Here is a 57,671-nt window from a genome sequence, read left to right on the forward strand (position 1 = left end):
TTCTCAAGAATAGTATACCCGTTTTTCTTGTATTGCGCTATCCAGTTTGGAAGAGTCCCTCGGTTTGGCAAGGCGTAATCAAGTGAAACGGTCAGCTTTGACTGTTGTTTCAGAAGCACTTTATCAACCATTTCCTGCTTTAATTCTGGAGAATAATAGGTATTTTTTCCTTTCTTGACAATGTTCATCCCGTATCTGTCTATCAGTCGAATCATATATTGGATACCGGATTCTGCAACACTGAACTGGTCCGACAAAGACTTAATACTTTCACCATTTTGCCGTAACTCATAGATTTTGACTTTGTCTTCATAACTTCATAACTTAATTTCATAAAAATAACACCCCAAATGTTAGATTTTTTCTGTCTAACTTTTGGGGTGCGGTTCATTAAGCCGAGGGTTTTTGAATAGATTTATTTTGGATAAATATAGCTGACAGCTCCTTGACCAGCGGCGTAGGGATTAAACCAGCCACGGAAGTTGCCAATGTACTGTTTGCCTGCATAATTGGATTCTTTGATTTGGATGCGGGTGTTGGATTCGACATGGGTGACAACACCGACATGCCCATAGCCACCATCAGTCCAGCAGATAATTGCTCCGACTTGTGGGATACTTCCTGTCCGGAAACCAGCTGCGCGTGCGCTGGCTGCCCACTGGCCACCATTACCCCAGTAAGGACCGGCCCAAGGAGCTAGCACTTTTGCTCCCCAAGTGCACTGACCATGGGGGTAAGAGGAGGCTCCTGCATAATCAGGGGTGTAGAGGGTTGGCTCAGGAGTAGTTGGTTTATCAACCTGATAGCTGGTGCCTGTAAGTCCAGTCAACTGACCGTTGAGAGTACGGTAGACATGGGTATGGAAGAGACCACTTCCAGCATGCTGTTGCGTATTGATGGTAAATTTATACAAGCCATTGCCAACTTTGTTAGCAGTGTACCATTTGATGTCATCTTGGCCGTTGACTTCTGACCAGGTCGGCAGAGAAATCGTTCCTGGTCCGAAAGCATCTGCCACGGTCACTTCGTAATTGTAGGCAGAGATTTTATTGACAGAAACCTTGGTTTTGATATTTTCAGCAGAGAGAGTGACGGTGTCTGTCGCATAGCTATGTTCGCTGCCATCTTTATATTTGACGTAGATATGATTGATATAATTGCCAGATAAGGCTTGGTGGTTGCGAATATTAAATTGTGCAGTAAAGGTTCCATCTCCATTATTACTTGCCTCATACCATTTGATATTGCTTTGATTATGGGTGCTCCAGATGGGAACGCGGACGGACTGAATCGGCTTAGATGTTGCAGTCTCACTGGTTTTTACAGTATAGGTTCCCTGCTCATGATTGACATTTTCGACAGAAAAAAGCGGTTTTTGCTCTTCTGGAGAAGGGAGCTTTCCAGCATCTATTGTAGCGGTTGTTCCTGCTAATCCTGTAAATTCAGGCTTGACATAGCTTTCACCGTAGAGATGGATATGGTAGGTTCCTGTATCGTAATTGTGTTTCTTCAGTTCTACTCTTACTCTGTAACTGCCATCAGAATTTTTACTTGCCTCATACCATTGCAAATCATCCTGCCCCTTGTTTTCAGACCAAGTTGGCACAGTGACCTTGTACATGGTGTCAGGAAGATTTTTGATAAGGATTTCCATAATGCCCGACTCGGGGAAGCTTGTTTGAATGGTCGGATTGGGCTTTTCGAGATGGAAAGTAGTGCCCGATTGGTAAATCATTTTGCCATTTTTATTTTCATAAGTATCTACGAAATATTTTCCATATCCTTTATGCTTAGAAAGGTTAAATTCGGTACTATCTTGTCCAGCTTCATACCAATTAAGGTCATCACCACCATTTTCATCAGACCAAACTGCATGGACAATTTTTGAGTTCCCTTGGTCTTTATTTCGCGTAAAGTTGATACGGCCAATCTGTCCAGCTGTTGTGACACTTGTTTTGCTAGTGGGTTTATTGAGGGTAAAGGTCGTACCATTCAAGCCTATCATCTTCCCGTTGATATTAATGTAAGTGTGTACATGGAAGGTGCCGTATCCGGCGTGTTGCCGGAGATCAATGGCTGTGCTGGATGTCTGAGGCGTGGTGTACCATTTCAAATCATCCTGTCCATTTTCGTCGGACCAGACCGCGTGGTAAATAGTATAAGGAACTTGAGCCTTGGAGCGGGCATAATGAATCTGTGCTGTATCCCCAGTGACATTGACAGTCACATTGCTGGCACGATCAGTGGGGCCTAGGATTTTGCTTCCAGCTTCAGTCGATGCAACAGCCTGAGCTGTGGAATGACTGGCAAACAGACCAAGGGCTGCTCCAGATAATAAAAACAGTTTCTGATATTTCTTCATAGATCTCCTTTGAATAAGAAATTTGGATAATTCCATTTAGATTATTCGGGAAAAAATATGAAAATAGAGTAATTTTTTAAAATTTTGGGAATTGAACTGCTAATCTAATTTAGTTTTATGAAATCTTTGATATTTTGACTAAAGGTTATAAATTAGTCAAAAGTGCTAAAAAGGAGGCATATAGGCTAAAATGAATGCTTATATTCTTTAACTAAGAAGCTGTATTTCATTTTCTTGAATAAAAATTATATTTTCCCATAGATTATAAATTTTCAGTAAGATTAGATTATTTTCATTCTTTCCCGGTTATCATAGAATAAAACGAACGATTGTGTTATAATTTAGATAAATAATTCGTAAAAAAACAATGATTTTTACGTGATGTGTTAGCTTGGTGCGTTAGCACCTGTGATATTGGAGATTGAGGTATCTTAGCTATGAAGCTTTTAGTTGTTGGTTCGGGCGGTCGTGAGCACGCGATTGCCAAGAAGTTGTTGGAGTCTCAGGATGTGGAGCAGGTGTTTGTCGCACCTGGAAATGATGGTATGACCCTTGACGGGCTAGACTTGGTCGATATTGGAATTTCCGAACATTCCAAGTTGATTGAATTTGCAAAGGAGAATGATATTACTTGGTCCTTTATCGGTCCGGATGATGCGCTGGCAGCTGGAATTGTAGATGATTTTAACCAAGCTGGACTCAAGGCTTTCGGCCCATCTCGTTTGGCAGCAGAGCTGGAGTGGTCCAAGGATTTTGCCAAGGAAATTATGGTTAAATACGGCGTTCCGACAGCAGCCTATGGCACATTTTCCGACTTTGAAGAAGCCAAAGCCTACATCGAAAAGCAAGGGGCGCCTATCGTAGTCAAGGCAGACGGTTTGGCTCTTGGAAAAGGTGTCGTCGTTGCAGAGACGGTTGAGCAAGCGGTCGAAGCTGCTCACGACATGCTCTTGGATAATAAATTTGGCGACTCGGGTGCACGTGTGGTTATCGAAGAGTTCCTGGACGGCGAGGAGTTCTCTCTCTTTGCCTTTGTCAATGGTGACAAGTTCTACATCATGCCTACGGCTCAGGATCACAAGCGTACCTATGATGGCGACAAGGGGCCCAATACAGGTGGCATGGGAGCTTATGCGCCAGTGCCTCACCTGCCACAAAGCGTGGTGGACCAGTCAGTTGAGACGATTATCAAGCCGGTTCTCAAAGGCATGATAGCTGAGGGCCGACCTTATCTGGGCGTGCTCTACGCTGGGCTGATTCTGACAGCAGATGGTCCTAAGGTCATCGAGTTCAACGCGCGCTTTGGCGACCCAGAGACCCAGATTATCCTGCCGCGCCTGACGTCTGACTTTGCGCAAAATATCACAGATATTCTTGATGGTAAGGAGCCGAGCATTACTTGGACAGACAAGGGCGTAACTCTGGGCGTGGTTGTCGCATCGAATGGCTATCCGTTAGATTATGAAAAGGGCATTGAACTGCCAGCCAAAACCGACGGCGACATCATCACCTACTATGCAGGAGCTAAGTTTGCGGAAAATAGCAGAGCACTGCTATCCAACAGCGGGCGTGTCTATATGCTCGTCACCACAGCAGACACCGTAAAAGAAGCCCAAAACACCATCTACAAAGAACTCGCCCAACAAAAAACAGAAGGTCTCTTCTATCGAACCGATATTGGAAGCAAGGCCATAAAAGATTAACAGATACTATAGTTGTCATGGCGAGCGAAAGCGAACCACTATAGGATAATCGTCGCAGTAAAAGAAAAACTGTAAGAAAGGAGTATTCAGTTAGTCTCCCTAACTGAACACGGGACTAAATCCCTAGGAAAAAAGATAAAACTACCTAGACGTAACCGTCGTCGTTAGTTTTCCTATTTTTCTACAGGATTTTTCGCAAGCGAAACGTCCCTTTGTATCTTAATATGAAACCAATTATTTCCATCATCATGGGCTCCAAATCCGACTGGGCCACCATGCAAAAAACTGCTGAAGTCCTAGACCGCTTTGGTGTAGCCTACGAAAAGAAAGTCGTCTCTGCCCACCGCACGCCAGACCTCATGTTTCAGCATGCAGAAGGAGCCCGCAGTCGCGGTATCAAGGTCATCATCGCAGGTGCTGGTGGTGCCGCCCATTTGCCAGGAATGGTAGCGGCTAAAACCACCCTGCCTGTCATCGGTGTACCTGTCAAGTCTCGCGCTCTCAGTGGCCTGGATTCGCTTTATTCGATCGTGCAGATGCCGGGCGGTGTACCTGTGGCAACTATGGCTATTGGGGAAGCAGGAGCAACAAATGCGGCTCTCTTTGCCCTCCGCCTTCTTTCAGTAGAGGATCAGGCTATCGCGACAGCATTGGCAGATTTTGCTGAAGAACAAGGAAAAATCGCTGAGGAGTCTAGCAATGAGCTCATCTAAAACAATCGGAATTATCGGTGGTGGTCAGTTGGGGCAGATGATGGCCATTTCTGCTATCTACATGGGGCTCAAGGTCATCGCGCTGGATCCTGCGGCGGACTGTCCAGCCTCTCGTGTGGCAGAGATTATCGAAGCGCCTTATAATGATGTGGACGCCCTTCGTCAGCTGGCTGAGCGTTGCGACGTCCTGACCTATGAGTTCGAAAATGTCGATGCTGACGGACTCGATGCTGTTATCAAGGATGGTCAGCTCCCTCAAGGAACAGACCTGCTCCGCATTTCTCAAAATCGCATTTTTGAAAAGAACTTCCTCTCAAACAAGGCCCAAGTCACCGTGGCACCCTACAAGGTCGTGACTTCTAGCCAAGACTTGGCTGATATCGACCTGTCGAAAAACTATGTTCTTAAAACGGCGACTGGTGGCTACGACGGACATGGGCAAAAAGTCATTCGCTCAGAAGCAGATTTGGAAGAAGCCTATGCGCTAGCTAACTCAGCAGACTGCGTTTTGGAAGAATTTGTCAATTTTGACCTTGAAATTTCGGTTATCGTGTCAGGAAATGGCAAGGACGTGACGGTTTTCCCAGTTCAGGAAAATATCCACCGCAATAATATCCTGTCTAAGACCATTGTGCCAGCCCGCATTTCAGAAAGTCTAGCTGAAAAAGCTAAAACCATGGCAGTACGAATCGCTGAACAGCTCAATTTGTCTGGAACCCTCTGCGTGGAAATGTTTGCGACGGCTGACGACATCATCGTCAATGAAATTGCCCCACGGCCACACAACTCTGGGCACTACTCTATCGAAGCCTGCGACTTCTCGCAGTTTGACACGCATATTCTAGGCGTTCTGGGAGCACCATTGCCAGCTATCAAACTACATGCGCCTGCCGTCATGCTCAACGTTCTCGGCCAGCATGTCGAAGCCGCTGAAAAATATGTAACAGAAAATCCAAGCGCCCACCTCCACCTGTATGGTAAAATAGAAGCAAAGCACAACCGCAAGATGGGGCATGTGACTTTATTTAGTAGTGAACCAGACGAGGTTGAAGAGTTTGGGAAAGGGATAAGAGAGATGTATACGAACTGTAAGTCGTAACTAAATTAATTAAATAAGTAGTTTTTTTAAAAAGGAAATTTATATGAATTTTAAAGTTGTATCATCATACTCGGACATTCAAGAGGACGGTTACTATTTGATTCATAGTAATTGGGATGATTGGTTTAAATATGAAACCACATATCTATTTTACATAAAAAAAAATGATGAGATTACAAATGTGGGCTCCATTAAAATCGGTCAATTTTCTATGAAAAAAGGGCAACGAATCCCTAATATACCTGAAGAATTTGATAATTTAACAGATGATTTTTTTTCTGTAGCAACTGATGAAAGTTTCTATTATGAAATTAATAGGCTTGAGAATGAGAAAAGGGAATATATATTAACTGCTCTGAAAGATGTTGCTTTTGATAGTGAGTTATATTCTAAAGCTTGTGAAACTGATGTTTTTAATGTATCTTTGACAAGAGATGTTTTGCCTGAAGTGATTAATAACAAATACAGACGGTTAGCTCAAGGAAATACTAAGTTATCTAGTTATGATTTTTCTTTTAAAATGACTGACTCTTGCGTTTTGGACTTTAGAGTGAATCCTGATAAATTTCCAGCGTCAAATATTCACGCCATTATTGGTAGAAATGGTGTAGGTAAGTCATACTTATTAACTGAAATGATTGAAAGTGTTATACAGGATGATGGCCGATTCCAATTTAACACTGAATATAATGATAATTTTTTCTCGAATATTATTTCTGTTAATTTTAGTAGTTTTGAGAATAAAAAAATATTTAAAGAGAATTCTGATACTAGTAAGGGATACTTGTACTACCACCTGTCAAATAGGACAACTGCGAAAGAACCTCAAAATTATAAATTATATAGAGAAGAAGATGGTGAAACCGTAGAATTCATACCCGAGGGATGGGATGCTGTATTTATTGAGAGTGTAAGTTCAGCATTGCGCAAGAAACCTAAATTATGGCGTGATTGCATAAAAATTTTATATAGTGATCCAATATTTAGCAAAACAGGAATTGACAGACTGGTTGATAAGTTTCAGGAATCAGAGGATATTCGTAAATTTTATAAAGAGACATATAAAATTTTTAGGGGTCTAAGTTCAGGTCATAAAATTGTGATTTTAACTATAACCAAGTTGGTTGAAATGGTTTCAGAAAAAACACTTGTTATTTTAGATGAGCCAGAATTGCATTTACATCCCCCTTTGTTGAGTAGTTTTATAAGAAGTTTGTCACAATTACTCATAAAAGCGAATGGAGTAGCAATACTTGCAACACATTCTCCAATTATTTTACAAGAAGTACAAAAGGAATGTGTTTATAAACTATCTAGAGAAATGAGCACAGATTTTATGCGAGCGGTAAGACCAAGTACTGAGACGTTTGCAGAAGATATAGGTAGTCTAACATTTGATATATTTGAATTGGAAACTATAGAATCAGGTTTTTATACTTTAATTGATCAAATAGTAAGAGAAAATCTTTCGTTTGAAGAGTCAGTACAACGATTTGATGGAAAGATGGGGACTTTAGGGTATAGGTTACTGTTGTCTGAAATCTTAAAAAGGGATAAAGGAGAACGTACAGATGCTTAAACTTATTCCTCCCTATTTTAGTGCAGAAGATATACTAGATGAATTGCTTTCTGATATGACAAAAACCAAAGAAGTTAAAGATGAATATGGGAATTCAAGCAAAAAAAAATATATTGATTTGTTTAGTGAAGAAATAAAAAAAAGGATATTTGTATTTGAGAAATTATATATAGATTTGGCTAAAGTAGGTAAATTACATGAATTAAATCCAGAGGATTGCATGGTGTCAAATGAAATTGGTAAAGAAGAAATGGAATTTCTCTATGAACAAAAACTGGTCACGAAATATAGAGATTCGTATTATAATAGATTGAGGACAAATGAAAATCAAAATTTTAGTCAATGTGTATATTGTGAAAGAGATTTAGTGACTGATTTAGACCATTTGCTACCGCAATCGAAATTTCCTATATTTGCTGTTACCCCTGCTAATCTAATTCCTTCTTGTCATACTTGTAATAAGAATAAGTCAGCAAGTTTAGTAGATATTGTAAATCCATATTATGAAGATACGACTAAAGAAAATTGGCTAAAATGTACTATTATACTAGAAAATAATATACTATTTCCAAAATACAGTTTAGACTTTTCTAGCACATCTTATTCAAAAAGCTTACAAAATAAAATTTCTAATATATATACAATGGGCGGAACTAGCATTTTGAAGAGAATTAATACATGGGGTGTCAATAAGTTTACGAATAAGTTAGATCTTTGGAAAAAAATAATAGATATAGCAGGAAAGGAACAACTAGTTACACTTTTGAATAGCGAGATAGCCTCTGATAAGACACATAGTCAGAATTTTTATGAGATATCTTTATATCAGGGAGTAATAGATTATTTAAATATAGATGGTCAACAGTTAATATAAACTTCTACAATTTAATCTATCAAGACATTGTTGACTATTTTTATGTATTTAGGACAAAGTTAAATATAAGGAGAGAAAAATGATCAACCGTTACTCTCGCCCCGAAATGGCGAACATTTGGACTGAGGAAAATAAGTACAAGGCTTGGCTGGAGGTAGAGATTCTAGCTGATGAGGCCTGGGCTGAGTTGGGTGAGATTCCCAAGGAAGATGTGGCCTTGATTCGTGAGAAGGCTGGCTTTGACATCGACCGCATTTTGGAGATTGAGCAGGAGACGCGCCACGATGTGGTGGCCTTTACGCGAGCGGTTTCTGAGACGCTGGGTGAAGAGCGCAAGTGGGTGCACTATGGCCTGACCTCGACCGATGTGGTGGATACGGCTTACGGCTACCTCTACAAGCAGGCCAATGACATCATCCGTGAGGATCTGCGTCGCTTCACTGACATCATTGCAGAGCGGGCGCGGGAGCACAAGTTCACCATCATGATGGGACGGACCCACGGTGTGCATGCGGAGCCGACGACTTTCGGTCTCAAGCTTGCGACTTGGTACAGCGAAATGAAGCGCAATATTGAGCGTTTTGAGCTTGCAGCTGCGGGTGTGGAAGCTGGGAAAATCTCTGGTGCGGTTGGGAACTTCGCCAACATTCCGCCATTTGTGGAAAGCTATGTCTGTGAGAAATTAGGCATCCGTCCGCAGGAGATCTCGACTCAAGTCTTGCCACGTGACCTCCATGCTGAATACTTCTCAGCTTTAGCCTTGATTGCGACATCTATTGAGCGCATGGCAACTGAGATCCGCGGTCTGCAAAAGTCTGAGCAGCGTGAGGTGGAAGAATTCTTTGCTAAGGGGCAAAAGGGTTCATCAGCTATGCCTCACAAACGCAATCCTATCGGCTCTGAAAATATGACTGGTCTGGCGCGTGTCATTCGTGGTCACATGGTGACGGCCTTTGAGAATGTCTCTCTCTGGCATGAGCGCGACATTTCCCACTCATCAGCTGAGCGGATTATCGCTCCGGACACGACCATTCTCATTGACTATATGCTCAACCGCTTTGGTAATATCGTCAAGAACTTGACCGTCTTCCCAGAAAACATGAAGCGCAACATGAACTCAACCTTTGGTCTTATCTTTAGCCAGCGGGCTATGTTGACCTTGATTGAAAAAGGCATGACGCGGGAGCAGGCTTATGACTTGGTGCAGCCAAAGACTGCTCAGTCTTGGGACAATCAAGTAGACTTCAAGCCTCTGCTCGAAGCGGATCCAGAAGTCACTTCCCGTCTGACTCAGGAAGAGATTGATGAAATCTTCAACCCAGTTTACTACACCAAGCGCGTAGATGAAATCTTCAAGCGCGTGGGGCTGGATTAAACATAAAAAAGAGCCTGGGCAAAAAGTCCAGGCTTTTGAAAATAAATTAGAAAAAATAGATGGCGCAGTGGTTGATTGGCATCTTCCTTCGCTTTTTAAGCTCCAAAGATGACTTAATCAACTGTGCGGGCGTGGGAGGACGAACTTTTTTAACTTGTTTGAAGTTCTTTCCCGCTCCCGTTTTCTTTGTCTTAAATCTGACTGGCCATTTGCCCGATTTTTTGCAGCATTTCTTGGCGTTGTTGCTCTGTTTTGCGTTCTACACTGTTGAGCTCGGTCAGCTTGACAGGGGTAATTCCACATGGTTTCAGAACTTGATTTTTCAGTACCTTGCCATAGTCTTGAACGAAAGGCAAGGCAAAAGCAGGTGTGTTGTGGCTGGTGATAATCCAGCCGGATTTCCCTTGCAAGTGGCCTTGGAGACCGACTTTCTTATAAGAATAGGCAAAGTCAGCCGCAAAGACGCGATCGATAAAGCCTTTAAGAATGGCCGGCATACCGCTCCACCAGATAGGGAAAATGAAAATCAGATGGTCTGCCCAAGTAATCAAATCGCGGTATTTTGCCATTTCAGGGTCTTTGTGCAGGTCACGGCGTCTATGTTCTTGGTCAAAGCGTAAAATAGGATCAAAATTTTCAGCATACAAGTCTAAGGTTTTCACCTCATGCTTCTTAGAAAGGTTGCTTTGAACTTCTTTGAGAATAGCAGCATTGAAGCCAGTTGGGCTGGGGTGGGTGTAAATAATCAAGGTTTTCATGATCGTTCTCCTTTGATATAAATGTCAAGCATGTGGTCGATCGTGCTTTGGATGGCTTGAGGATCAAGGTCTTGTCCGATAGGACTGTTGGCTAGAACGGCTAGGCCTGTGATAAAGCTCCAAAAGTGAAAAAGGCTTTCCACTTCGCTATTGCTAAATTTTTCCTCCTTGCGAAGCTTTAAAACAAGCTCCTTAAATTTATCAAATCCAGGCAGGTCAGACTCCAAGAGAATGGTGTCCTGTGTCACCTTCATATATTTAAAAGGGAATTTGATAAAGAGAGCTTCGAAAAAATGAGGGTAGGTCTTGGCAAAAATAATGAAATTAAGACCAAGCTGGGTCAGCTGTTCACGCGCAGAAGCTGTCGCATCAATGTTTTCATTGATTTCCTGATTGAGAAAGAGCGAAAGCTGGGTCAAAACTACCTTAAGGTAGCCTTCCTTGCTCTCAAAATGGCGGTAGGGGCTGCCGTGAGTCACACCGCAGGCCTTGGCAACAGTTCTGAGAGAGAGCTGTTCAATTCCATGTTTTCCGATTTCGTCAATCCCTGTTTGAATGAGCTGTTCTTTCAGTTGGGCAGTATTGCGTTTCATGTATCTCCTCCAAAAGTATACACTGTCTACTTATCTATCTTTAGTATACACTGTCTACTTTTTCTTGTCAACTAATTTGATGTTTTCTTCTAGTCTAAGATGTGGCAGAATTTGCTTTCGGTAAGATAAAATGTTAAAATAATATCAAAATGATAGCGCTTTCTTTTTAGGGCGAATTGCTCATTTTAGAGAAGCGCCGAGAAATGGAGGACACCTATGAAGAAAATTATCAACGACCCAACAGCGGTTGTGGACGAGATGTTGGACGGCTTGGCCTATATTCACAGCGATTTGGTTTATCGGGTGGAGGGCTTTGATATCATTGCCCGCAAGAGTGAGAAGTCGGGCAAGGTTGGCTTGATTTCTGGCGGTGGCAGTGGTCATGAACCTTCCCATGCGGGCTTTGTCGGAGAGGGCATGCTGTCGGCTGCTATCTGTGGAGCGGTCTTTACTTCACCAACACCAGACCAAGTCTTGCAGGCTATTAAGGAAGCAGATGAGGGAGCTGGGGTCTTCATGGTAATCAAGAATTACTCCGGTGACATCATGAACTTTGAAATGGCTCAGGAAATGGCTGAGATGGAAGGGATTGAGGTGGCTAGCGTCGTCGTGGATGACGATATCGCAGTGGAAGACAGCCTCTATACGCAAGGTCGTCGCGGAGTGGCTGGTACAATCCTTGTCCATAAGATTCTAGGGGATGCAGCGCGCGCTGGCAAATCTCTGTCTGAAATCAAGGCTCTGGCTGATGAGCTGGTCAAAAATATTCACACGGTTGGCCTGGCTCTGAGCGGGGCAACCGTGCCGGAAGTCGGTAAACCTGGTTTTGTGCTGGCCGATGACGAGATAGAGTTTGGTATCGGCATTCATGGGGAGCCCGGCTATCGCAAAGAAAAAATGCAGCCGTCTAAGGACTTAGCCAAGGAACTAGTCGAAAAACTCAGTCAGTCCCTTGAACTCAAATCTGGTAAGAAGATTGGGCTCCTCATCAATGGTATGGGGGCAACACCGCTTATGGAGCAATATGTCTTTGCGGCAGATGTAGCAAATCTTCTGACAGAAGCTGGAGTCGAAGTTGTCTATAAAAAGCTGGGGAATTACATGACCTCCATTGATATGGCGGGGATTTCTCTGACCTTTATCGAGCTGGACCAGCCAGACTGGCTGACAGCTCTAAACAGTCCTGTCACGACAGCAGCTTGGTAAGGAGGTGCTTATGGACGCAGTAAGAGCAAAAAAATGGATGCAGTTGTTCAACGAGAAGATCCAGGATCAGAAAGCCTATCTATCTGATCTCGATACTCCCATCGGTGATGGCGATCATGGCGCCAATATGGCTAGGGGAATGGCAGCAGCAGTAGAGAGTTTAGCTGCTAAAGACTTTGCCAGTGCAGCTGAGGTTTTTCAGGCTGTTTCCATGCAGCTGATTAGCAAGGTGGGCGGTGCTTCCGGACCTCTCTATGGCTCAGCTTTCATGGGCATGGGCAAAGCTGAAAAAGACGGCAAAGACTTGTCAGAAGTTATCCAAGCTGGGCTGGATATGATTCAGAAGCGGGGCAAGGCTGTGCCTGGTGAGAAAACCATGGTGGATGTCTGGTCAGGGATTCCTGTTTCTCTGCAGTCTGGAGACTTGACGCATGAAAAGATTGGTTCCCTAGTGGAAGCGACCAAAGATCTGAAAGCGACCAAGGGGCGGGCTTCCTATGTTGGTGAGCGCTCTATCGGTCATATCGATCCTGGTTCAGCTTCATCTGGTCTCCTCTTTGAGGCTCTTCTAGAAACGGAGGCAGGCTGATGGCAGATACTGGCATTCTTATCGTTTCTCATTCCAAAAACCTGGCCCAAGGCTTGTTTGACCTCATTTCGCAGGTGGCGGCAGATGTAGCCATCAGCTATGTGGGTGGGCTAGAAGACGGCAGCATTGGTACCAGCTTTGAAGGGATTCAGGCGGCTTTAGATGCCAATGACAAGGACACTATTTTGGCCTTTTTCGATCTGGGCTCAGCACGGATGAATCTTGAAATGGTCGCAGACTTTTCTGACAAGGAAATCATTATCAATAATGTTCCCTTGGTAGAGGGAGCCTATACGGCTGCTGCTCTTCTCCAGGCCGGGGCAGATTTGGAAGCAGTTCTAGAGCAAGTTGGGGAGTTGGAAATCAAGAAGTAGTACAGTAGCCTTTGAAGCTGAATTGTCGCTCAATCGGCAGAAATAGAAAATGGAATTATAAAAAAGACTTAAAATCAACGTTTTTTAAACGTAATTTTGAGTCTTTTTGTTTTATTTCTCTTTCACATAGAGTCTGTCGGTCTACATTTTGTTCTAAAAAAGATGCAATCAAACTTGTATACGCTGACAAAGGACATAGTTAAGAATTATTAGCCTGATTGGTTGATGTTTTTGTATAAAAAACTCTAATATTGTTCTAACAATCATGAGTAAAGTTTGGATTTTGTTTGATTATCAAATAAAAAACAAGAAAAAATGCTATTTACGGTTAAAATTGTTTTGTTTCAGCTACAAAATGTAAGAAAAAGATAATTTTATGAGTTAAATATCTTGCAAATTGGTCTAGATAGGTTTATAATGGGGTTGAGCTGGTAACAGGGAAGCAAAAAACGACAGCCATAAATCAGCCATCGTTTTATTTTCAGTGATCGCGATTGCTAGAAATGAACTTAATCTTGAAGAAATCCCCGCGCTTGTAAGTTTCGCTATATTCGAGAATTTGGCCGGTATTTTCCAGTTTGGTCGTTTTGGTTTGATGAACAGTTGGGAAATTCGGGTCTATATCCAGCACTTTAGCAACATCTTTTGGTGTTGGGAAGGTAATTTCGTTGATTTCTTCAAAATATTCATCATTCATGTGGATATGATAGTCTGTTTTGAAGCGATTGTAGATTGAGCTGTAGTAGTCCAGATCTGGATAATTTGGGTTGATATACTGCTCAGGGATATAGGTTTGGTGGTAGATATAAGTTTTCCCTTCCGTGTTTCGGATACGGTCAATCTTATAGTAAAACTGCGTTGGAGCTAGTTCCAACTTCTCTAGAATCTTTAAGTTGTTCCCACGTTTGATGGACAGAACCGTTACCTTATCCTTTTGGATAGGGAAGGTTTCGACGTCAGAGAATTCCACGAGTTTGTGTTTTCTTGCACGTGAAACAAAAGTTCCTTTTCCTTGCTGACGAATGATATAGCCATCATTGGCGAGCTCGTTCAAAGCACGGACAACAGTGATAGAGCTGACATTGAACAGTTGGATCAATTCGGCTTCGGTGTAGAATTTATCACCGTTTTCGAACTTGCCAGAAATAATCTGCTGTTTCAATTCATCCTTGATTTGTTGATATTTAGGAATAGCCATGGCAATTACCTCTCTTTTTATTTATTCCTCTTTATTATCATTTTAACATATTTTTCAAAAAAATGTTGACATTTATGAAAAAATTTATTATATTAATAATACAATAAATGAAAGCAGTTACAAACAAGAGAGGAAAGGCGATGGCGAGATTTGAAATAGGTTCTTCTTTCTACTTGGATGGTCAAGAGTTTAAGATTTTGTCGGGAGCGATTCACTACTTTCGGATTCAGCCGGAAGACTGGTATCACTCACTCTACAATCTGAAAGCTCTAGGCTTCAATACAGTTGAGACCTATGTTCCTTGGAATATGCACGAGCCTCAAAAAGGAGAGTTTGATTTTCAGGGGATTTTAGATATTGAGAAGTTTCTTCAGACGGCTCAGGATTTAGGTTTATATGCCATCGTTCGCCCTTCGCCCTTTATCTGTGCGGAATGGGAATTTGGCGGAATGCCAGCCTGGCTCTTGAATGAGGATATGAGAATCCGCTCTTCTGATGCTAGCTATCTCCAAGCTGTTGCGGATTACTATGATGAGTTGCTTCCGCGGTTGGTTCCAAGGCTCTTGGACAAAGGCGGCAACATCCTCATGATGCAAGTGGAAAATGAATATGGCTCTTACGGTGAAGATAAAGACTATCTGAGAGCGATTCGACAATTGATGCTGGATCGAGGCGTTGATTGTCCGCTCTTCACATCAGATGGTCCTTGGAGGGCGACTCTGAAAGCCGGTACTCTGATCGATGAGGATTTATTTGTCACAGGTAATTTTGGCTCTAAGGCAGCTTACAATTTCTCTCAAATGCAAGAATTCTTTGATGAGCATGGCAAAAAATGGCCACTCATGTGCATGGAATTTTGGGATGGATGGTTCAATCGTTGGAAAGAACCGGTCATTAAAAGAGAGCCAGAAGAGCTAGCTGAAGCAGTCCATGAGGTTTTGAAGCAAGGCTCTATTAATCTCTATATGTTTCACGGAGGCACAAACTTTGGCTTCATGAATGGATGCTCAGCGAGAGGTGTGACGGATTTGCCACAGGTGACCTCGTATGACTATGACGCTCTGCTCAATGAACAGGGGAATCCGACGCCGAAATATTTTGCAGTGCAAAAAATGATGGAGACCTACTATCCTGAATACCCACAAATGAAACCGCTCACAAAAGAATCCTTTGAACTGAGAGACATCGCTCTCAGTGAGAAAGTAAGCTTGTTTGAAACACTTCCTGATTTGGCTCAGCCGGTTGAGAGTCTCTATCCTATCAAAATGGAGGATTTGGGTCAAAGCTATGGCTACTTGCTTTACCATACAGAGGCGAGCTGGGATGCTGATGAGGAAAAGATTCGGGTGATTGACGGACGAGATCGGATGCAGCTGTTTGTAGATGGGGAGCTTGTCACAACGCAGTATCAAGCCGAGATTGGTCAAGATATCTTTGTCACTGGTAAAAAGAAAGCGACCCACCAGATTGACATACTGATTGAAAATATGGGTCGGGTCAATTACGGGCACAAGTTCTTAGCGGATACACAGCGAAAAGGAATTCGCACTGGTGTCTGCAAGGATTTGCATTTCTTGCTTGATTGGCAACAGTATCCACTTCCTTTAGAAAACACAGAAAACATCGATTTTTCAAAAGGATGGCAGCCCAAGCAGCCAGCTTTCTACGCTTTTGACTTTGAAATAAAAGCGCTTAAAGACACATATTTAGATTTGTCCGGTTTTGGAAAGGGCGTTGCCTTTGTAAATGGCGTCAATATCGGCCGTTTCTGGAATGTCGGACCAACCTTATCGCTTTATATTCCGCATAGCCTTCTGAAAGAAGGAAGTAACCGCATTATCATTTTTGAAACGGAAGGGGAATATAAAGAATTCATTCAATTAGTTAAACAACCTACATTTAAAACAATAAAGGGGGAAAATTTATGACAATAGTAGGTGCACGTATCGATGGACGTTTGATCCACGGACAGGTAGCCAACCTTTGGACTACTAAACTCAACATTTCACGCATTATGGTGATTGATGATGAGGTAGCTGAAAATGCTATCGAAAAGAGCGGACTCAAGCTGGCAACACCGCCAGGAGTGAAGCTCAGCATTTTGCCAGTCGCTAAAGCAGCAGAAAACATTCTGGCTGGTAAATATGACTCGCAGCGACTTTTGATTGTAGCGCGTAAACCAGACCGTTTCCTACGTTTGGTAGAGGCAGGGGTTCTGCTTGAAACGCTCAATGTCGGAAATATGTCTCAGTCAGATGAAACTCGCTCAATCACTCGCTCAATCAACGTGGTTGATGCGGATGTGGAAGCTTTCCACAAGCTGCATGAAAAGGGAGTCAAACTGACAGCTCAGATGGTTCCAAATGATCCGGTTGCGGATTTTATGAATTTGTTAAAATAAGGAAAAATTTTTAGGAGGTCATTGTCATGATACAATGGTGGCAAATCTTATTACTCACTTTGTACTCAGCTTATCAAATCTGTGATGAGTTGACGATCGTTTCTTCAGCAGGTTCACCTGTATTTGCTGGATTTATCACAGGTCTCATTATGGGAGATATGGGTACAGGTCTTTTCATCGGTGCTTCCCTTCAATTGGTAGTACTTGGTGTTGGTACATTCGGTGGTGCATCTCGTATTGACGCCACTTCTGGTGCGGTTCTTGCGACTGCCTTCTCAGTAGCTCAAGGGATCAAACCTGAAATCGCGATTTCAACAATCGCTGTTCCGGTAGCTGCTCTCTTGACTTACTTCGATATTCTTGGTCGTATGACTACAACTTACTTCGCTCACCGTGTAGATGCTGCGATTGAACGCTTTGACTACAAAGGTATCGAACGTAACTATCTCCTTGGCGCTCTTCCTTGGATGGCATCTCGTGCCCTCCCAGTCTTCTTCGCACTTGCTTTTGGTGGAGCTTTTGTAGAAGCTGTTGTTACAGGTATCTCTAATGTACAATGGTTGGCAAACGGTCTAAAACTTGCAGGTCAAATGCTTCCAGGTCTCGGATTCGCAATCTTGCTCCACTACCTTCCAGTTAAACGCAACCTTCACTACTTGGCACTTGGATTTGGTTTGACGGCTATGTTGACAGTGCTTTATAGCAATGTTCAAAGCCTTGGTGCTGCAGTGTCTAGCATTGTTGGTTCTGAAGTGTTCTCTAAACTTCCAGAAGAACAAATGATTACTTTTGTTAACAACTTCAAGGGTGTGTCTATGATCGGTATCGCTATCATCGGTATCTTCCTTGCAGTACAACACTTCAAAAACAGCCAACGTACAGTCGTAGCTGCTCCAGTAACTGAATCAGAAAGCGGGGAAATTGAAGATGACGAATTCTAATTACAAATTAACAAAAGAAGATTTTAAACAAATTAACAAACGTAGCTTGTTTACTTTCCAATTAGGTTGGAACTATGAACGGATGCAGGCTTCTGGTTACCTTTACATGATTTTGCCACAATTGCGCAAAATGTATGGAGACGGTACACCTGAACTGAAAGAAATGATGAAATTGCATACGCAATTCTTCAATACTTCACCATTCTTCCACACCATTATCACTGGTTTTGACCTTGCTTTGGAAGAAAAAGACGGTGTCAAATCAAAAGATGCGGTCAATGGTATCAAGACAGGTCTCATGGGACCATTCGCTCCTCTTGGAGACTCAATCTTTGGATCATTGGTACCAGCTATTATGGGTTCAATTGCGGCAACTTTGGCTGTTGCAGGCAACCCAGCCGGTATCTTCATGTGGATTGCTGTAGCTGTTGCTTATGACATTTTCCGTTGGAAACAATTGGAATTTGCCTACAAAGAAGGGGTTAACCTCATCAACAACATGCAAAGTACTTTGACAGCCTTGATTGATGCTGCATCTGTACTTGGTGTCTTCATGGTTGGTGCCTTGATTGCCAGCATGATTGGTGTTGAAGTTTCTTGGGCTCCACACATCGGGGATAAAGCAATTGAAATTCAAGATATGCTCAACCTCATCTTCCCACGTTTGGTACCAGCAATCATCACAGGTGCAATCTACTGGTTGCTTGGACGTAAGGGTATGAACTCTACAAAAGCTATCTTGCTCATCATTGTTGCTGCAGTTGCATTCTCAGCATTCGGTCACTTCTTCTTTGGGATGGCATAATGGTGTAAATTATGAGCAAACAATTAGTTTTGATTAGTCATGGTCGCTTTTGTGAAGAACTGAAAACTACAACTGAGATGATTATGGGACCTCAAGCGGATATTCATGCCGTTGCCTTGTTACCAGAGGAGGGTCCGGATGATTTCACAGCTAAGTTCTTAGACACAGTCAAGGATTTTGAAGATTACCTTGTGTTTGCAGATCTTTTGGGAGGAACACCGTGTAATGTAGTCAGCCGCCTTATTTTAGAAGGTAAGGACATTGACTTATATGCAGGCATGAATCTGCCGATGGTGATTGAGTTTCTCAATGCTTCTTTGACAGGAGCTGATATTGACTATCCGAAAAAAGCAGTTGAACATATCGTTAAGGTTAATGATATTTTAGCAGGCTTGTCAGATGATGAAGATGAGTAGGACTGTTTTGTAACGGAAAAAGAAATGAAGGGGGGTGGGGAATTTTCCCATTCCCTCTTTCAAATAGAAGTAACTAATATATTTATGTTTATTTTTGAAAGGAGTACCATGCTAGATTATTCAAAAGAGAAACTGGTTGAATTGGGTGCTGAAATCACGACGCGTGAAATCTATCAACAGCCGGATGTCTGGCAGACAGCTTTTAATCATTACAAGGCTCAAGCTGACCAAGTTGCTGCTTTTCTGAAAGGTATCGAAGAAAAGTATGCTTATATCAAGGTTATTTTTACAGGTGCGGGAACTTCGGCTTATGTGGGCGATACGCTGCTGCCATATTTCAGAAAACTTTATGATGAGCGCAAATGGAATTTTAATTCAGTTGCGACAACTGATATTGTGGCTAGTCCTGAGATTCATCTGCACAAGGAGATTCCAACAGTTCTCGTGTCTTTTGCTCGTAGTGGCAATTCGCCAGAAAGTGTTGCGACAGTGGACTTGGCCAAGCAGTTGGTTGACGAGCTTTATCAAGTGACGATTACCTGTGCTGCAGAGGGAAAACTAGCTCAGCAGGCGCATGGCGACGAACGCAATCTTCTCTTATTGCAACCAGCTCCATCAAATGATGCAGGCTTTGCCATGACTTCTAGCTTCACCTCTATGATGTTGACAGCTCTCTTGGTTTTTGACCCGGCAGACTTGGCTCAAAAAGAAGCAAGAGTGGCTGAGCTAATTGCTTTGAGTCAAAAGGTTTTGGCAGATGTGGCTGATGTCCAAGCTTTGACAGAATTAGAATTTAACCGTGTCATTTATCTTGGATCAGGGCCATTCTTTGGTCTGGCGCACGAAGCTCAGCTGAAAATTTTGGAATTGACCGCAGGGAAGGTTGCGACCATGTATGAAACTCCAGTTGGCTTCCGCCATGGCCCAAAATCTCTGATTAACGAAGATACGCTCGTGCTGGTCTTTGGCTCAAGGAACGAATACACTAAACATTATGATTTAGATTTGGTGCGTGAAGTTTCTGGTGATCAGATTGCTCGCAAGGTTGTCTTCTTCACAGAGCGCAGAGAAGACTTGGAAAATGTTGAGCAAGTGGTTCTTGAAAGTGACATCTTGGAAGATAGCTATCGAGCCTTCCCTTACATTGTGTATGCTCAGTTATTCTCTCTCTTGACTTCTTTGAAAGTAAAAAATCGACCAGACACACCGTCTCCGACAGGTACGGTTAATCGGGTCGTTCAGGGAGTTATCATCCACCCTTTTCACCAATAAGAATCACAAAGGAATCAGAATATGGAAAAGTTAAACATTAGTCATGGAAAAGTCAGTCACTTAAAAAGACTTTCAGATGCAAACGGCATTATTTCAGCCTTGGCCTTTGACCAACGGGGAGCCTTGAAACGCTTGATGGCTCAATATCAAGAGGGTGAACCAAGTGTGACTCAAATGCAAGAGTTGAAAGTTTTGGTGGCAGAAGAGTTGACTCCTCATGCTTCCTCCATGCTGCTTGATCCGGAATATGGCCTCCCAGCAACCAAAGTACTAGATAAAAATGCAGGCTTGCTGCTGGCCTATGAAAAAACAGGCTACGATACATCCAGTACCAAACGTCTGCCAGACTGCTTAAATCTTTGGTCCGCTAAGCGAATCAAGGAGCAGGGAGCAGATGCGGTTAAGTTTTTACTTTACTATGATGTGGACAGCAGTGATGAGCTCAATCAGGAAAAGCAGGCCTACATTGAACGAATCGGTTCAGAATGTATTGCCGAAGACATCCCATTCTTCCTTGAAATTTTGGCCTATGATGAGACAAATGCGGATACTGGAAGTGTGGAATACGCTAAAGTAAAACCACGCAAGGTCATTGAAGCCATGAAGGTCTTCTCTCATCCACGATTCAATATCGATGTCCTGAAAGTGGAAGTTCCTGTCAATGTCAAATATGTGGAAGATTTTGGCGAAGGTGAGGTTGTTTATACAAAAGCTCAAGCTGCTGCCTTTTTTAAAGAGCAGGATGAAGCTACCCATCTTCCTTATATTTACCTCAGTGCAGGTGTGTCTGCTAAGCTTTTCCAGGAAACACTGGTCTTTGCGCACGAGTCAGGTGCTCGCTTTAACGGTGTACTCTGCGGACGCGCGACCTGGGCCGGCAGTGTACAAGCTTATATCGAGAATGGCACAGATGCTGCTCGGGAATGGCTGCGCACCACGGGATTTGAAAATATTGATGAACTCAATAAAGTCTTAAAAGAAACAGCGGTATCTTGGGTAGATAAGGTTAATCTGCCTTTTGAAGACCGGCAATGGCTGGTTCGTGATTTTTAAGATGCAACAGAGGGAGATTATATGAAATCTTATCAAGAATCTATTTTTGGGACTTTTAAAGGGCAGGATGTCTTAGCCTATACCTTTGAAAATTCTCTGGGCTATTGCTTCAAGGTCATGAATTATGGTGCAACGATTTTAGAATATCGGACGCCGGATAAAAATGGTGATTTTGCCAATATTGTTCTAGGATTTGAGCACTTTGATGATTATGTTGGCAATAGTCCTAAGCATGGTGCCAGCGTGGGACCAGTTGCGGGGCGGATTGCGAAGGCTAGCTTTGAGCTGAATGAGCAGTCCTACCAGCTGGAAGTCAATAATGCTCAGAATTGTAACCACAGTGGCTCTACTGGCTGGGACAGCGTGATTTTCCAAACAGAGGAAGTTACAAACGACGGAGTCACATTTTATACAGAGCGGACAGATGGGACAGGTGGCTTCCCAGGTAATTTGAAGATCTGGATTTCTTATTCCTTGTCGGAAAAAGGGGAGCTGGAGATTTCCTATCAAGTTCAGACAGACCAAGACAGTCTGGTCAATCCGACCAACCACAGCTATTTCAATCTGTCAGGTGATTTTAGTCAGCCCATCGATCAGCATATCCTCCAACTGCATACCAAAGGGGTTTATCCGATTGCTCCTGACGGTGTGCCAGCAAAAGAGGCGGATGCGAATCGTGGCTTTGTCAAAGGCTTGCAAAAAGGTTTGGAGCTAAAAGAAATTTTTGCTGACCAAGACGAGCAAATTCAGGTCGTGTCAGGGCTAGATCACCCCTTTGCTCTCGATAAAGAGCAGGAAGAGGCAGGATACCTATATGATGCGGCGTCTGGCCGCTACCTGACTTTCCGCACAGATGCTCCTTGCGTCGTGACTTATTCGGCTAATTTTGTCGATGAATCAGTCATCCTAAATGGACGGCCAATGATTCAGCATAATGGTCTGGCATTGGAGGCACAAGCCTTGCCTGATGCGATTCATAGTGACTTGAAGCATCAGGTCATTCTCAAGGTAGGCCACATTTTCACCAGCACCACAGTTTACTTCGCAGGAGTGAAATAAACAGCAAACGTGCTTCATTTGAAGTGTATCCCAATGGCTATCCTAGCCCAAAGATACAATAAAAACGGCAGATTCCCCCTTCTGCCGTTTTTATCAATTAAAAATTATTGAGAGAAGTATTTTTCTTTAAGCAAATTTTAAGATAAGCGCGTTATACTAATATCATCAAATGAGGACCTCCTAACTTTGTTTGATAGAAATCCTAAGACTTTTTCATAATAATCTCCCAAAAAGACCACCCAATCGGGCGGTCTTTTTTTGTGTTCAGACGCGGATCAGATTTGCTTCTTCTGCTCTATTTTCTGCTATAATAGTTCTATGAGTAGAATTTTAGATAATGAATTGATGGGTGATGAGGAATTGGTGGAACGCACTCTTCGCCCTCAGTATTTACAAGAATATATCGGCCAAGACAAGGTCAAGGATCAGCTGAAGATTTTTATTGAAGCAGCTAAGCTGAGGGATGAGGCATTAGACCACACCCTGCTTTTTGGTCCCCCGGGTCTGGGGAAGACGACAATGGCCTTTGTCATTGCCAATGAACTAGGTGTTAATCTCAAACAGACTTCAGGTCCGGTTATTGAAAAGGCTGGTGATTTAGTAGCGATTCTCAATGACTTGGAGCCAGGTGATGTTCTTTTTATAGATGAGATTCATCGCTTGCCAATGGCGGTAGAGGAAGTACTTTACAGTGCCATGGAAGATTTTTACATTGACATTATGATTGGTTCAGGCGAGACCAGCCGTAGCGTCCATCTGGATTTGCCGCCTTTCACTCTGATTGGGGCGACCACTCGGGCAGGTATGCTGTCCAATCCTCTACGGGCCCGCTTTGGCATTACTGGTCACATGGAGTATTATGAAGCTGGCGACCTGACTGAAATCGTTGAGCGGACGGCAGAGATTTTTGAGATGGATATTACCCACGAGGCTGCTAAGGAACTGGCTCTTCGCAGCCGAGGGACACCGCGGATTGCCAACCGTCTGCTCAAGCGGGTGCGGGACTATGCGCAGATTATGGGGAATGGTCTGATTGATGATAAGATAGCCGACCAGGCCCTCACCATGCTGGATGTGGACCAGGAAGGGCTGGACTATGTGGACCAGAAGATTTTGAAGACTATGATTGAGGTCTACGGTGGCGGTCCCGTGGGGCTGGGAACCCTCTCGGTCAATATTGCTGAGGAGCGTGAAACAGTGGAGGACATGTATGAGCCTTACCTGATTCAGAAGGGCTTTGTCATGCGGACACGGACTGGGCGTGTGGCTACCCGTAAAGCCTATGAGCATCTAGGATATGAGTATATGAAGGAATGATGACAGACGAGGAAATTTTAGAGAGACTTAGTCAGGATCAGAACATCCGAAGGATTTTGGAAATTATTCGCACTCCACAGCTTCAGGATTCTTGGCTAGCCGCTGGATGCGTGAGGAATTTTATCTGGAATATCTTGTCTGGGAAGCCAGGCTTTGATTCTAATACAGATGTAGATGTGATTTTCTTTGATCCGACTATTTCTTATGAAAAAACCTTGCAGTTGGAAATGGAGCTAAGGGAAGCTTTTCCCGATTATCGTTGGGAATTGAAAAATCAAGTCTATATGCACATCCATAGTCCCAATACCCAGCCTTATAGCTGCTCAAAAGATGCTATGACTCAGTACCCTGAGCGCTGTACGGCTATCGGCCTGCGCTTGATGGCAAATGATAAACTGGAACTTTTTGCTCCCTATGGTTTGGAGGATATTCGAGCATTTCAGGTGCGACCAACGCCACATTTTCTGGCTGATGAGGAGCGAAAGAAGCTCTATACTCAAAGACTCAGCAAGAAAAATTGGCAAGATAAATGGCCACAATTAAGTTTTGTATTTCCTTCTGAGGAAAAGAAATCCTCGATTTAAATAAGGCACCTCTTTTTAATGTTAGTATTTTACCGCCCAATGTGGTGGTTTTTCATTTCTCGGTACCGCTGTTACAGAATAATCGAGAAAGAACCGCAGTTTTCTTTTTATTTTGATATAATAGACTTATGAAGAAAATTGTATTTGTTTGTTTGGGAAATATCTGCCGCAGTCCGATGGCAGAGTTTGTAATGAAAAGTTTGTCCGATAGTCTGCAGATTGAAAGCCGGGCGACGTCTAATTGGGAGCATGGCAATCCCATTCATCAAGGAACCCAAGCAATTTTTAAGAAATATGCTATTTCTTATGATAAAGGAAAAACTTCTCAGCAGATTTCAGCTCAGGATTTTGCAGAATTTGACTATATTGTCGGCATGGATAAGTCCAACATTCGCGATTTGCGGCGGATGGCGCCGGCGGATTTTCAGGATAAAATCTACCAGTTTGCTGATCGTGGTGTACCGGATCCTTGGTATACGGGCGATTTCGATGAAACTTATGAACTGATTTTGGCTGGTTGTCACAGTTGGCTAGAGCGATTAATGGGTGAAAAATGGATAAAATAAAAGAATTTTACGATAAATACAAGGTCTATCTGACTCGTCAAAATCTAGAAATAGCCGCAGTGACCGTCATCGTCTTGTCAGCTATTCTAGTTTTTACATCAAATATTCCTAGCAAGGGTGTACTGACGCTGGATCAGGGAAATATCAAATACGAAGGCAGTCTTGTTCACGGGAAAATGAACGGCCAAGGCACTCTTGCTTTCAAAAATGGGGACAGCTATACAGGGAACTTCAAAAATGGTATTTTCAGCGGCAAGGGTACCTTTACTTCACAGTCCGGTTGGAAATATGAAGGCGAATTTGTCAATGGCCAGGCCGATGGCAAAGGCAAACTAACGACAGAAGGCAATGTTATCTACGAAGGGACATTCAAGCAAGGGATTTATCAAAATGCGCATTAGATGGTTTTCACTGGTCAGGATTACTGGACTGGTCTTAGTTTTACTCTATCATTACTTTCAGGGTGTCTTCCCTGGAGGTTTTATTGGAGTGGATATCTTTTTCACTTTTTCAGGATTTTTGATTACCTCGCTGTTGATTGATGAGTTTGCGCGGAACCAGACGATTGACATTTTGGGCTTTCTGAAACGGCGCTTTTATCGCATCGTTCCCCCCCTAGGGTTTATGATTTTGGTCATCATGCCCTTTACTTTGTTGATTCGTCGAGATTTTATAGCAGGTATTGGTACTCAGATTGCGGCTGCTCTTGGCTTTGTGACCAATTTTTATGAAATGCTGTCGGGCGGAAGTTATGAAAGTCAGTTTGTACCGCATTTGCTGATTCACACTTGGAGTTTGGCGCTAGAAGTGCACTACTATGTTTTATGGGGATTGGCTGCCTGGGGACTTAGCAAGCTCAGCAAATCAGTCGCCCAGTATCGAGGGATGATTTCTCTCGCTTCAGCAGCTCTCTTTCTGATCAGCTTCTTTTCTATGTTTATTGGAGCTTTCGTTAGCAAAAACTACTCTAATATTTATTTTTCAAGTCTGACTCATGTTTTTCCTTTCTTTGCAGGGACAGCACTTGCGACTTTTTCTGGAGTCGGAAATGTTGGCGTTCAGATGAAGAAACTGGAAAAAATAGTCGATCTCAAACAAGTTCTGGCTGCTCTGGGCGGAAGTTTTGCCATTCTTATCTTACTCAGTTTCATTTTGAAATTTGACAGCTTGTGGACCTATTTATTTGGTTTTATGGCTTCGACGCTTCTGGCCTGCGTCATGATAGCAGCAACCCGCATGTTGCACGACAAATTGCCAGATGTGAAGGAGCCCGAATTTGTCAACTTTATCGCAGATACCAGTTATGGCGTCTATCTCTTCCACTGGCCTTTTTACATCATCTTTACTCAGCTGATGAGCAATGGCTGGGCTGTACTGTTGACAACAATTTTGAGTTTCAGCTTTGCAGCTCTCTCTTTCTATATTTTGGAGCCTACTCTGGCAGGACGACAGCCGAAGATCATGGGAACCGAGATGGATTTATCATCTATTACTAAGCCGGTCTTCTACAGTTTCATTCCGCTGACACTTATTCTGTTTTCTATCACCGTGACAGCGCCATCTGTCGGAGCCTTTGAGGAAAACCTGATTGTCAATGCTTTAAATCAGGCAGATACGAAAATGCAGGCGACTCGCAGTCATGTGGATCAAACAACAGCCACAGATTATAATGTAGCTGCAGGCACAACCATGATTGGGGATTCGGTTGCCCTTCGCTCAAGTGAATGGCTGCAACAAGTGATTCCGAATGTTCAATTAGATGCTATCGTCAGCCGAAATTTTAATTCGGGATTTGAAGTTTATCAAAACGATATTTCTAATCATCTTCTTTTAAAAAATGTTGTATTAGCTTTGGGGACTAATACAGTTGACAATTATGAAGAAATGCTAAACCAGTATATTGAGAACCTGCCAAAAGGTCATACTCTGATTCTGGTAACTCCTTATGACGGCCGAACGGCCGGAGACTCCAATAGCATTCTGGTTAAAACGCGCCAGTACGAATTAGAGCTTGCCCAGAAGTATGATTTTGTTCATGTGGCAGACTGGTATCAAGTAGCTATAGATAATCCGCAGATTTGGGCTGGTACAGACTATGTTCATTATGGTTCAGATACAGAATCAATGAAAGAAGGCGGACTTCTCTATGCCAATACGATTAAACAAGCGTTGGATCAAGCCGAGGCCGGAAACGTTAAACCATAAAGATAGCTCGGATTAACCGAGCTATCTATAGTCACTATATGAAAGCGCTTTCTGACATTTTAAGAAGTATGTGAAATAATAAAAATACAGAAAATAAATTCACAAGCGATAAGCGGAAGCCGTGAATTTAGAGGGGGTGATAATTTACTTCACAAAGTTTCCAATAAAGTATGTGAAATTTTGTTGAAAGTGTTTACAAAGATAGGTAAATAAGGTATAATGTTATTGTGAAAATTTTAACAAAGGCTGAAGATTCTTCAAGCCTTCTAAGAAACCATTGGAGGACTATGATGGCGGATAAAAAAATTGTAACACCTGAGGAAAAGAAATTGGCTGCTGAAAAGCATGTTGATGAACTTGTTCAAAAAGGTCTGGTAGCTCTTGAAGAAATGAGAAAATTGAACCAAGAGCAAGTGGATTATATTGTAGCAAAAGCTTCAGTTGCTGCTTTGGATGCTCACGGAATCCTTGCTCAACATGCTGTTGAAGAAACTGGACGTGGTGTATTTGAAGACAAGGCGACAAAAAACCTCTTTGCTTGCGAACACGTTGTCAACAATATGCGTGGAGTTAAAACTGTTGGTGTCATTGAAGATGATCCGATTACTGGCTTGACTAAAATTGCAGAGCCTGTCGGAGTAGTCTGCGGGATCACTCCAACGACCAACCCAACTGCAACAGCAATTTTCAAATCATTGATTGCTTTGAAGACACGTAATCCGATCGTCTTTGCTTTCCACCCATCTGCACAAGAATCTTCAGCTCACGCAGCGCAAATCGTACGCGACGCAGCGATTGCAGCAGGAGCTCCTGAAAACTGTGTGCAATGGATTACACAACCATCTATGGAAGCGACAGGTGCGCTTATGAACCACGATGGTATTGCTACAATCCTTGCGACCGGTGGGAATGCCATGGTTAAGGCTGCTTACTCATGCGGAAAACCAGCTCTTGGAGTTGGTGCCGGAAACGTGCCTGCCTATGTAGAAAAATCTGCAGACCTTCGTCAAGCAGCACATGACATTGTTATGTCTAAATCATTTGACAATGGAATGGTCTGTGCATCTGAACAAGCTGTTATCATTGACAAGGAAGTTTATGATGAATTTGTAGAAGAATTCAAGTCATACCACACTTATTTTGTAAACAAAAAAGAAAAAGCCCTTCTTGAAGAATTCTGCTTTGGCGCTAAAGCAAACAGCAAAAACTGTGCTGGTGCTAAACTAAATGCGAACATTGTAGGGAAACCAGCTGCATGGATTGCAGAACAAGCAGGCTTCAAAGTACCAGAAGGTACAAACATCCTGGCTGCAGAATGTGCGGAAGTAGGTCCAAATGAGCCATTGACTCGCGAAAAACTTTCACCAGTTATTGCTGTCTTGAAAGCTGAAGATACAGAAGACGGTCTTACAAAAGCTCGTCAAATGGTTGAATTTAACGGACTTGGTCACTCAGCTGCTATCCATACAAAAGATGAAGCTCTTGCTAAGCGCTTTGGTACTGAAATCAAAGCTATGCGGATTATCTGGAACTCTCCATCTACTTTCGGTGGTATTGGGGATGTATATAATGCCTTCATTCCATCCTTGACACTTGGATGTGGTTCATACGGACGTAACTCAGTTGGTGATAACGTTAGCGCTATTAACCTCTTAAACATCAAGAAAGTAGGGAAACGTAGAAATAATATGCAATGGTTTAAAGTTCCTTCAAAAATTTACTTCGAGCGCAACTCTATCCAATACCTTCAAACATGTGAAGATATTGAACGCGTTATGATTGTTACCGATAAGTCCATCGAAAAACTTGGTTTTGTTCAACGTGTAATTGATCAGTTGAATCTCCGTAAGAACAAAGTGACAATCCAAGTCTTCTCAGATGTAGAGCCAGATCCAGATATTACAACTATCCGTCGTGGTACAGAAGAAATGCGTGCCTTTGAACCAGATACAATCATCGCACTCGGTGGTGGTTCTCCAATGGACGCTGCTAAGGGTATGTGGATGTTCTACGAACAGCCAGAAGTTGACTTCAGCGACCTTGTTCAAAAATTCATGGATATCCGTAAACGTGCCTTCAAATTCCCATCACTTGGTAAGAAAGCTAAATATATCGGTATCCCTACAACATCTGGTACAGGTTCAGAAGTGACTCCATTTGCCGTTATCTCTGATAAAGCAAACAACCGCAAATACCCACTTGCTGACTATGCTTTGACTCCAACCATCGCGATTGTTGACCCTGCTTTGGTAGAAACTGTTCCAGCATTTATCGCAGCAGATACAGGTATGGACGTATTGACCCACGCGACTGAAGCCTATACTTCTAACTTTGCTAACGACTACACAGATGGTATTGCCCTTCAAACTATCAAATTAGTCTTCAAATATTTGGAAAAATCTGTGAAAACAGCTGATCCAGAAGCTCGCGAAAAGATGCACAATGCTTCTACAATGGCTGGTATGGCCTTTGCCAATGCCTTCCTTGGAATGAGCCACTCAATGGCCCACAAGATCGGTGGTGTGCACCACACTATTCACGGACGGACCAATGCAATCTTACTTCCATACGTTATCCGCTACAACGGTACTCGTCCATCTAAGACAACGACTTGGCCTAAGTACAACTACTGGAAAGCTGATGAAAAATTCCAAGACATCGCTCGTATGCTTGGCTTGCCATGCTCAACTCCTGAAGAAGCGGTTGAAGCATATGCCAAAGCTGTTTACGACCTTGGTGAAGCAGTTGGTATTACAATGAACTTCAAAGGATTCGGAATCGATGAGAAAACTTGGAAGGACAGCTTGCATGAAATTGCTCTTCTAGCTTATGAAGACCAATGTTCACCAGCTAACCCACGCTTGCCAATGGTAGCTGATATGGAAGAAATCATGGCTGACGCTTACTATGGCTATGCAGAACGTCCAGGACGTCGCAAATAATATAGTTATCAACCACAAGGTAGGAGAAATCCTACCTTTTTTTGGCGTGATTGGAGGAATTATTTTTTTGGCGTGATTGGAGGAATTATGATATAATAAGAAAATAAAAAAGTTTGGTAATTAAATTATTTATTTTTCAAACAATAATGAGGGTTCTAGTTGATGAATAATGTTGGTAAAAGAATAGAGGAGTTACGCAAAAAGAAGGGTTTGAGCCGTCCGGCCTTTTGTGATGATGAATCTGGTTTGTCTGTCCGCCAGTTGGCACGTATCGAAAAAGGAGAGTTTCATCCCACTCTGAAAACTCTGGAGCATATCGCAGAAAAATTGGAGATTCCAGCCTATATCCTCATGCCTGACTATCAAGAGTTGCCAGAGCGTTATAAGGAAATCAAGTACTTTCTGCTTCATCACCCTGACTATGGGGATAAGGAACTGCAAGAACAAAAAGATGCGTATTTTGATGAAATCTTTGAGGACTTTTATGACAATCTTCCAAGAGATGAGCAGATAATGATCGATTGCTTGCAGGCGATTGAGCAGGTGCGGGCAGGCCAAAATTCATTATATGGTCAAGGTGTGTTGGAGAATAGTTCTGACAATCTAGTCGACATAGGACTGTTTCATACTAGTACATTATTGAAATTAAGACTTTATTTTCTCTGTGCATTAATGGATGGATTGAATTCAGGATTTATAAAAGAAACTACGCAAGAAGAAATTGTTCTTCTATTTAAAAAGCTATGTCATCAAATAGAAGAAACTGAATTGGAAGATTTATATTTATTGCGGGATGCTCTGTTTGCAGCACTGTGCTGTTTGGAGCTTGTTGGAGAGTTCTCCTATTTCAAGATGGCAGTAGATAAGTTAAATTATATTATGAATAGAACCCGAGATTTCCAAAAGAAACCATTAATTTTAATGGTTGAGTGGAAATATTATATTCAGTGTGATTTTAATGAGGCAAATCGTAAGTATCAAGAGGCGAAAATGGTTGCTCAAATATTTGGAAATGAGCAATTGATAAAGAGTCTTGATAGAGAATGGCAGGAAGATATAAAAAAATATATTCGATAGTTTGTGAATAGTGACATCAATGTCTTGAAAAATAAAACTTTTGGTATTTTTATTAGTAATTGCCGAAAGTTTTTTGTTTTGTTCGGATTTTACTATCTATTTATTAAAAAAATAGTGACACTTCTGTCATTGGTGATTTTTTGTTGCGCTGATATAATTATTTTTGTAAGTAAGACATCAGAAAGGAAAAGCAAATGTTTAAATTTTTTAGTTTGCTAAGCTCTATCAGTTGGTGGAAGTAAATACAAAAAGTTACTGTACATTAATACTCGAACGATTCAATAATGTACCAAATTTTTACAGAGGTGGCGTACGAGATGTATTGGTCATTCGACAGTCATACGATACTCTTATACAAGTGGAGATAAGGATAAATGGCTACTTGTTAGACTTGATTACGGTTAAAAGAAATATTCTTAGAGTTTATACTTTGAAAAATATCTCTCCCACTACAAGAATTACAGTATCAGATATTACAGAGGGACTTGATATGACTCTGAAATACAATCGTACATTTAGGGATTTTGATTTTTTTGAAAAATTAAAATAGGTTTGAAAAAGGAGAAGAGGCATGAGGCAGACAATTTATACACCAGTGTATCAAAAACTGTCATTCAAATGTAAGCATCCGTGTTTTCCATTTATCGTTAAATGATAGCAATTCACATAACATAAAGAATTTGGAGAACAAAACGCATGAAACATCAGTTAGCTAATCATTGGATTTTGGAAGACAGTGACTTCATAACGAAACAATCTTATCCAAAGCCATGGTTAAAAAGAACAAAATAGATTAAAGGAGACATAAAATGGCAAAACAAATTAAAAAAGTATCAAAACGCAATACCATTAACCTCGGTATTATCAGCTATACCTATACCCGTGGCCGTCATTCAATTTAAGTAAGTAGCATACAATTGAAGGTCTTAGTTTTATTAATAGTTAATTTTATATTAACTATTAATAAAATGGAGCTTAATGTAAGTTATTTAAGCTCTATTTTATTAATAAGTGAATCAGGAGATGACAATGACACTATTTAAAGCAATATTTAAATCTGTTTTTAGCAGAAGGGATGTTAAAATATTTTTAATTTTTATACTTCTTCCTTTATTAGTTCCACTTTTAACAGAATTTATGGACGGGACGAGCACAGGTTTGGCAGGGAATTTTTCAGAGTTTCTTGCTACAACCATTAGCACTCAATATCGTTTGATATTGCCTAACTTATTATTCTCACTCGTTATATCCTCTGTTTTTAAAGATGAAATTGATTCGGGGATTCTATTTCTATACAAAGACATCAATCGCTCACAGATTTTTAAAGCGAAGTTAGGCAGTTTATTAGTTGTATATGTTTTATTTCTACTAGGAACGGTTATGACAAGTGTGCTATCTTACTACGGTATATTATTCTCGCAAGGAGCAGTTCCTGCTAACTTTATTTCTGAAAAAGTTCCAGATATTTTTTCGACAATTTTTTCATTGTTATCTACTATTAGTTTGAATCTGATTACACTACTATTAGTAGTAATGATTTCGGTGACTTCAAAAACGGTTCAAACAGTTTTAACGGGAGTGTTCTTTTCGCTAGCTGCCTCAGTTGCTCCTGTGTTGATTGGGATTAACTATTTGTTTCCAAACGGCTATGCAGACTTGTCCCAAGAGAATTTTCCACTAGCTTGCTTAGTTGCGGTAGGAATATCAGTTCTTTATATACTCTTCTTTTACATCAAAGGAAAACAGAAATTTAAACATATAGAATTTTAGGAAACATGATGAAATATAATCTTCTATCTTTAATGACACCAATCAGTTTAATTGGTATAGCATTTCTAGTCTATTCATTAGGAACTTCTATCGTATTTATAAGTTTTAGCCAACAGCTACAGTTGTCTTATCTTATTGCCCTCATTTGTTTTATGCCAATTGGCTTTATGCTTATTCCTCATACTTTCTCATTGAAATATGGTCTCTACTCAAAGGAAACAGATGTAGTTTTTCACTGGCAGTCCTATTTATGTCTTGCCTTGCTTATCTTTCTTGTCAATCATTATTTTTTAAAAAGCGATGAGTATTTTCATCAAATGGTGATTTCTATGTGCGAGGAGTTTCTATTTCGATTTGTCATCTATAAAGTGTTGAGAAACAATTATTCCCGCCTTTGGTCAATCATTATTGTGTCATTGTTATTCGGTATTTTACTTCATCTAAACTATCCTATGATAGACAATCTACTCATCAGAACCCCATTGGGTATTCTATTTTCAATTTTGGCGACAAAATTTGGTTTGGAGTACGCTATCGGTGGACATTGGATTTACAATCTTTATCAATCAATTATTTAATCTAAGGAGAAAAAATGTTATTACTTTTACTTGCTGTTGTGATTTATGCAGTGCTGGCACTTGCTACAAGTTACTTACTACCTTTTTTATCAGTCCCTTTAGTTTTATTAGTTATTTATGCACTTCCTTTACTCTTGAATTTTATCGTTTATAAAGTTCAAAAAGGAGAATGGAAATTTTGGACAGCTCTTGTTTTACCAACTGTATCAGTGGCTGCGTATCTTTTATTTGCTTATCTGACCTCATCAAATGGTACTTGGATAGAGTTTGCTCAGATGAATATGATATCAGATGAAGATATGCAACTAGATATTGCACTGAACTTATTTGATGGTTCACAGATTTTGTTTATTAGTTTGCTATTTTACGGAGTGTCATTAGCATCGCATTTTATTTCAAATAAGGTTTCCAGTAAGGGGGTAAAACATGCTTAAAATTGAAAATCTGTCAAAACAGTTTAAAGGAAATGATTTTTATTCTCTATCAGACGTCTCTCTTGAAATTGGGAAAGGAGAAATTGTTGGTTTAATTGGTAAGAATGGAGCCGGAAAATCGACTTTGATGAAAATGATGGCAAAATCTCAACGACCAACATCTGGGACAATAACATATAGAGGTATTGATATTAATAGCAAAGATAATGTGTTGGAAGATTTTGGGATTATGATTGATCCAGTTTTCTACCCAGAAATGTCTGTGATGGATAATTTAAAATTTTATCTCAAATTACACGGGAAGCAGGAATTGTACCCAAATATCGAAAAAACACTTCGTTTAGTAGAACTTTGGGAAGCTCGCAACCGTAAACCGAAAGGTTTCTCGTTTGGGATGAAACAACGGACAGCTTTAGCGATTGCTTTAGTAGCAGAACCTGATTTTCTAATTCTAGATGAGCCGTTTGTTGGCTTAGATCCTATTGGTGTTCAAAAATTAATTGATATTTTGAAACAGTGGTCAAGTGAACGTCAGATTTCTATGTTGATTTCAAGTCATCAGTTAGGTGAGTTAGAAGCCTTGTGTAATCGATATGTATATATTGAAGGTGGGAAATTGGTGGATTCGTTTGAAGGGAAAGAGCAGCCAAGTGTAGTTGTTCACCTACATCCTAGCGCAAATACTGCATTACTAGACAGTTACTTATCATCTGATGTGATACTTGAGGGTAGGCTATTGGACATTTCTACAGCTAGTAGTCGCTCTACTTTAAATGAAATCTTTAAGGTTCTTGCAGAGAATGATATGATTGAATCGATTGATGTCAAAGAAAATCATCTCAAGGAAGTATTTATGAAAGGATAATGATGAAGAATATTTTTTCAGCAGTATTTGAATCGGTCTGGAAGCGAAAAGAAACGAAAATTTTTCTTGCTTTTAGTTTTTATCCACTCGTTTATTTAGCGGCTTCTTTCTTTGGAGAGTCTAATTTTATGCAAATTGCAAATGCGGATGGTAGTAAGGTTGCCTACATTGACTTTGCAGATATGATGCTTAATTCGATGGATATGATGATTTTGCCGACTTTAGCCCTATATTTTTTGACAATTTCTGTTTTCAGGAGAGAAATGGATGATCATACGATATTTCTCTACAAGGATATTGATAGAAAATCTATTTACTTCTCAAAATATTTCAGTCTTCTCCTTATTCTTTCTATTTATTTTGCATTATTTTTTGCTTCTTCTTTGCTTGTTCATTACACACGAGTCGTACATATGGAGTTTGGGACAACTCAAATTGTATCGGATACACTTTACTATACTTTGTTAGAGATGGTTAGTATTTTCACAGTATTCTTAAAAGGAGTTTTAGCTATTTCTGTAGCAGCCTTTGCCTCTTTACGTTTTGGGACTGGGACAACTATGACAATTGCCATTGTATTGACAGTAACAATGATGATTCTATCAGCAATAGGGGGCCCAATTGCAGCACTCTTGCCAACAGGTTACCAGCAGTTTACGCAGACAGTTGAAAACATCTGGATTGGATTGGTTGGGCCAGTGACGGTAACGGCAGTCTATGGTCTTGTTTTGAACACCTTAAGTATAAAAAAATTTAAAAGTCTGGAGTTTTAAGGATGAACAAAAAACTCTTAAAGTTGATTATCAAGTACCTCAATAAGCCAAAATTTCTTTTTGGCTTAGGTTTGAGCTTTATTGGAACGATTATGAGTTTATTTATTCCACAATTTATGGGGAACTTACTGAATAAGGAATTTTTAACCACGCTGTTTTTAGTAATGTAATCTCAAAAAATAGGTCAGGGAACTTCTCCGACCTATTTTTGAAACTAGTTTCAGATATGATGGAGGATTTTCTAGAAATAGAAACTAAATTCTTAATATTGCAAAGGATTGAAAAAGGGAAGGTGCTGTGCTATTATTTTTGTAAGGGTTTACAAAACAATAGTGTTGGAGGATGAGATGCGCAACCCAGATTTATTAGCAGAAGCAAAGGCTTACAAAGGCAGAGATGAAGTTCCAGCGGATTTTGATGCTTTTTGGGATCGTCAGATTATCAGTTTGAGTGGCTTGCCGGACTATCAGCTGATTGAAAAAGATTTTCAAATTGCTGGGGTGACCTGCTATGAGCTAGTTTTTGAGGGGACGAATCAGGGGCGAACCTATGCCCGTATGGTCCTTCCAAAATCGAGTAAAAAAGTTCCAATTATCTTTCATTTCCACGGTTATATGGGGCGTGGCTGGGATTGGGCCGATATGCTAGCTTATACGGTTGCTGACTATGGTGTTTTATCTATGGATGTACGCGGCCAGTCAGGCTATTCCTTGGATGGAGGGGCGCCTGTAAGGGGCAATACGGTCAAGGGACAGATTATTCGTGGGGCAGTGGATGGACCAGAGTGTCTCTTTTATAAGGATGTCTATCTAGATATCTACAGCTTGGTTGAGATTGTGGCGAGTTTGGACTTTGTGGACGAGGATCATCTATCCAGTTATGGGGCTTCTCAGGGCGGAGCCTTGGCTTTGGTGGCAGCGGCTCTCAATCCGCGTATTAAGCAGACAGTGGCTATCTATCCTTTCTTGTCAGATTTCCGGCGGGTGTTGGAGATTGGCAATACCAGCGAGGCCTATGATGAGCTCTTTCGGTATTTTAAATTCCACGATCCTTTTCACGAAACGGAGGATGAGATTATCCAGACCTTGTCCTACATCGATGTGAAAAATATGGCTCACCGCATTCAAGGGAGCGTGCGGATGATAACGGGACTGGCTGACGATGTTTGCTATCCGATTACCCAGTTTGCGATTTACAACCGGCTGGAGTGTACTAAGGAGCATCATCTCATGCCAGAGTACGAGCATGAAGCCATGAATGTCTATGTCAATGATAAAGTCTTCAACTGGCTTTGTGGCTCAAAGATTGACCATCCTTCTTTGCTGGAAGCTTTTAAAGACTGGTAAGAACAGATAGTACTGAGAAAGAAACTAAGCCTGAGATTATGAGAATCTCAGGCTTTTTATGATAAATGTTTAAAAATATATTGTAACTTTTTTGTTCAAAAACACTTCGAAGGCTGAAAGTAGTTTCAGCTTTTAAGAAAGGAAGTCGGTTTTTAGAAACTAAAATCTAAATCACAAAACTTATTGAAAGCGCTTTATTTTTTGTATATAATGACATTATAAAAAGAACGGAGAAAACATAGAAAAAGGAGAGATTATTTATGTCACAGATTAGCAAAGATCAATTAATTGCAAAAATCAAAGATGGCATTATCGTTTCCTGTCAAGCTCTGCCTCATGAGCCCCTCTATACGGAGGCTGGTGGGGTCATCCCTCTCTTGGTCAAGGCAGCTGAAGAAGGTGGGGCAGTTGGTATTCGAGCCAACAGCGTGCGAGACATCAAGGAGATTAAGGAAGTAACCGAGCTCCCGATTATCGGGATTATCAAACGGGACTATCCGCCACAGGAGCCTTTTATCACTGCGACTATGCGGGAAGTGGATGAGTTGGCTGCCCTTGATATAGAGGTCATCGCTCTGGACTGCACCCAGCGAGAACGCTATGATGGTTTGAAGATTGAGGACTTTATCCGCCAAGTCAAGGAGAAATATCCGCAGCAACTGCTGATGGCCGACATCAGTACCTTTGAGGAAGGCGTGGCAGCTGTAGCAGCTGGTGTTGACTTTGTCGGTACAACCTTATCAGGCTACACTTCCTACAGTCCCAAGGTAGACGGACCAGACTTTGAACTGGTCAAGAAGCTTTGTGATGCGGGAGTAGATGTGATTGCTGAGGGCAAGATTCACTATCCAGATCAAGCCAAGCAAATCCATGATTTAGGTGTCCGCGGTATTGTAGTAGGCGGAGCCATTACTCGACCAAAGGAAATCACCGAGCGTTTCGTTGCGGCAGTAAAATAAAGTGAGGTAAAGCAATGACGACCTTAAAGTTAAATAAGCTCTACAAAAAATATCCTAATAGTGATTTCTACTCTGTAGAAAATTTCGACTTGCAAATCAAAGATAAAGAATTTATCGTCTTTGTTGGTCCTTCTGGATGTGGAAAATCTACGACCTTGCGCATGATTGCTGGGTTGGAGGACATCACCGAGGGTGAGCTCTATATTGATCAGACTCTGGTCAATGATATTGCTCCCAAGGACCGTGATATCGCCATGGTCTTCCAGAACTATGCCCTCTATCCGCACATGACAGTCTATGACAACATGGCTTTCGGGCTCAAGCTTCGCAAGTACAGCAAGGAAGATATTGACAAGCGGGTTCATGAAGCGGCGGAAATTCTGGGGTTGAAAGAATTCTTGGATCGCAAACCGGCCGATCTTTCTGGCGGCCAGCGTCAACGGGTAGCAATGGGACGGGCCATTGTCCGAGATGCCAAGGTCTTCCTGATGGATGAGCCTTTGTCAAACTTGGATGCGAAACTACGGGTATCCATGCGTGCTGAGATTGCTAAGATCCACCGCCGTATCGGAGCAACCACTATCTACGTTACCCACGACCAAACCGAGGCAATGACCTTGGCCGACCGCATTGTTATCATGTCGGCGACTAAAAATGAAGCAGGTACGGGAACTATCGGTCGTATCGAGCAAGTTGGAACTCCGCAAGAGCTCTACAACGAACCAGCTAACAAGTTTGTTGCAGGCTTCATCGGCAGTCCAGCTATGAACTTCTTTGAAGTGACAGTAGCTGGCAATAAACTGACCGACGGCGACCAGCTCAATCTTACTCTGACGGGTGGTCAAGAAAAGCTTTTGACAGAAAAAGGCTACCAAGGTAAAAAGGTAATCTTAGGTATTCGGCCAGAAGATATTTCAGCGGACTTGATTGTAGAAGATACTTTCCCTGGCGATGTGGTTGAGGCGGAAGTTGTCGTGTCAGAGTTGCTGGGTAGTGACTCAGTGCTCTACTGTAAGGTGGGTAGCCAAGAGTTTTCAGCCAAGGTAGATGCTTCCAATTATCTGGAGCCGGGTTCGAAGCTTCGCTTCACCTTCAAATTACCTAAGAGTCATCTGTTTGATAGTGAGACTCAAAAACGAATTACTTTGTAAAACAACCTAAAATGAACTGACTGACTTTATTTTAGGATAAAAGAAACGTCACAGAGAAGGAGTGATCAGACTTTTAAAAGTTTAGGATTTTAATCAAATATAGGTGGACATTTATCCCAAGGAATAACACAGGAAAAACGACTAATTATTTTATCGGTCAAATATGCAGATAAAAGCTGTTCAGGTCAGCTTGGTATCTTAATTTTAAAGGAGAAAAACAAATGAAAATGAAGAAATTGCTTTGTTCATTGGTAGCAGGAGCTGCAGTGCTTACGTTAGCAGCTTGTGGAGGTGGCGGCTCAGATAAAGCGGCTAGCTCTGGTGACAAATCTGGCAAGACAGAAATTACTTGGTGGGCATTCCCAGTCTTTACTCAAGAAAATGCCAGCGATGGTGTGGGAACTTATGAAAAATCCATCATTGAAGCATTTGAAAAAGCAAATCCAGACATTCATGTCAACTTGGAAACAATTGACTTCAAGTCAGGTCCAGAAAAAATTACGACAGCTATCGAAGCTGGAACAGCACCAGACGTACTCTTCGATGCACCAGGCCGGATTATTCAATACGGTAAAAACGGTAAGTTGGCAGACTTGAACGACCTCTTCACAGATGATTTCGTCAAAGATGTTAACAACGACAACATTATCCAAGCCAGCAAGGCTGGAGACAAAGCTTATATGTATCCAATCAGCTCTGCTCCATTCTACATGGCAATGAATAAGAAAATGTTGGAAGATGCAGGTGTTCTCAACCTAGTTAAAGAAGGATGGACAACAGCTGACTTTGAAAAAGTCTTGAAAGCGCTTAAAGACAAAGGCTATACACCTGGCTCTCTCTTCAGTAACGGTCAAGGTGGTGACCAAGGAACTCGTGCTTTCATCGCTAACCTCTATGGTGGATCTGTTACAGATGAAAAAGTAACTAAATATACAACTGATGATCCGAAATTTGTCAAAGGTCTTGAAAAAGCAGTGAGCTGGATCAACGATGGCCTCATGATGAATGGTTCTCAATACGATGGCGGAGCAGACATCCAAAACTTCGCTAACGGTCAAACTTCTTACACTGTTCTTTGGGCACCAGCACAAAATGGTATTCAAGCTAAATTGTTGGAAGCAAGTAAAGTAGAAGTGGTAGAAGTACCATTCCCATCAGACTCAGGCAAACCTGCTCTTGAATACCTTGTAAACGGCTTTGCAGTCTTTAACAACAAAGACGACAAGAAAGTAGAAGCAGCTAAGAAATTCGTGCAATTCATCGCTGATGACAAAGAGTGGGGTCCTAAGAACGTTGTTCGTACAGGTGCCTTCCCAGTTCGTACATCATTTGGCAAACTCTATGATGACAAACGTATGGAAACAATCAGCAGCTGGACTCAATACTACTCACCATACTACAACACCATTGACGGCTTTGCAGAAATGAGAACACTTTGGTTCCCAATGTTGCAATCTGTATCTAATGGAGATGAAAAAGTTGAACCTGCTTTGAAGACATTTACTGAAAAAGCAAACGAAACGATTACTAAAAAATAAGCAAGTTTAAAATCCGCCCCTTTTTCTGTTGTCAGTCTCTAAAAATAGAAAAAGGGGTATTTTGTTAGAAAATCTTGAAAGAGGGGTACCTCATTGTGAAAGTCAATAAAATCAGAATGAAAGAAACCCTAGTATCATATGCGTTTTTAGCTCCAATTCTGGTATTCTTTACAGTATTTGTTTTAGCGCCTATGATAATGGGATTTATCACTAGTTTCTTTAACTATACAATGACTTCATTTACATTCGTTGGTTTTGATAACTATATTCGGATGTTCAATGATCCAGTTTTTGTGAAGTCGCTCATTAATACAGTCATTATTGTAATCGGCTCTGTGCCGGTAGTTGTGCTCTTCTCTTTGTTTGTAGCTTCACAGACCTATGAGATGAATGCTGTTTCTCGCTCCTTTTACCGTTTTGTCTTCTTCCTGCCAGTTGTTACAGGTAGTGTTGCCGTGACGGTTGTGTGGAAGTGGATCTATGATCCCCTGTCTGGTATTTTGAACTTTGTTTTGAAATCTGGTCACATCATCAACCAAAACATTTCTTGGTTGGGAGACAAACAGTGGGCCTTGGCTGCTATCATCGTTATTTTGCTGACAACATCTGTCGGTCAGCCAATCATTCTCTATATTGCAGCTATGGGAAATATCGACAACTCTCTAGTGGAGGCTGCGCGTGTGGATGGGGCGACAGAGATGCAAGTCTTTTGGAAAATCAAATGGCCGAGCCTTTTGCCAACAACGCTCTATATCGCTATCATCACAACTATTAACTCATTCCAATGTTTCGCCTTGATTCAGCTGTTGACATCAGGTGGACCAAACTATTCAACTAGTACGCTTATGTACTATCTATATGAAAAAGCCTTCAAGCTATCTGAATATGGCTATGCAAACACCATGGGAGTCTTTCTGGCGATTATGATTGCGATTATCAGTTTCGCCCAGTTCAAGATCCTCGGTAATGATGTGGAATATTAAAGAAAGGAGCAGGAATATGAAACCCAAAAAATTTAATTCATTTAAAGTGTTCTCATCTGTGATTTTAGCACTTTTGACCGTGCTCTTTGTCTTTCCATTCTACTGGATTCTGACTGGAGCTTTTAAATCTCAGCCAGATACAATTATGATTCCGCCTCAATGGTGGCCACAAAATCCGACAGCAGAAAACTTCCAGCAATTAGCCGTTCAAAATCCAGCTTTGCAGTGGATGTGGAACAGTGTCTTCATTTCGCTGGCGACCATGTTCTTGGTGTGCGCGACGTCATCTTTAGCTGGTTACGTTTTGGCTAAGAAACGCTTTTACGGGCAACGGATTCTCTTTGCCATCTTTATCGCAGCTATGGCCTTGCCTAAGCAGGTTGTCCTAGTACCTCTAGTGCGGATTGTCAATTTCATGGGAATCCACGATACCCTTTGGGCAGTGATTTTACCTTTAGTTGGCTGGCCTTTCGGGGTCTTCCTTATGAAGCAGTTTAGTGAAAATATCCCGACAGAGCTTCTGGAATCAGCTAAGATCGACGGTTGTGGTGAAATCCGGACCTTCTGGAGTGTAGCCTTTCCTATCGTCAAACCAGGCTTTGCTGCTCTGGCTATCTTCACCTTTATCAACACTTGGAATGACTACTTCATGCAGCTCGTAATGCTGACCTCGCGGAACAATCTGACGATTTCGTTAGGGGTTGCGACTATGCAGGCTGAGATGGCAACCAACTACGGTCTGATTATGGCCGGTGCGGCTTTGGCGGCGGTGCCAATCGTAGCAGTCTTCCTCATCTTCCAAAAATCCTTCACCCAAGGGATTACTATGGGAGCTGTCAAAGGATAAGGCACTCAATAGAGGAAATAAAACTATGATTTTTGATGATTTAAAAAATGTAACTCGGTACAAGGGCCTTCATCCGAATCTGGATAAAGCGATTGATTATCTCTATGAGCACCGCAAAGACAGTTTTGACTTGGGACGCTATGAAGTGGATGGAGATAAGGTCTTTCTCTTGGTTCAGGAAAACACGCTTAATCAAGAGACCAATGATCAATTTGAATATCATAAAAAATATGCAGATTTTCATCTGTTAGTAGCAGGGCATGAATATTCTGTCTATGGTAGCCAGATGGTCGATGAGGCAGTGGCTTTTGATGAAGAGGCAGATATCGGCTTTGTTCATTGTCAAAATCGTTATCCTCTCTTGTTGGGTTACCATAATTTTGCGATTTTCTTTCCAGGAGAGGCCCATCAGCCAAATGGCTATGCGGGTCTGGAAGAAAATGTCAGAAAGTATCTTTTTAAAGTTTTAATAGACTAGCCCTAGGTTAGCGAGATTTTTGAGTGTGCCAGGCTGGCAGAGAAAGGAGAAACTTATGTCAGATAAAGGAACAGGACTCATCAGAGCTATATTTGATACGGATAATTTTTTCATGCAAATCTGTGAGAAAATCCTGGATTTGATAACGGTCAATCTTCTCTTTCTCTTGTCTTGTCTGCCCTTGGTGACCATTGGGATTGCCAAGATCAGCCTCTATCAAACACTTTTTGAAATCAAGGGAAACCGTCGAGTAAAAGTAATCAGAACTTACACTCGAATCTTTCGAGAAAATTGGAAGCAAGGACTCAAACTGGGCTTGCTGGAATTGGCTTTAGTCGGCTTCAGTCTCTTTGACCTCCTGCTTTTTCGGACGCAGGAAGCCCTGTCTTTCCAAGTTTTAAAGGCGGTTTGTTTTGGAATGATTATTTTTACAATCCTGCTTTCTCTTTGCGTTTATCCCTTGGCTGGTAAATTTCTCATGTCTTTTAGAGACGTTTTACAGACCAGCCTAGTGATTGTAAGTCTGAATTTCCCTTGGTTCTTTGTCATGATGGCACTTATAGCCGCGATCCTTGTCATCATCTATAGTTCAGGCTTTGTGTTGCTGTTAGGATTTTCTCTCTTTGCCTTTATCGGCTTTGCAGGTCTGGCTTTTTTGCAGCTTCCTATTTTGGAAAAAATCTTCGCTAAATACAGCAGTCTATAATCTACAATTAGTACATTTGGAGAAAATTTGAAAATGAAAGATTTAAAGAAATATCACGGTGTCATACCGGCTTTTTATGCCTGTTATGACGAGGAGGGTGAAATCAGCCCGGAGCGGACTCGCGCTTTGGTGGAGTATTTCATCGACAAGGGCGTGCAAGGTCTCTATGTCAACGGCTCGTCAGGCGAATGTATCTACCAGAGCGTGGCCGACAGAAAAGTAATTTTGGAAGAAGTAATGAAAGTTGCTAAGGGCAAACTGACCATCATTGCTCACGTAGCCTGCAATAATACTAAAGACAGTATCGAGTTGGCCAAACACGCTGAAGCTCTAGGAGTTGATGCCATTGCGGCTATTCCGCCGATTTATTTCCGTCTGCCAGAATACTCTGTCGCTCAGTACTGGAATGATATCAGTGCGGCTGCCCCACATACCGATTTTGTGATTTATAATATTCCGCAATTGGCTGGTGCAGCGCTAACTCCGAGTCTTTATAAGGAAATGCTGAAAAATGAGCGCGTGATTGGGGTGAAAAATTCCTCTATGCCAGTTCAGGATATCCAGACTTTTGCAACACTTGGAGGCAGTGACCATTTGGTCTTTAACGGTCCAGATGAGCAGTTCTTGGGCGGTCGTCTCATGGGAGCAGCAGCAGGAATTGGTGGTACCTACGGGGCTATGCCAGAACTCTTCCTCAAGCTTAATCAACTGATTGCAGACAAGGAACTAGAAAGAGCCAAAGAGTTGCAGTTTGCCATTAACGACATTATCGGCAAGCTAACCAGTGCTCACGGCAATATGTATGCTGTTATCAAAGAGGTTCTCAAGCTCAACGAAGACCTGAATATTGGATCTGTCCGTGCTCCTTTGACGCCAGTCGTAGAAGCAGACCGTCCAGTCGTAGAAGCAGCAGCGGCCTTGATCTGTGAGACCAAGGAGCGCTTCCTCTAAAAAGAAAGAAGGATGCTTATGGGAAATTATGTTACGATTGATATTGGCGGTACCAATATCAAATACGGCCTGATAGACGACAAAGAAACGCTAGTAGAAGCCCATGAAATACCTACGGAAGCCCATAAGGGCGGACCAGAGATTATGCGTAAGGTTCAAAAGATAGTTGCTGATTATGCGCAGGCTGGTTCGATTGAGGGGATTTGTATCTCCTCAGCTGGAATGGTTGACCCAGACAAGGGAGAAATCTTTTACGCTGGCCCTCAGATTCCTAATTATGCTGGGACGCAATTTAAGAAGGTCTTGGAGGAGGAATTTTCCATTCCTTGCGAGATTGAGAACGACGTCAACTGTGCCGGTCTGGCTGAGGTCATGTCTGGCCATGGTAAAGGAGCAAAAATTGCTGTCTGTCTGACGATTGGGACAGGGATTGGAGGCTGTCTAGTAGCGGATGGTCAAGTTTTTCACGGCTTTAGCAACTCAGCCTGCGAAGTAGGCTATCTGCACCTGCCGGACGGAGCCTTTCAGGATGTGGCTTCGACCACAGCCTTGGTCCAATATGTCGCTGACTTGCACGGAGATGATCCCTCTCTCTGGAATGGTCGCAGGATTTTCAAAGAAGCGACCGAGGGCAATACCTTCTGTATCAAAGGAATTGACCGCATGGTAGGCTATCTGGGGCAGGGCATTGCCAATATCTGCTATGTCGTCAATCCGGAAATCGTCATCTTGGGAGGTGGTATCATGGGACAAGAGGCCATCCTCCGACCTCGTATCCAAGCGGCTCTCAAGGATGCTCTGGTGCCGAGCATAGCTGAGAAGACCAAACTAGCCTTTGCCTATCACCAAAATACGGCAGGCATGTTTGGGGCCTACTACCACTTTAAAAATAAACATCAGTAATCCAAGTAAACCTGAGGAGTGACCTCAGGTTTCTTGTGTTTTAGTAATGCTTCTTCCATCGACAGTTAGACGACTTTCAAGTGGCTGGGGTGAGTTGGGTCTGGTTCAGATTTTAAGGAGTTACATAGGAAACCAGTACAACCAGAATCTTACTCTAAGCCAGTTTAGTCATTGTTTAGAGTAAGGCTGTAAAGAACATGCAAAAAATCCAACAGGGTTCTGCTGGATTTTATTGATGTCTGCGGTAATACCCATTGAGTTTGTGGTTTTCCCAGTAACTGTTGAAGATTTTTTCCTTTCTCTCGCGGTCAATTTCCAGGAAAAAGGCGTAAAGTATGTCAATCATCAGCAACATGGGAAATTGAGCTGAGATGCGTTGGATAAACTGCGGTTTGCTTTGAATAGCAACGCTAATGATTTCGGAAAATTCATTTTTGACTTTCTGAGGTTGGCCAGTCACTAGAACTGTTTGGGCTCCCATCTTTTGAGCATCAATCAGACTGTCAATGATAGACAGCGTCTGACCGGAAAGAGAAAATCCGATAACTAGACAGTTCTTATCTAGGATGCTGCTGGTCCAAGCAAAACCATCTGGGTCAGTCAAGGCCTCACAGACGACTCCTAACCGCATAAAGCGCAGCTTCATATCGCGAGCGACTAGACCAGAGCTGCCTGTACCAAAGAAATAAACACGATCGGCTTCCTCAATCAGTTGAGCTACTCGTTGTAGCTTCCCTTCGTCGACCAATTCTTCGGTTTGCTGGCGGATTTGTGCATAGCTGCGTAAAATGTGGCGAGATAGATCATGTTGTAGATTTTCGACTTTCTCTTCATGGCCCTGCAACTGGTGAAGGTATTGGAAGTTAAATTCCCGATAGCCCTTAAACCCGCATTTTTTAGCAAAGCGGGTCAAGGCTGCTTGTGAAATGTGCAGAGTGTGAGTTACCTGAAGAGAAGACAAGTCGTCGTAGACACTGTTAGGGTTCAGGAAGTAGTTGGCAATTCGTTTTTCTAAGTCCGTCATACTATCAAAAGAGCTTTCAATTATCGTTAAGATATTTTGATTATTTTCCATAGTTGTTACTTTCTTCGCTAATAATATTATAGGATAAATGTTTTACAGAACATATCTCCATTATAACATAGCTCCGTAAGAATAAAGTAATGCAGAACTGGAAAATACTAGGGGAAGTAGTGTTTATCTGCGCCTCATTCTTTCACAGGTTCTCATTAATAAACTTCCTTGAATCCTATCTTCAGTAGACAAGCAAAACAACGGCAAGACCACGACGAATAGCTTGAAAAGTGTTATAATTTACACAGGAAGAATTCACAGCTGTTTTGGGAAATGAAAGAGATAGTGAAATCAATGGCAAATGCGCATCTTGAAAAAATGCAGCTTCCAATTCTTTCAAATATTTTTTGTCCAACTTGTGGAAATCAGTAGAACTATATTGTGAGGTGTTTATGAAAATGAATGAATTCGGGCAGCCCATCGGGAATGCTCTGCCGGATTTTAAGCCGGGGGAATTGCCCAACCTGGAGCGTATAGAAGGGCGGTATGCTGTCGTTGAGCGTCTGTCCGAGGACAAGCATGGAGCGGATTTATATGAATTGTACGGTCCAGATTCGCCTGCTGATATGTGGACCTATCTCTTTCAAAATCCTGTTCAAAGTCAGGATGAGTGGTCGGCCTTGCTAGATCAGATGCTGGCAGCTCCAGATCGTTTTTACTATGCCATTGTGGACAAGGAGAGTGGCAAGGCGCTGGGAACTTTCGCTTTAATGAGGATTGACCGAGGCAACCGTGTCATTGAGGTGGGGTCTGTGACCTATTCGCCCAAGCTGAAGCGCACCAGACTGGCTACTGAAGCCCAGTACTTGCTGGCGCGCTATGTCTTTGAAGAGTTGGAGTATCGCCGCTACGAATGGAAATGCGATGCACTCAATCAGCCTTCAAGGCGCGCAGCAGAAAGGCTTGGTTTTACCTACGAGGGCACTTTTCGTCAGGCAGTTGTTTATAAGGGGCGCAACCGAGACACTGACTGGCTGTCCATGATTGACAGCGATTGGCCTGCCGTCAAGAGTCGCCTGGAGAAATGGCTGAACCCAGACAATTTCGATGAAAATAGGCAACAAATAAAAGCCTTGTCTGAGTTTTAAAATAAGAAGCAGTAATCCTTGCTGTAGACCGAGCTAAGAAGGATTTCTAACTCGCGGCAAGAATCAAAATACTACTCTTCAAAAAACAAATTCAAACCATCATGTTTGTATTGCTTTGTCGTACTTTTAATACTTCCTTGCAGAAGTTTCAGCTACAATCTCAAAACGGTGTTTTAAACTATCTGCGGCTAGCTTCCTAGTTTGCTCTTTGATTTTTGTTGAGTAGCAACAAAAATCTCTCAAGAATGAAGGAAGATTGTGAGTCAAGGAAAGATTATCAACATTTTTGGTTTTCTGGTGTCGGCATCAAGGATGCAGGAAGCGAATATTCAGGACGTCAGCTGGAGCGGTGATTTGGCTCCGATTGGTAAAATCGAGAAAACCCGTCGTTAGACTATTTCTGACCTCAAAGAAATCGCCTACTACATCAAAATGAGGCTCGAAGAAGTCGAATGGGAAAGGCTAGTTCAGATGATGAAGGTGAAGTAAGATGCCAAAGTCGTTAAAAGTTCACAACAAAAATAGGAGATATAAGATTAGCTTAGGGCTTATTTAACGGGAATGATAGGGTTCGTTGATGTAACGAAGTAAGAAAATAGTGTTCAAGAGAGGAGTCTTCTTCTCTTTTTGCTTTTTAATTTTGATAAAAAGCGAGAATTTTCTGAAAAATTTTGGTATAATGAAACGAACTACAGATAAAGGATGAGAAAGAATGACCTTAGTTTATCAATCAACACGTGATGAAAAGAATAGAGTAACAGCTAGCCGGGCGATTCTGCAAGGCTTGGCGACAGACGGCGGGCTCTTTACGCCCATTACCTATCCGCAGGTCGATTTGGACTTTGCCAAGCTCAAAGACGCTTCATATCAAGAAGTAGCTAAGCTGATTCTGTCTGCTTTTTTGGATGATTTTTCTGAAGCAGAGTTGGATCACTGTATCAACTATGCCTACGACAGCAAGTTTGATGATGCAGCCATTGCTCCCTTGGTCAAGCTGGATGGTCAGTACAATCTAGAGCTTTTCCACGGAGCGACCATTGCCTTCAAGGACATGGCTTTGTCCATCCTGCCTCACTTGATGACAACCGCAGCCAAAAAGCACGGCTTGGAAAATAAAATTGTCATTTTGACGGCGACTTCTGGCGACACAGGCAAGGCGGCTATGGCAGGTTTTGCGGACGTTCCTGGGACTGAAATCATCGTCTTTTATCCGAAAGACGGTGTCAGCAAGGTCCAAGAGCTGCAAATGACGACGCAGACAGGTGCCAATACGCACGTGGTTGCTATTGACGGGAACTTTGACGATGCCCAGACTAATGTCAAGCACATGTTCAATGACACAGACCTAAGAGCTCGTCTCTTGGAGCACAAACTCCAGTTTTCATCAGCTAACTCTATGAATATCGGCCGTTTAGTGCCTCAGATTGTCTACTATGTCTATGCTTATGCTCAGTTAGTGAAGACGGGAGAAATCACAGCAGGAGACGAGGTCAACTTTACAGTTCCGACTGGGAACTTTGGTAATATTCTAGCTGCCTACTATGCCAAGCAAATCGGTCTGCCGGTTGGCAAGCTGATCTGTGCATCGAATGAAAACAATGTCCTGACCGACTTCTTCAAGACTCAGGTTTATGATAAGAAGCGGAGCTTCAAGGTGACATCTAGTCCGTCCATGGATATTTTGGTTTCTTCTAACTTAGAGCGTCTCATTTTCCATCTTTCTGGGAACAATGCAGAGAAAACAGCTACTCTGATGGCTGCTCTCAATGAGCATGGACAGTATGAACTGACGGACTTTGACGCTAAGATTTTAGAACTCTTTGCGGCTGACTATGCGACAGAAGAAGAAACAGCAGCTGAAATCAAGCGGGTTTATCAAGTGTCCAACTATATCGAAGACCCTCATACAGCCGTTGCGTCTGCTGTCTATCAAAAATATCTGGCAGAGACAGAGGATCAGCGTAAGACGGTTATCGCGTCTACCGCTAGTCCTTATAAATTCCCAGTCGTGGCTGTTGAGGCTGTGACTGGTCAGTCAGGACTTAGTGACTTTGAGGCTTTGGACCAACTGCACGAACTTTCTGGCGTAGCCCTGCCACCAGCTGTGGACGGCTTAGAAACAGCCCCAGTGCGTCACAAAACCACAGTCGCTGCCGACCAAATGCAGGCCGCAGTCGAGGACTACTTGGGATTGTAAAAAATGCTTAAAAAGCCTAAAATCAGCTGGATATCTGGCTGATTTTTTCTTAGGACGTCCAACGAAAGAAAGTGATGTAGCTGATGCTTAAAAGGAAGAATTTTCTCTATGACGACTTATAAAAAAATCATGCATATCGCCTTGCCGGCTATGGCGGAGAACTTTTTGCAGATGCTCATGGGAATGGTCGACAGTTATCTGGTGGCCAGTCTTGGGCTGATCGCTATTTCCGGTGTCTCAGTGGCTGGCAACATCATTACGATTTATCAGGCAATTTTTATCGCGCTGGGGGCTGCTATTTCCAGTCTCATTTCCAAGACTCTGGCGCAAGGGGACAAGGAGTGTTTGGCCTATCATACAGCTGAGGCTATCAAGCTGACGCTGCTATTAAGCTTTCTCTTAGGTCTGCTTTCTCTGCTCTTTGGCAGGCAGATGCTGGATCTTCTGGGGACAGAAAAGGCGGTGGCTGAGGCGGGCGGCCTTTATCTGGCTTTGGTTGGCGGGACCATTGTCCTGCTAGGCTTGATGACTTCCTTTGGAGCTCTGGTTCGGGTTATGCGCAATCCAAGAGTTCCCATGTATGTCAGTCTTCTGACCAACGTCCTCAATGCCCTCTTTTCCGGTCTGGGGATTTACGTCTTTCAGCTAGGCATTGTCGGTGTAGCGCTGGGAACGGTGCTAGCTCGGTTGGTCGGTGTGCTGATTCTCTGGCGGGAGCTGGATTTGTCCACAATTCGCTGGAGCTGGGGCTTAGATGGAGAGCTCTTGCGTCTGTCTCTACCGGCTGCTGGAGAGCGGCTCATGATGCGGGCGGGTGATGTAGTAATCATCGCCATTGTGGTTACCTTTGGGACGGATGCAGTAGCAGGGAATGCCATTGGTGAAGTTCTGACTCAGTTTAACTACATGCCAGCCTTCGGGGTCGCGACAGCAACGGTCATGCTGGCAGCCCATGCGGTTGGCGAGGGAGATATGCAAGCGGTCGGTCGGATTCGTCAGCGGAGTTTTTGGCTGTCTTTTGCTTGCATGCTGCCCTTGGCTTTAGGGATTTTCGCCCTTGGTCGGCCGCTAACCTTGCTTTATACGGACAATAGCGGAGCTCTTGCAGCCAGTCTTTTAGTCATATTCTTTTCCTTGCTGGGCACTCCCATGACAGTAGGAACTGTGATTTACACAGCGATTTGGCAGGGGCTGGGCAATGCTAAGCTTCCCTTTTATGCTACGACGATGGGCATGTGGCTGATTCGGGTTATCGCTGGCTATTTGCTGGGAGTGACTTGTGGCTGGGGGCTGGCTGGAGTTTGGGTCGGCACCCTTTTGGACAATGGCTTCCGCTGGCTGCTTTTAAAAACCTTATATCATAGAAAAATGAGGAAAATCACATGACAACAACTTTTATTTGGGATTTGGACGGCACCTTGCTGGACTCCTACGATGCTATTTTGGCGGGAATTGAGGAAACCTATGCTCACTATGATTTGGACTTCGACAGGGCTAGTATTCACAGCTATATCCTAAAGCACTCTGTCCAGAAGCTCTTGGAGGAAGTGGCATCTGAGAAAGGTCTGGACGCTGCCGAGATGAATGTCTTTCGTGGAGCAAGTCTAAAGGAAAAGAATGCTCAGGTTCATCTGATGGAAGGAGCGGCAGAGATTCTGGCCTGGGGTGAGGAGCAGGGCATTGCCCAGTTCGTCTATACCCACAAGGGACTCAATGCTCATCAAATCCTGAAAGACTTGGGAATTCATAACTATTTTACAGAAATCATCACAACTGCCAACGGTTTTGAACGCAAGCCCCACCCAGAGGGTGTTGACTATTTAGTTGAGAAATATGGTCTAGACAAGCAGAAGACTTACTATATCGGCGACCGGACGCTGGATGTGGATGTTGCTGTTAACAGTGGCATCCAGAGCATTAACTTCTGTGACTACCGACCGGAAATCAATCAGAAAATAGAGAAGTTGATGGATATCAAGCAATTGTTTACAAGATAAAAAGCAGACTAAAACTGATCTACTGTCAGTCTAGCCTGCTTTTTCTTTTACATATTTTCGATATGTAGCTCTAGTAAGAACTCAAGCGCCTCGGGAGTACAGTTCTTTTTTTCTATAGGAATGCCGACATTTGGCCCCAACATGATATAAAAATCATCCTTGGTATTAAAAACTTTGACGATATCATCATAGCTATAAAGAAACTCTCCTCGTTTACTTTTCACAGAAAAGTTATCTTTCTCAAATATAAGAGTTTGCTCCATATCCTTCCAGAAAGGAGTTTTTTGATAGGCTTTCTTTATCTGAAAGTCCGTACCAAAGTACATTACTGGGAATATAATCAAAGATGTAAATAGCACGGTAAAGAAAGAAAAGCGCCTCAGGTTTTCAGGTAGGAAGGTTAGATAGAGAGCCAGGATTCCTATAAAGATGAGAATATTTAGTAAAAATCCTTTTCCACGTATGAAAACAGACCATGCAAATCGTTGATAGACTTCCTCAGTCACAAGAGTTGGAATGGTTATTGGGAACATCTTTTACCTCCTAGTTTTTATTATTATACCATAGAAGAGCGATAAGATATAGCTGCCCCTTACTAGGCGATACGAGGCAAGGGAGGTTTCTTTTAGAGAAGGCGAGAGATATTCCCATTTTTATCTAAAACCAGTACATCTGGCATACTTAGGCTGCGCCAGAAGTCATAATCAATGCTGGAGTCAAATGCGCTCAGCAAGATGCAAATCAGATTGCCGTGGGAACTGATGATAATTTCTTCGTTTTGATGTTTGCTTTCTAGCTCATGAAGAAGAGCTAAGGCACGCTGTTGAGCTTGTTGATTGGACTCACCATCAACAAGTGAAAATGTTGGTTGTGACCAAAGTCGCCTGAGGCGCTTTTCAAAGTCTTGATCCGTAATTACTTGGCTGCTTAGTTTTCGCTCTACTAAGCGCTTGTCGGTTTGAATGGAGAGTTTAAGGCTTTGAGCCAAAGGCTCAACCGTTTGGATGGCTCTTTGATAGTGGCTGGAATAAATGGCGGTAATGGGTTTGTCTGCTAAAAATTCAAGTTGTGCTAAGGATTCTTGTCCCTTGTCTGATAATGGTCGGTTGATTTCATCAGGTGTATAGTTAGAATGCGCATGGCGGATAAAATAGTAGGTATTGTTCATAAGATGATTATAGCAAAATTTAAATCTCAATTCATTTTCTACCTATTTTCCACGCCACCTTTTCTGTCTTTGTCTGCCTTTCGTGTTATAATAACCACTCCTCACTGAGCAGTCTATTAGTTAAAAGGTTGCGAGCGAATTTTCTTTCACTCGTTTCATAATTCTCCGATAAATCGGTAGTGAAGTTCAACCGTCACTTGGCGATTCTTACCACGCCCCGTTGGCTGATGGACGATGATTTTGTCGATTAGCTCATTCACTAACTGAGTCGTCAAGGTTTCAAGGTTCGTGTATCGGCGAATGGTTTGCATAAATTTGTCGACATTTTCCTTGGATTCAGTTTGGCTAATCAAAACCTCTTGAAGCTTTACAATTTGCTGGTTGAGTTCAGCTTGCTCGCTCTCGTAACTATCTGCCAGTTTTCGAAATCGATCGTCGCTAATTTCGTCCAGCAGTTGCTTTTCATAGAGTTTTTGAATAATAGTATCCAACTCCTTCGAACGCTTTTTGAAACGAGATAACTGTTTACGAAGCCTATCTTGTTTCTTAATCTCTCGAATATCAAAGCGAGATTTCAGCTTTTTAAGAAGCTGTTTCTCGTCAAAATGAATAGCTGAGATTAGTTGCTGGAGGTCTCTCAAAACCAATTCCTCTAGAACTTCTTTCCGAAGATAATGTGAACCCGAACAGGTATCACCAGCCCGACGGTGGTGGTAACACTTATAGTGGTCAAGATTGATGTCGTCTTTCTGTTGTGGGCAAAAACTAAGCTTGTGTCCATTCTCGCAGAAGACTAAACCTGCAAATAGATTTTCGTGACCAGGCTTGTCTTTCCAATTGTATCGCTGACTGACTCGCTTATGACCGAGCATTTTTCGAACCATTTCGAAATCTTCTTTCGAAATAAGTGCTTCGTGAGCGTTTGGAAAAATCAGCCAATCTTCTCGAGGGCGTAGTTTACAATTCCGTTGTTTATAGGAAATCTTTGCTGTTTTCAGATTGATGGTTGCCCCAGTGTATTCCTCCTTTTCGAGCATCTGGTAAATCATCTGATTTTTCCAGTAAAAAGGGTCTGTTTCAATAATCCGATAATTCGAAAGCCCTAACTTTTTCTTGTAATTAGCAGGGGTCAAAATCTTGTCTTTCCGAAGTCTGCGAGCAATCTCCATTAACGATATTCCTGCTAAATATTCCCTAAATACTCGCTTCACAATCTGGCTGGCGTAGTCGTCAACCAACCACTCTTTAGGGTTGTCTGGATTCTTAAGATAACCATATGGTGCGATCCAGCTGATTTTCTCGCCAGTTTTCGCCTTGGTGTGTTTAGACAACTTAATTTTCTCGCTACATTGAAGCGAATACCAGTTGTTAAACAGGGACACCAAAGGTGCAAGATAGGCGTCTTGGCTGTTGCGTTTGTTGCTATCTAAGTTTTCGTTCAAGGAGATGAAGCGGATATTTTTTGATGGAAAAGTGAGTTCAGTTAACTGCCCAGTTAAGAGATAATCTCGGCTAAGACGGCTCAAGTCTTTAACAACAACCGCTTGAATTTTACCAGCCTCAATCAAATTCATCATTAGTTGAAAATCTGGTCGCTGAGCGTTCGAACCTGAAAATCCATCGTCTACGAAGAAGAATGGGCTTGGCAAATTTTCACGCAAGGATACTTGGGCGAGGATTTGTTTCTGATTGGAAATCGAATTACTCTCGCCCTCGTTAGCATCTTCAGCGGATAAACGGCAATAGAGTGCGGTTATCTTATCTGGCAGACTATCCAAATTCTGCGTTTTGATGTCTTTAATTGTCAATGTACTTTTGTTCATAGTGTGCTCCTTTCGATTCACCTATAACCCACTGACAGGATAACTCTGTTGGGTAAGGAAGTCCAGTTAATAAACTGATTTTAGCAGATAAAGTTTATATTTTATGATAGAATGAAGTTAGTAAAATTTGTGAGGTGATGATGTGTTTGACCTTAGTTTTTTAGCTCAAGAACCAATAGTAAGTATTGCTGGAAGCTCCGTAGTGACCGCCACCATCAATTTTTTGGGATATTATTATGGAGAGCGACTTCAGTTTAATAAAATGAAGCAGGAGTTGATTATGGAAAAACTCAACGACCCTAAAAGTATCATTCCTGCAGTTGTTATTGCTCGATGTAAAAACATCAAAGAAATTGCTCAAATAGCTGATAGCTTAGACGATTCTTCTCGAACAAGCCCTGTTGAGTTTTCATCTGAATGGTTCACTCGTTTCTTCGATTCTGCTTCACTGGTCTCAGATAGGGATATGCAAACTATTTGGGCAAAAATACTTAATGGTGAAACCGAAGAAAAAGGGAGATATTCTTTTAGATTCATTGAATCGATGAGGTTATTGAGCAAAGTTGAAGCAGAAATTTTCCTCAAAATTTCCAAACTAGCCGTTCAAACGCCTTTGGGAGGAATTCATATTATTTCTCCCGAGAATGAAGAGATGTTGGAAATTTATAGACAATATGATATTGATGAAGAAGAATTATTGCTTCTTGAAGAATGTGGTTTAATTAATATGGGCGTAGAGGCAACGCACGAGCTTGAATTAGAGAGAGATTTAAGCGGATTTTTCAATGACCAATATTTTGTAAACTTTAGTATCAATCCTGAAAGCAAAATTGAAACATTTGAATTTCATAGCTACTCTCTTACTAGATTTGGAAGTCAGTTATATGAATTGATTGAAGAGACTACTAGCGCTGATTTTATTTTAGATTTAGCCAAAACTCTTAAATCACAGCTAGATGGAGAAATGATTGTTTCTGTTCACAACTATACATTAGAGGAAGGGATTGACGGCAGAATAAGCATGTCACTAGACACTGATAGTGTAATTTAACAAAAATGAGCCCTAAACAGGACTCACAAACCATTTAATTCTTTGATTTGACGGTTTAATTTCTCGACCTGTTTGATGTTTTTAGTTTTGGCAAATTTCACTAAAGTCTCATCTGGAAGTTGGATCTCTCCATTACATCCTCTGCTGTAAAGTTCACTAAATTCCTTAATAACCTCATTCCTATATTTTTCTCGGGATTCAGTTTTTAATTTGTAGTGAAATTTGATAGCATCCATCTGTTTAATAAAAATATGAGTTAGTTTTATCAATAGTCGCATCCGTTTTTCCTCCTAAAAATAAGAAAAACGAAGTAGAACAGTTACAAGCACAGGTCTGTAAGGTTCTACTTCGTTTTATAAGTTATTGAAATTATAACATAAAAATGTATATTTTCAATACTTTTATAGTTCAAATGTTGTTCCGCAGAAGTAGCTTTTCGATGGTTTTCTCGAGATTATCTTTTCCTGTAAACTTTCGCAAAATCACAACTGTTGCTTTCCCAATTTTAAGTTTCTGTTCTTGCATCATCTCGTCCTCCTTGTATAAACTCTGGAAATTCGTCCAGTGTTAGCACTTCAAAAAGCTCCCAATAAGCGTCTAAGTTTTCCTTGATGCGGTTCAAAATGGCCAGCTTGCGTTTTTCATCTGGCACAATCCAAACCACTAGAGGAAATATGTCATTTTCTCGTTGCTCGATACCAGTGTTGAAGTAGGCGATGTATTGCTTACATTTCGAAATCACTCTGCCGAGGTGTTCCGTGGCATTGTCCGCCTCGAAAAAGTAGGTGTCCTCGAAATTCTCAATAGTTACTCTCGCAAATGCATCAGGTTTGAGCGTGAAATGTGAAAACAAGGTCGCAAAACTTCGCCAACATTTAGGTTCAAAGAAAAAGGTTTCAAGCAGAATTTTGCCATCCAAGTGAAGTGCGGTCAGTTCCACGAATAACTGCGTCACAAATAGCTGATGCTTGAGGTGGTTTTGGCTTGGTTCATAACGATTTTTCAGCTTGAGCTTGACGCTTGGTTCAACTTCTCGAAGCTCTTTAATCCCTTTATGTGTGATATGCCAAACATAGGAACCGCTCCCAGCTCGCATGCCACCAATTCGTCGATTAAGATGGTGGATAAGTCCAAGATTCGTCAATTTCTTAGTTAGAAGATTGGCTCGCCTCGTGGCGGTTTTGGGTTTATTTTCCCTGAAATAGAGTTCCACTAATTGCTTAGTTGTGGCATAGCGACAGCGGTTGAGTAGGTTTAGCACCTCATAATCTCGTTTAGTTAATCTCATCTGTCGCCTCCTTTTTTCGTCTTCCAATTCTTGAAGCTTGTTTCTTGGTTGTTTCGAAAGAAATGTCTTCATTTAAGTCAGAGCCGTATCTTTTGAAGCTTTCGCCATAAATCTCATCTTTCTGTCGAAAGGCTGGGGGTGTAGGTAAGGTTTTGGCAGATAACCACTTGAAGGTGTTTTTCACGATTGGCACTCTGGCATAAACCTGAAATGGAGGCAGTTTGTAGAAATCTTCTGCGGATAGTTCAGGCACAAGTTCAGCCATTTCCTTTGCCTCGTCCATTGATAGCCCAAAAATAATCTGGTTGTGGCAGTTGGCGTAAATGGCGTGGCGGAGTTGTTTAGGTAACTGTTTCGAAAACTGATTTGCCAAAATATAGCCAACGCCAAGGCTTCGAGACATGGATAATGCATCGTCTAATGGAACAGGGAGCTTCAGATAATCTGCCACTTCGTCAATATAGATGAAAACTGGCTTTCGAACGGTTTCCTTGGCTCTTAGAAGCGTTAGTTGATACAAGCAGCCCAGTAGGATAGCTCCAATGAATTTGGCGTTTTCTGCCCCTATTAAACCTTTATTAAGTGGTATAAGTAAAATCCGTGACTTGTCAAAAATATCTTTCAGGGAGAAGTTGCCTGAA

The 57,671-nt window shown here is 42.0% G+C and carries 57 protein-coding genes and 1 pseudogene (1 of these 58 running past the window's edge); 45 read left to right on the forward strand and 13 right to left on the reverse strand.

Annotated features, from left to right (window positions below; translation table 11 throughout):
* Together AC5FEC_RS02155 and AC5FEC_RS02160 are read right to left on the reverse strand one after the other, a co-directional pair.
* The coding region (locus AC5FEC_RS02155; RefSeq protein ID WP_493661206.1) for a transposase at positions 1–296 on the reverse strand (296 nt) is incomplete at its 3' end.
* Between the two features lie 119 nt (positions 297–415).
* Positions 416–2,362: a GBS Bsp-like repeat-containing protein gene (locus AC5FEC_RS02160; RefSeq protein ID WP_493661162.1), complete on the reverse strand. Its 1,947-nt coding sequence runs from the start codon at positions 2,360–2,362 to the stop codon at positions 416–418.
* Between the two features lie 437 nt (positions 2,363–2,799).
* Here AC5FEC_RS02160 and purD point away from each other — a divergent pair, with 437 nt between their 5' ends.
* The 6 genes from purD (at position 2,800) to purB (ending at position 9,705) form a co-directional block, all read left to right on the forward strand.
* Positions 2,800–4,065: a phosphoribosylamine--glycine ligase gene (purD, locus tag AC5FEC_RS02165; RefSeq protein WP_493661163.1), complete on the forward strand. Its 1,266-nt coding sequence runs from the start codon at positions 2,800–2,802 to the stop codon at positions 4,063–4,065.
* A gap of 224 nt (positions 4,066–4,289) precedes the next feature.
* Positions 4,290–4,778, forward strand: coding sequence for a 5-(carboxyamino)imidazole ribonucleotide mutase (gene purE, locus AC5FEC_RS02170; RefSeq protein WP_493661164.1), 489 nt, complete (start codon positions 4,290–4,292; stop codon positions 4,776–4,778).
* The gene (purK, locus tag AC5FEC_RS02175; protein WP_493661165.1) at positions 4,765–5,877 is read left to right on the forward strand and encodes a 5-(carboxyamino)imidazole ribonucleotide synthase; all 1,113 of its coding nucleotides are present in this window, start codon (positions 4,765–4,767) and stop codon (positions 5,875–5,877) included. Before purE ends, purK begins: the two co-directional genes overlap by 14 nt.
* Before the next feature lie 43 nt (positions 5,878–5,920).
* Positions 5,921–7,456, forward strand: a complete 1,536-nt coding sequence (locus tag AC5FEC_RS02180; RefSeq protein WP_493661166.1) for an AAA family ATPase — start codon at positions 5,921–5,923, stop codon at positions 7,454–7,456.
* Positions 7,449–8,330, forward strand: a complete 882-nt coding sequence (locus AC5FEC_RS02185; protein WP_493661167.1) for an HNH endonuclease — start codon at positions 7,449–7,451, stop codon at positions 8,328–8,330. Before AC5FEC_RS02180 ends, AC5FEC_RS02185 begins: the two co-directional genes overlap by 8 nt.
* 79 nt (positions 8,331–8,409) lie before the next feature.
* Positions 8,410–9,705, forward strand: a complete 1,296-nt coding sequence (gene purB, locus AC5FEC_RS02190) for an adenylosuccinate lyase (protein ID WP_049547558.1) — start codon at positions 8,410–8,412, stop codon at positions 9,703–9,705.
* A 191-nt stretch (positions 9,706–9,896) separates the two neighbouring features.
* On the opposite strand, the gene AC5FEC_RS02195 is transcribed toward purB, so the two are convergent.
* Positions 9,897–10,463 carry an NAD(P)H-dependent oxidoreductase gene (locus AC5FEC_RS02195; protein WP_493661168.1) on the reverse strand — a complete coding sequence of 189 codons (567 nt, stop codon included), beginning with the start codon at positions 10,461–10,463 and terminating at the stop codon, positions 9,897–9,899.
* The gene (locus AC5FEC_RS02200) at positions 10,460–11,056 is read right to left on the reverse strand and encodes a TetR/AcrR family transcriptional regulator (RefSeq protein WP_493661169.1); all 597 of its coding nucleotides are present in this window, start codon (positions 11,054–11,056) and stop codon (positions 10,460–10,462) included. The genes AC5FEC_RS02195 and AC5FEC_RS02200 overlap by 4 nt, the downstream gene beginning before the upstream one ends.
* 216 nt (positions 11,057–11,272) lie before the next feature.
* Here AC5FEC_RS02200 and dhaK point away from each other — a divergent pair, with 216 nt between their 5' ends.
* Genes dhaK through dhaM form a run of 3 tightly spaced genes read left to right on the forward strand, consistent with a single transcriptional unit; the run spans position 11,273 to position 13,225 of the window.
* The gene (gene dhaK, locus AC5FEC_RS02205; RefSeq protein WP_493661170.1) at positions 11,273–12,262 is read left to right on the forward strand and encodes a dihydroxyacetone kinase subunit DhaK; all 990 of its coding nucleotides are present in this window, start codon (positions 11,273–11,275) and stop codon (positions 12,260–12,262) included.
* Between the two features lie 10 nt (positions 12,263–12,272).
* Positions 12,273–12,851, forward strand: coding sequence for a dihydroxyacetone kinase subunit DhaL (dhaL, locus tag AC5FEC_RS02210; protein WP_493661171.1), 579 nt, complete (start codon positions 12,273–12,275; stop codon positions 12,849–12,851).
* Positions 12,851–13,225 (forward strand): dihydroxyacetone kinase phosphoryl donor subunit DhaM, encoded by a 375-nt coding sequence (gene dhaM / locus AC5FEC_RS02215; RefSeq protein WP_493661172.1) that lies wholly within the window; start codon positions 12,851–12,853, stop codon positions 13,223–13,225. The genes dhaL and dhaM overlap by 1 nt, the downstream gene beginning before the upstream one ends.
* 481 nt (positions 13,226–13,706) lie before the next feature.
* Here dhaM and AC5FEC_RS02220 read toward each other — a convergent pair whose 3' ends face one another.
* Entirely contained in the window at positions 13,707–14,423 is a 717-nt protein-coding gene (locus AC5FEC_RS02220) for a GntR family transcriptional regulator (protein WP_062201761.1), read from the reverse strand.
* A gap of 107 nt (positions 14,424–14,530) precedes the next feature.
* On the opposite strand from AC5FEC_RS02220, the gene AC5FEC_RS02225 reads away from it, so the two are divergent.
* The 30 genes from AC5FEC_RS02225 to AC5FEC_RS02370 all read left to right on the forward strand — a co-directional run bounded on the left by AC5FEC_RS02225 (position 14,531) and on the right by AC5FEC_RS02370 (position 45,343).
* A complete protein-coding gene (locus tag AC5FEC_RS02225; protein ID WP_413782741.1) occupies positions 14,531–16,351 on the forward strand; it encodes a glycoside hydrolase family 35 protein in 1,821 nt (606 codons plus the stop codon).
* A complete protein-coding gene (locus AC5FEC_RS02230; protein ID WP_234550689.1) occupies positions 16,348–16,824 on the forward strand; it encodes a PTS sugar transporter subunit IIB in 477 nt (158 codons plus the stop codon). The genes AC5FEC_RS02225 and AC5FEC_RS02230 overlap by 4 nt, the downstream gene beginning before the upstream one ends.
* A 26-nt stretch (positions 16,825–16,850) precedes the next feature.
* A complete protein-coding gene (locus AC5FEC_RS02235; RefSeq protein ID WP_217473434.1) occupies positions 16,851–17,765 on the forward strand; it encodes a PTS mannose/fructose/sorbose/N-acetylgalactosamine transporter subunit IIC in 915 nt (304 codons plus the stop codon).
* Positions 17,752–18,570 carry a PTS system mannose/fructose/sorbose family transporter subunit IID gene (locus AC5FEC_RS02240; RefSeq protein ID WP_037616531.1) on the forward strand — a complete coding sequence of 273 codons (819 nt, stop codon included), beginning with the start codon at positions 17,752–17,754 and terminating at the stop codon, positions 18,568–18,570. Before AC5FEC_RS02235 ends, AC5FEC_RS02240 begins: the two co-directional genes overlap by 14 nt.
* A gap of 11 nt (positions 18,571–18,581) precedes the next feature.
* On the forward strand, positions 18,582–18,986 hold the full coding sequence (locus tag AC5FEC_RS02245; RefSeq protein ID WP_493661173.1) for a PTS sugar transporter subunit IIA: 405 nt from the start codon (positions 18,582–18,584) through the stop codon (positions 18,984–18,986).
* A 108-nt stretch (positions 18,987–19,094) separates the two neighbouring features.
* A complete protein-coding gene (locus AC5FEC_RS02250; RefSeq protein ID WP_493661174.1) occupies positions 19,095–20,258 on the forward strand; it encodes an SIS domain-containing protein in 1,164 nt (387 codons plus the stop codon).
* A 21-nt stretch (positions 20,259–20,279) separates the two neighbouring features.
* Complete coding sequence (gene lacD / locus AC5FEC_RS02255) at positions 20,280–21,311, forward strand: tagatose-bisphosphate aldolase (RefSeq protein WP_493661175.1); 1,032 nt, start codon at positions 20,280–20,282, stop codon at positions 21,309–21,311.
* A gap of 21 nt (positions 21,312–21,332) precedes the next feature.
* Complete coding sequence (locus AC5FEC_RS02260; RefSeq protein WP_493661176.1) at positions 21,333–22,370, forward strand: aldose epimerase family protein; 1,038 nt, start codon at positions 21,333–21,335, stop codon at positions 22,368–22,370.
* Positions 22,371–22,688: 318 nt separating this feature from the next.
* Entirely contained in the window at positions 22,689–23,687 is a 999-nt protein-coding gene (gene ruvB / locus AC5FEC_RS02265) for a Holliday junction branch migration DNA helicase RuvB (protein ID WP_493661177.1), read from the forward strand.
* Positions 23,684–24,271, forward strand: a complete 588-nt coding sequence (locus tag AC5FEC_RS02270) for a nucleotidyltransferase family protein (RefSeq protein ID WP_493661178.1) — start codon at positions 23,684–23,686, stop codon at positions 24,269–24,271. The genes ruvB and AC5FEC_RS02270 overlap by 4 nt, the downstream gene beginning before the upstream one ends.
* Positions 24,272–24,399: 128 nt before the next feature.
* The gene (locus AC5FEC_RS02275) at positions 24,400–24,837 is read left to right on the forward strand and encodes a low molecular weight protein-tyrosine-phosphatase (RefSeq protein ID WP_493661179.1); all 438 of its coding nucleotides are present in this window, start codon (positions 24,400–24,402) and stop codon (positions 24,835–24,837) included.
* Positions 24,825–25,238 carry an MORN repeat-containing protein gene (locus tag AC5FEC_RS02280; RefSeq protein WP_037616498.1) on the forward strand — a complete coding sequence of 138 codons (414 nt, stop codon included), beginning with the start codon at positions 24,825–24,827 and terminating at the stop codon, positions 25,236–25,238. The genes AC5FEC_RS02275 and AC5FEC_RS02280 overlap by 13 nt, the downstream gene beginning before the upstream one ends.
* On the forward strand, positions 25,228–27,042 hold the full coding sequence (locus AC5FEC_RS02285; protein WP_493661180.1) for an acyltransferase family protein: 1,815 nt from the start codon (positions 25,228–25,230) through the stop codon (positions 27,040–27,042). The genes AC5FEC_RS02280 and AC5FEC_RS02285 overlap by 11 nt, the downstream gene beginning before the upstream one ends.
* Positions 27,043–27,332: 290 nt before the next feature.
* Positions 27,333–29,984: a bifunctional acetaldehyde-CoA/alcohol dehydrogenase gene (gene adhE, locus AC5FEC_RS02290; RefSeq protein WP_037616495.1), complete on the forward strand. Its 2,652-nt coding sequence runs from the start codon at positions 27,333–27,335 to the stop codon at positions 29,982–29,984.
* A gap of 162 nt (positions 29,985–30,146) precedes the next feature.
* On the forward strand, positions 30,147–31,061 hold the full coding sequence (locus AC5FEC_RS02295) for a helix-turn-helix domain-containing protein (RefSeq protein WP_493661181.1): 915 nt from the start codon (positions 30,147–30,149) through the stop codon (positions 31,059–31,061).
* 1,029 nt (positions 31,062–32,090) lie between these two features.
* Positions 32,091–32,831: an amino acid transporter gene (locus AC5FEC_RS02300; protein ID WP_052076763.1), complete on the forward strand. Its 741-nt coding sequence runs from the start codon at positions 32,091–32,093 to the stop codon at positions 32,829–32,831.
* Between the two features lie 8 nt (positions 32,832–32,839).
* Complete coding sequence (locus AC5FEC_RS02305) at positions 32,840–33,409, forward strand: CPBP family intramembrane glutamic endopeptidase (protein WP_493661182.1); 570 nt, start codon at positions 32,840–32,842, stop codon at positions 33,407–33,409.
* 14 nt (positions 33,410–33,423) lie between these two features.
* Entirely contained in the window at positions 33,424–33,843 is a 420-nt protein-coding gene (locus AC5FEC_RS02310) for an Msa family membrane protein (RefSeq protein WP_037616487.1), read from the forward strand.
* Positions 33,836–34,708: an ABC transporter ATP-binding protein gene (locus AC5FEC_RS02315; RefSeq protein WP_304948844.1), complete on the forward strand. Its 873-nt coding sequence runs from the start codon at positions 33,836–33,838 to the stop codon at positions 34,706–34,708. Before AC5FEC_RS02310 ends, AC5FEC_RS02315 begins: the two co-directional genes overlap by 8 nt.
* Positions 34,708–35,481: a hypothetical protein gene (locus tag AC5FEC_RS02320; RefSeq protein WP_493661183.1), complete on the forward strand. Its 774-nt coding sequence runs from the start codon at positions 34,708–34,710 to the stop codon at positions 35,479–35,481. Before AC5FEC_RS02315 ends, AC5FEC_RS02320 begins: the two co-directional genes overlap by 1 nt.
* 347 nt (positions 35,482–35,828) lie before the next feature.
* The gene (locus AC5FEC_RS02325; protein ID WP_304948843.1) at positions 35,829–36,827 is read left to right on the forward strand and encodes an acetylxylan esterase; all 999 of its coding nucleotides are present in this window, start codon (positions 35,829–35,831) and stop codon (positions 36,825–36,827) included.
* Positions 36,828–37,087: 260 nt separating this feature from the next.
* Complete coding sequence (locus tag AC5FEC_RS02330) at positions 37,088–37,786, forward strand: N-acetylmannosamine-6-phosphate 2-epimerase (RefSeq protein WP_015604210.1); 699 nt, start codon at positions 37,088–37,090, stop codon at positions 37,784–37,786.
* 14 nt (positions 37,787–37,800) lie between these two features.
* The gene (locus AC5FEC_RS02335) at positions 37,801–38,937 is read left to right on the forward strand and encodes an ABC transporter ATP-binding protein (protein WP_217473290.1); all 1,137 of its coding nucleotides are present in this window, start codon (positions 37,801–37,803) and stop codon (positions 38,935–38,937) included.
* A gap of 221 nt (positions 38,938–39,158) precedes the next feature.
* Positions 39,159–40,475: an ABC transporter substrate-binding protein gene (locus tag AC5FEC_RS02340; protein ID WP_493661184.1), complete on the forward strand. Its 1,317-nt coding sequence runs from the start codon at positions 39,159–39,161 to the stop codon at positions 40,473–40,475.
* A 95-nt stretch (positions 40,476–40,570) separates the two neighbouring features.
* Positions 40,571–41,458 (forward strand): carbohydrate ABC transporter permease, encoded by an 888-nt coding sequence (locus tag AC5FEC_RS02345; protein WP_037616474.1) that lies wholly within the window; start codon positions 40,571–40,573, stop codon positions 41,456–41,458.
* 16 nt (positions 41,459–41,474) lie between these two features.
* A complete protein-coding gene (locus AC5FEC_RS02350) occupies positions 41,475–42,305 on the forward strand; it encodes a carbohydrate ABC transporter permease (RefSeq protein ID WP_493661185.1) in 831 nt (276 codons plus the stop codon).
* A 25-nt stretch (positions 42,306–42,330) separates the two neighbouring features.
* Positions 42,331–42,783, forward strand: a complete 453-nt coding sequence (locus tag AC5FEC_RS02355; RefSeq protein WP_217473293.1) for a NanQ anomerase/TabA/YiaL family protein — start codon at positions 42,331–42,333, stop codon at positions 42,781–42,783.
* Positions 42,784–42,838: 55 nt separating this feature from the next.
* The gene (locus AC5FEC_RS02360) at positions 42,839–43,489 is read left to right on the forward strand and encodes a DUF624 domain-containing protein (RefSeq protein ID WP_037616469.1); all 651 of its coding nucleotides are present in this window, start codon (positions 42,839–42,841) and stop codon (positions 43,487–43,489) included.
* 33 nt (positions 43,490–43,522) lie between these two features.
* Positions 43,523–44,440, forward strand: coding sequence for a dihydrodipicolinate synthase family protein (locus AC5FEC_RS02365; RefSeq protein ID WP_493661186.1), 918 nt, complete (start codon positions 43,523–43,525; stop codon positions 44,438–44,440).
* Between the two features lie 18 nt (positions 44,441–44,458).
* Positions 44,459–45,343 carry an ROK family protein gene (locus AC5FEC_RS02370; RefSeq protein WP_493661187.1) on the forward strand — a complete coding sequence of 295 codons (885 nt, stop codon included), beginning with the start codon at positions 44,459–44,461 and terminating at the stop codon, positions 45,341–45,343.
* 229 nt (positions 45,344–45,572) lie between these two features.
* On the opposite strand, the gene AC5FEC_RS02375 is transcribed toward AC5FEC_RS02370, so the two are convergent.
* Complete coding sequence (locus tag AC5FEC_RS02375) at positions 45,573–46,418, reverse strand: MurR/RpiR family transcriptional regulator (RefSeq protein WP_493661188.1); 846 nt, start codon at positions 46,416–46,418, stop codon at positions 45,573–45,575.
* Between the two features lie 181 nt (positions 46,419–46,599).
* Positions 46,600–46,758 (reverse strand): hypothetical protein, encoded by a 159-nt coding sequence (locus tag AC5FEC_RS02380; RefSeq protein ID WP_156956288.1) that lies wholly within the window; start codon positions 46,756–46,758, stop codon positions 46,600–46,602.
* Between the two features lie 52 nt (positions 46,759–46,810).
* On the opposite strand from AC5FEC_RS02380, the gene AC5FEC_RS02385 reads away from it, so the two are divergent.
* The 5 genes and pseudogenes from AC5FEC_RS02385 (at position 46,811) to AC5FEC_RS02405 (ending at position 51,700) form a co-directional block, all read left to right on the forward strand.
* Complete coding sequence (locus tag AC5FEC_RS02385; protein WP_493661189.1) at positions 46,811–47,506, forward strand: GNAT family N-acetyltransferase; 696 nt, start codon at positions 46,811–46,813, stop codon at positions 47,504–47,506.
* A 258-nt stretch (positions 47,507–47,764) separates the two neighbouring features.
* Positions 47,765–47,896, forward strand: a pseudogene (locus tag AC5FEC_RS02390) (V-type ATP synthase subunit A); the annotation flags it as partial.
* A 322-nt stretch (positions 47,897–48,218) separates the two neighbouring features.
* Positions 48,219–49,703: a threonine synthase gene (gene thrC, locus AC5FEC_RS02395; protein WP_304948836.1), complete on the forward strand. Its 1,485-nt coding sequence runs from the start codon at positions 48,219–48,221 to the stop codon at positions 49,701–49,703.
* 108 nt (positions 49,704–49,811) lie between these two features.
* Entirely contained in the window at positions 49,812–51,089 is a 1,278-nt protein-coding gene (locus tag AC5FEC_RS02400) for an MATE family efflux transporter (protein ID WP_304948835.1), read from the forward strand.
* On the forward strand, positions 51,086–51,700 hold the full coding sequence (locus AC5FEC_RS02405; RefSeq protein ID WP_304948834.1) for an HAD-IA family hydrolase: 615 nt from the start codon (positions 51,086–51,088) through the stop codon (positions 51,698–51,700). Before AC5FEC_RS02400 ends, AC5FEC_RS02405 begins: the two co-directional genes overlap by 4 nt.
* 47 nt (positions 51,701–51,747) lie before the next feature.
* On the opposite strand, the gene AC5FEC_RS02410 is transcribed toward AC5FEC_RS02405, so the two are convergent.
* The 3 genes from AC5FEC_RS02410 to AC5FEC_RS02420 form a co-directional block, all read right to left on the reverse strand.
* The gene (locus tag AC5FEC_RS02410) at positions 51,748–52,233 is read right to left on the reverse strand and encodes a YcxB family protein (RefSeq protein ID WP_217473302.1); all 486 of its coding nucleotides are present in this window, start codon (positions 52,231–52,233) and stop codon (positions 51,748–51,750) included.
* 92 nt (positions 52,234–52,325) lie between these two features.
* Positions 52,326–52,868 (reverse strand): histidine phosphatase family protein, encoded by a 543-nt coding sequence (locus tag AC5FEC_RS02415; protein WP_493661190.1) that lies wholly within the window; start codon positions 52,866–52,868, stop codon positions 52,326–52,328.
* A 155-nt stretch (positions 52,869–53,023) separates the two neighbouring features.
* Entirely contained in the window at positions 53,024–54,691 is a 1,668-nt protein-coding gene (locus AC5FEC_RS02420) for a recombinase family protein (protein WP_493661191.1), read from the reverse strand.
* Positions 54,692–54,833: 142 nt separating this feature from the next.
* Here AC5FEC_RS02420 and AC5FEC_RS02425 point away from each other — a divergent pair, with 142 nt between their 5' ends.
* Positions 54,834–55,742, forward strand: coding sequence for a DUF2806 domain-containing protein (locus tag AC5FEC_RS02425; RefSeq protein ID WP_304948831.1), 909 nt, complete (start codon positions 54,834–54,836; stop codon positions 55,740–55,742).
* Positions 55,743–55,765: 23 nt separating this feature from the next.
* On the opposite strand, the gene AC5FEC_RS02430 is transcribed toward AC5FEC_RS02425, so the two are convergent.
* The 3 genes from AC5FEC_RS02430 to AC5FEC_RS02440 all read right to left on the reverse strand — a co-directional run.
* The gene (locus tag AC5FEC_RS02430) at positions 55,766–56,020 is read right to left on the reverse strand and encodes a hypothetical protein (protein ID WP_493661192.1); all 255 of its coding nucleotides are present in this window, start codon (positions 56,018–56,020) and stop codon (positions 55,766–55,768) included.
* A gap of 227 nt (positions 56,021–56,247) precedes the next feature.
* Complete coding sequence (locus tag AC5FEC_RS02435; RefSeq protein ID WP_493661193.1) at positions 56,248–57,030, reverse strand: replication-relaxation family protein; 783 nt, start codon at positions 57,028–57,030, stop codon at positions 56,248–56,250.
* Positions 57,017–57,671: the 3' end of a type IV secretory system conjugative DNA transfer family protein gene (locus AC5FEC_RS02440; protein ID WP_304948828.1), read on the reverse strand. The gene runs 1,472 nt beyond the window's last position; 655 of the gene's 2,127 nt are visible here — the last part of the coding sequence; the start codon falls outside the window, past its right edge; the stop codon is at positions 57,017–57,019. The genes AC5FEC_RS02435 and AC5FEC_RS02440 overlap by 14 nt, the downstream gene beginning before the upstream one ends.

The organism is Streptococcus sp. STC1396 (assembly GCF_058933875.1).

Coding starts and splice junctions, on each gene's coding strand:
- AC5FEC_RS02160 (WP_493661162.1), bottom strand. CDS start 2,362: ATGAAGAAATATCAGAAACTGTTTTTATTATCTGGAGCAGCCCTTGGT.
- purD (WP_493661163.1), top strand. CDS start 2,800: ATGAAGCTTTTAGTTGTTGGTTCGGGCGGTCGTGAGCACGCGATTGCC.
- purE (WP_493661164.1), top strand. CDS start 4,290: ATGAAACCAATTATTTCCATCATCATGGGCTCCAAATCCGACTGGGCC.
- purK (WP_493661165.1), top strand. CDS start 4,765: ATGAGCTCATCTAAAACAATCGGAATTATCGGTGGTGGTCAGTTGGGG.
- AC5FEC_RS02180 (WP_493661166.1), top strand. CDS start 5,921: ATGAATTTTAAAGTTGTATCATCATACTCGGACATTCAAGAGGACGGT.
- AC5FEC_RS02185 (WP_493661167.1), top strand. CDS start 7,449: ATGCTTAAACTTATTCCTCCCTATTTTAGTGCAGAAGATATACTAGAT.
- purB (WP_049547558.1), top strand. CDS start 8,410: ATGATCAACCGTTACTCTCGCCCCGAAATGGCGAACATTTGGACTGAG.
- AC5FEC_RS02195 (WP_493661168.1), bottom strand. CDS start 10,463: ATGAAAACCTTGATTATTTACACCCACCCCAGCCCAACTGGCTTCAAT.
- AC5FEC_RS02200 (WP_493661169.1), bottom strand. CDS start 11,056: ATGAAACGCAATACTGCCCAACTGAAAGAACAGCTCATTCAAACAGGG.
- dhaK (WP_493661170.1), top strand. CDS start 11,273: ATGAAGAAAATTATCAACGACCCAACAGCGGTTGTGGACGAGATGTTG.
- dhaL (WP_493661171.1), top strand. CDS start 12,273: ATGGACGCAGTAAGAGCAAAAAAATGGATGCAGTTGTTCAACGAGAAG.
- dhaM (WP_493661172.1), top strand. CDS start 12,851: ATGGCAGATACTGGCATTCTTATCGTTTCTCATTCCAAAAACCTGGCC.
- AC5FEC_RS02220 (WP_062201761.1), bottom strand. CDS start 14,423: ATGGCTATTCCTAAATATCAACAAATCAAGGATGAATTGAAACAGCAG.
- AC5FEC_RS02225 (WP_413782741.1), top strand. CDS start 14,531: ATGAAAGCAGTTACAAACAAGAGAGGAAAGGCGATGGCGAGATTTGAA.
- AC5FEC_RS02230 (WP_234550689.1), top strand. CDS start 16,348: ATGACAATAGTAGGTGCACGTATCGATGGACGTTTGATCCACGGACAG.
- AC5FEC_RS02235 (WP_217473434.1), top strand. CDS start 16,851: ATGATACAATGGTGGCAAATCTTATTACTCACTTTGTACTCAGCTTAT.
- AC5FEC_RS02240 (WP_037616531.1), top strand. CDS start 17,752: ATGACGAATTCTAATTACAAATTAACAAAAGAAGATTTTAAACAAATT.
- AC5FEC_RS02245 (WP_493661173.1), top strand. CDS start 18,582: ATGAGCAAACAATTAGTTTTGATTAGTCATGGTCGCTTTTGTGAAGAA.
- AC5FEC_RS02250 (WP_493661174.1), top strand. CDS start 19,095: ATGCTAGATTATTCAAAAGAGAAACTGGTTGAATTGGGTGCTGAAATC.
- lacD (WP_493661175.1), top strand. CDS start 20,280: ATGGAAAAGTTAAACATTAGTCATGGAAAAGTCAGTCACTTAAAAAGA.
- AC5FEC_RS02260 (WP_493661176.1), top strand. CDS start 21,333: ATGAAATCTTATCAAGAATCTATTTTTGGGACTTTTAAAGGGCAGGAT.
- ruvB (WP_493661177.1), top strand. CDS start 22,689: ATGAGTAGAATTTTAGATAATGAATTGATGGGTGATGAGGAATTGGTG.
- AC5FEC_RS02270 (WP_493661178.1), top strand. CDS start 23,684: ATGATGACAGACGAGGAAATTTTAGAGAGACTTAGTCAGGATCAGAAC.
- AC5FEC_RS02275 (WP_493661179.1), top strand. CDS start 24,400: ATGAAGAAAATTGTATTTGTTTGTTTGGGAAATATCTGCCGCAGTCCG.
- AC5FEC_RS02280 (WP_037616498.1), top strand. CDS start 24,825: ATGGATAAAATAAAAGAATTTTACGATAAATACAAGGTCTATCTGACT.
- AC5FEC_RS02285 (WP_493661180.1), top strand. CDS start 25,228: ATGCGCATTAGATGGTTTTCACTGGTCAGGATTACTGGACTGGTCTTA.
- adhE (WP_037616495.1), top strand. CDS start 27,333: ATGGCGGATAAAAAAATTGTAACACCTGAGGAAAAGAAATTGGCTGCT.
- AC5FEC_RS02295 (WP_493661181.1), top strand. CDS start 30,147: ATGAATAATGTTGGTAAAAGAATAGAGGAGTTACGCAAAAAGAAGGGT.
- AC5FEC_RS02300 (WP_052076763.1), top strand. CDS start 32,091: ATGACACTATTTAAAGCAATATTTAAATCTGTTTTTAGCAGAAGGGAT.
- AC5FEC_RS02305 (WP_493661182.1), top strand. CDS start 32,840: ATGAAATATAATCTTCTATCTTTAATGACACCAATCAGTTTAATTGGT.
- AC5FEC_RS02310 (WP_037616487.1), top strand. CDS start 33,424: ATGTTATTACTTTTACTTGCTGTTGTGATTTATGCAGTGCTGGCACTT.
- AC5FEC_RS02315 (WP_304948844.1), top strand. CDS start 33,836: ATGCTTAAAATTGAAAATCTGTCAAAACAGTTTAAAGGAAATGATTTT.
- AC5FEC_RS02320 (WP_493661183.1), top strand. CDS start 34,708: ATGATGAAGAATATTTTTTCAGCAGTATTTGAATCGGTCTGGAAGCGA.
- AC5FEC_RS02325 (WP_304948843.1), top strand. CDS start 35,829: ATGCGCAACCCAGATTTATTAGCAGAAGCAAAGGCTTACAAAGGCAGA.
- AC5FEC_RS02330 (WP_015604210.1), top strand. CDS start 37,088: ATGTCACAGATTAGCAAAGATCAATTAATTGCAAAAATCAAAGATGGC.
- AC5FEC_RS02335 (WP_217473290.1), top strand. CDS start 37,801: ATGACGACCTTAAAGTTAAATAAGCTCTACAAAAAATATCCTAATAGT.
- AC5FEC_RS02340 (WP_493661184.1), top strand. CDS start 39,159: ATGAAAATGAAGAAATTGCTTTGTTCATTGGTAGCAGGAGCTGCAGTG.
- AC5FEC_RS02350 (WP_493661185.1), top strand. CDS start 41,475: ATGAAACCCAAAAAATTTAATTCATTTAAAGTGTTCTCATCTGTGATT.
- AC5FEC_RS02355 (WP_217473293.1), top strand. CDS start 42,331: ATGATTTTTGATGATTTAAAAAATGTAACTCGGTACAAGGGCCTTCAT.
- AC5FEC_RS02360 (WP_037616469.1), top strand. CDS start 42,839: ATGTCAGATAAAGGAACAGGACTCATCAGAGCTATATTTGATACGGAT.
- AC5FEC_RS02365 (WP_493661186.1), top strand. CDS start 43,523: ATGAAAGATTTAAAGAAATATCACGGTGTCATACCGGCTTTTTATGCC.
- AC5FEC_RS02370 (WP_493661187.1), top strand. CDS start 44,459: ATGGGAAATTATGTTACGATTGATATTGGCGGTACCAATATCAAATAC.
- AC5FEC_RS02375 (WP_493661188.1), bottom strand. CDS start 46,418: ATGGAAAATAATCAAAATATCTTAACGATAATTGAAAGCTCTTTTGAT.
- AC5FEC_RS02385 (WP_493661189.1), top strand. CDS start 46,811: ATGAAAATGAATGAATTCGGGCAGCCCATCGGGAATGCTCTGCCGGAT.
- thrC (WP_304948836.1), top strand. CDS start 48,219: ATGACCTTAGTTTATCAATCAACACGTGATGAAAAGAATAGAGTAACA.
- AC5FEC_RS02400 (WP_304948835.1), top strand. CDS start 49,812: ATGACGACTTATAAAAAAATCATGCATATCGCCTTGCCGGCTATGGCG.
- AC5FEC_RS02405 (WP_304948834.1), top strand. CDS start 51,086: ATGACAACAACTTTTATTTGGGATTTGGACGGCACCTTGCTGGACTCC.
- AC5FEC_RS02410 (WP_217473302.1), bottom strand. CDS start 52,233: ATGTTCCCAATAACCATTCCAACTCTTGTGACTGAGGAAGTCTATCAA.
- AC5FEC_RS02415 (WP_493661190.1), bottom strand. CDS start 52,868: ATGAACAATACCTACTATTTTATCCGCCATGCGCATTCTAACTATACA.
- AC5FEC_RS02420 (WP_493661191.1), bottom strand. CDS start 54,691: ATGAACAAAAGTACATTGACAATTAAAGACATCAAAACGCAGAATTTG.
- AC5FEC_RS02430 (WP_493661192.1), bottom strand. CDS start 56,020: ATGCGACTATTGATAAAACTAACTCATATTTTTATTAAACAGATGGAT.
- AC5FEC_RS02435 (WP_493661193.1), bottom strand. CDS start 57,030: ATGAGATTAACTAAACGAGATTATGAGGTGCTAAACCTACTCAACCGC.